Raw genomic sequence first — 57671 nt, forward strand, 5'->3', positions numbered from 1 at the left:
TGCGTGAAGCGGACGGCGGCATGCTGTTTCTGGATGAAATCGCCGAACTGGGGCTGGACGAACAGGCGATGCTGCTCAAGGCCATTGAAGAAAAACGCTTTTTACCGTTTGGTTCGGATAAAGAAGTCAGCAGCGATTTTCAGTTAATTGCTGGCACACACCGCAACCTGCGCGAGTGGATCGCACAGGGTAAATTTCGTGAAGACCTTTATGCGCGTATCAACATGTGGACCTTCCCTCTACCGGGGTTAGCGGAACGTCGGGAAGATATCGAACCCAACATTGACTACGAACTCCAACGCTTCACACACGATCACCAAACGCAGATCCGCTTCGATAAAGACGCGCGACAGCGCTACCTCACCTTCGCTTGCTCACCGCAGGCCGCGTGGCGCGGCAACTTCCGCGAGCTTGGTTCCTCCATCGCACGCATGGCGACGCTGGCGGAACAAGGTCGCATCACCACCGAACTAGTAGAAGAGGAAATCACCCGCCTGCGAGCCAGTTGGCAAAGTGATGCGCCAGCAACCGCGCTACCGCCCGAACTCGCCAACATCGATCTGTTTGAGCAGCGCCAGCTCGAAACCGTGTTCGACGTCTGCCGCACTTCTAATTCACTCTCAGAAGCTGGCCGTCGCCTGTTCGCCGTCTCACGCCAGCAAAAACAAAAGCCCAACGACGCCGATCGGTTGCGTAAATATCTGGCACGTTTTGGACTGAGTTGGGAGGGGTTGAGGGAGGCTGGCAACAGAAAGTAAATAGGAAACCTCTGTCCAGTAAACTTGACGAGCTATCTAAAATATTAGATATTTAATTTACTGAGATGAGGAGGTACATATTATGGCGTTAAAATTCTACGAAAGTCCGTTTCATGTGACGCATGACGCTGAAGTTGCCAGCAAGATGGCAATGAAAATGGATTTATCGATCATGATCACTAATTTAATCAAAGAGAAAGGTTGGACACAAAAAGAGGCAGCAGAAAAACTCGGCATCAACCAGTCGCGCGTTTCAGAACTGAAAAATGCCAAGATAGAGCTTTTCACTATTGATGCCATGTTTGACATGTTAGACGCTCTCGGTTTCCGAGCGAAAATGTCGATGCCAAGCCTGCATCAGGCGTCAATCACAATCACTGAATCAGCAGCTTAGCGTTTTTTACAACGCTCAGCCTCTCTGACATCGGCCATAAGCGCTTTGAGCCGTTGTTCAGCCACCTCTTTAGCTTTACGATCAACGCTATTGGTCGTTTTCTTAAAGGAATGCAAAACCACCACGGTATCAAGATATTTGGCAACATAGACACATCGATATGCAGGACTACCGTTTATCTTTAGTTCGATAACACCGATACCAACCCCATCAAGAAAATCAATTGGCAATTTAGGATCTTGCCCATACTGAATGAGGCGTAAGTCTTTTCCAAACTCATCCTGTATATCCGCAGGAAGCGTTCGGTATTCCCTTTCAGCGGCATCGTTAACAAATGCGAATTTCTTCAAAACCACTCCCTGTCGTCATTTTTCGCAAACACCGCAATATCCTTTACTACGGCCAATTAAAAAAGAAGAAGCCCGCTTATTTCCAGAGTTGAACCCATTTCTGCGAACACCATTCCAAAATACGCTGTAAAATGACGTTGAACTGCTGCAAGAAAGCCTCAGCAGCGTGGCGCGGCAACTTCCGCGAACTCGGTTCCTCCATCGCCCGCATGGCGACGCTGGCGGAACAAGGTCGTATCACCACCGAACTAGTAGAAGAGGAAATCACCCGCCTGCGAGCCAGTTGGCAAAGTGATGCGCCAGCAACCGCGCTACCGCCCGAACTCGCCAACATCGATCTGTTTGAGCAGCGTCAGCTCGAAACCGTGTTCGACGTCTGCCGCACTTCTAATTCACTCTCAGAAGCTGGCCGTCGCTTGTTTGCCGTCTCACGCCAGCAAAAACAAAAGCCCAACGACGCCGACCGACTGCGTAAATATCTGGCACGTTTTGGACTGAGTTGGGAGGGGTTGAAACGGGGGAGAGGAATAAACTGAATCATCTTCGCTACGGTTTGCCTTTCATCCAACAACCGATAGCGCATCCCGACGAAAAAAAGATACCGCCCCTGCCAAAAGCCAGAGCGGTACGGGAAGGCATTAGCGTGCTGCCAGCTGTGAGATCTTTTCTGCCAGAAAATCAATTTCCTGCGGGGTGTTATAGAAGGCGAGAGAAGGTCTCACCGTACTTTCATAGCCAAAGTGACGCAAAATAGGCTGAGCACAGTGGTGCCCAGAGCGTACGGCAATCCCCGCCTGACTCAGGTAACGCCCTATCGCTTCGTTTTCATGGCCTTGCAGCACAAACGACAATACGCTGGTCTTCTGGGCGGCGGTGCCGATCAGTTTAAGCCCGGGAATCCGTGACAATTTCTCAATCCCGTACTCCAATAGCGCATGCTCATACTGGGCGATATTCTCAATCCCCAGCGCAGTGACGTAGTCGATAGCCGCGCCAAGCCCAACGGCGTCAGCAATATTCCCCGTTCCGGCCTCAAATTTATTCGGTGCAGGCTGGTAACGTGTCAACTCAAAGGTCACATCGGCGATCATATTGCCGCCACCCTGATACGGGCGAGCCTCCTCCAGCACATCCTTTTTGCCATACACCACGCCGATACCGGTGGGCCCGAATATTTTATGGCCGGAAAAGACAAAGAAGTCAGCATCCAGCGTCGTCACATTCACAGGAATATGCGAAATTGACTGAGCACCATCAATAGCAATACGTACACCAAAGCGGTGGGCGATTGCCACCAACTCCTGTATTGGCGTCACGGTTCCCAACGCATTGGAAACGTGGGTGGCTGAAACAAAACGCGTTTTGTCATTGAACAGGCGAACATACTCTTCAATAATCAGCTGTCCGTGTTCATCCACCGGTGCCACACGGATTACTGCGCCAGTCTCCTGCGCCACCAATTGCCACGGCACAATATTGGCGTGGTGCTCCAGCAACGTCAGGATAATCTCATCTCCTGGACGTAACAGCGGTTTGACATAGCTTTGGGCAATCAGGTTCAGCCCTTCTGTCGTGCCGCGTACGAACACAATATTGTCCGAACTGCCTGCTCCGATAAAACGAGCCACTTTATCCCGCGCAGCCTCGTAAGCATCGGTCGAGCGCGCAGCCAGCGTATGCGCCGCACGATGAATATTTGAGTTTTCATGCAGGAAAAAATGGCTAATGCGATCAATAACCTGTCTTGGCCGTTGAGTGGTCGCCGCATTGTCCAGCCAGACCAGCGGCTTGCCATCAACCTGTTCAGACAGGATTGGGAAATCAGCGCGGATCTGTTCTACGGGAACATGCCCAACACGCGCCAGCGGTGCAGGCACGGATGAAGACGCGGTGCCCAGTCGTTGTACCGTTGCACCCGAGGGCACAGCGATATCCTGACCGTAGGGCACCACTTTCGGCGCATAGGCTGGATCCGGCGTCCCCTGTGGATGGCTTCTGCCCCCAAATAACGCGAGCAAATCGCGCTCGTCCGGCAGGCCGTAATCTCGGGCTGACAGCGGGCGCTCACCACTGCCTGGCCACGGGCCGGGAATCCCCGGCAGTGAAAGATTATTCGTAGTCATAATATTCACCTACTTCAACATCTTCCAATACGGCGATAGCATCATCGGCCAGAATGGCAGCGGAGCAATAGAGTGAAAGCAGGTAAGAAGCAACGCCATTGTCATCAATGCCACGGAAACGTACAGATAAACCGCGAGATTGTTCATTTGGCAACCCTGACTGATACAAGCCCAGCACGCCGCGCTTGGCTTCACCAGAGCGAATCAGCAGAATGTTGGTTTTACCGCCCTTACCTTTCGGGTTCTTCAAACCGTCAACGAACAGCTTGTCCGAAGGGATCACAGGGATACCGCGCCACAGAATAAAAGTCCCGCCGTGCAGGTTGGCCGTGACGGGCGGAACACCGCGGCGAGTCGCTTCACGGGTAAACGCAGCAATAGCACGCGGGTGAGCGAGGAAAAACGACGGCTCTTTCCATACTTTAGAAATCAGCTCATCCAAATCATCCGGCGTCGGTCGTCCATTGCGCGTCTGGATCCGCTGAGAATCAGCGATATTCTTGAGCAGGCCATAATCATCGTTATTGATTAGCTGGCTTTCCTGACGCTCGCGCAAGCTTTCAATCGCCAACGCAATTTGTTCGGAAGCCTGATCGAACGGTGAACTATAGATATCCGCGATTTTGGTATCGACATTAATAATCGTCGCGAGAGAATCCAACTGATATTCACGCGGCTGCGTTTGGTATTCGATATACCCTTTAGGGATTTCGGTCTGGGTCGGGTCCTGGCTGCACAGCGCATCCAGCGGCGTATCGCCTTCCACCACTTTGTTAACGCGATAGATCCCAGCTTCTAATCCCTTGTAATCCAGAAAATTGCTGACCCAGCGCGGAGTAATTGCCCCAAACTGCGGTGCTGTTTTGGTCACATTGGCGAGTTGATACGCGGCGTCGCGTCCCAGAGCGTTCAGAACGTTTTTATCTGTCATGATGTTTTCCCTTAGGTTTTACTTTCAATAAGTGATGTTTACACTGCCCTGCGTTTTCAGTACTGCGGCAGGCGGGTATCCACATCCTGCGCCCACGCGTTAATGCCATCTTTCAAATTTAATACCCGACCGGTATAGCCAGCCCGCTGCAAGGCACGTATCGCAAACAGACTGCGCTGCCCGATTTTGCAGAGGAACACGGCATCCACAGCAGGATCGAATTCATCAATACGACGCACGATCTGCCCAAGCGGAATCACCTTGGCATCGGGGAACTTCACGATCGCCCGCTCGTGTGGTTCACGAATATCGATCAGCTGTAGCGGCTTCTCCGCATCCAACCACGCTTTCAACTCACGAGCCGTGACGCTTTCGATCGGCACCTCTTCTTCGTTAGGTTTTAAGCCACAGAACTCCTCATAGTCGATCAGCGCATGAATTGTCGGGTGCTCGCCACAGACCGGGCAGTTGGCGTCCTTTTCCAGCTTCAGCTCGCGTTGTTTCATCTCCCAGACGTCGAATAACAGCAGACGCCCGACCAGACTCTCACTACCGCCGACGATCAGTTTGATGGCCTCTGCCGCCTGGATGGTGCCAATAATCCCCGGCAGCACGCCCACTACGCCACCTTCGGCACAGGAAGGCACCAGCCCTGGAGGCGGCGGCGTCGGGTAGAGGCAGCGATAGCACGGGCCCGCTTTGGCATAGAACACGCTCGCCTGACCTTCAAACTGAAAAATAGAGCCGTACACATTAGGTTTACCGAGCAGTACGCAGGCATCGTTGATGAGATAGCGGGTAGGGTAGTTATCGGTGCCATCAACAACGAGGTCGTAATCGCGGATGATATCCAACGCATTTTTACTACTGAGCTGCGTGTTGTAGGTTACGACCTCAATATCCGGATTGATGGCCCGGATTTTATCTTTGGCGGACGCCACCTTCGGGCGATCGATATCCTTGGTGCTGTGGATGATCTGCCGTTGCAGGTTGGATACTTCGACAAAATCGAAGTCCACGATGCCGATGGTTCCTACGCCTGCGGCGGCCAAATACAGTGCGACCGGTGCACCCAGCCCCCCCGTACCAATCAGCAATACGCGTGCACTTTTCAGGCGTTGTTGCCCTTCCAGCCCGACTTCCGCCAGCAGCAGATGGCGGCTGTAACGTGCGATCTCCGCATGTGACAGTTCCGTTAGACGATCGTCGGGGATAATGCTTGGAATACTCATGCCCGCACTCCGGCACCACCCGCAATGGCGGGCACCAGAAGGACCTCGTCGCCACTTTTAACCGGCGTATCTAAACCACCAGTGGTTTTTATATTGGTTTCACCTACGTATAAATTGATAAAAGCGCGCAGCGAACCATTCTCTTCATAGAGATGCTGATGAATATCGGGGTAACCAGCAGCTAATGCCGCCACCAGTTGCCCAACCGTTTCACCTTCCAGGCTCACTTTCCCCTGACCGTCGGTAAAAGCGCGTAATGCGGTCGGAATCAATAATGTCACTGCCATCGTTATGCTCTCTCTGCCATGTTCAACATCAGGGCACATCGTCCCCATCACTTTGTTACTGCTTATCGCTGCTGATCACTGCGCAATGTCGACCACTTCCTGTTCAAAACGCTGTCGATCCTGCGTCAACCGCCAACTGGTGAGATCGGTAGATTGCCCCTTGGCAACAGCAACGATGATGTAGGCATAAAACGGCAGGGCATGCTCACGGTCATACTCGGACGGGATGGCCGGATGATCCGGGTGTGAATGGTAGAAACCCACCACGTCAATGTCCTGCGCTCGCGCCGTACGTTCTGCCAATAGGTAGTCGTCCGCCGTGATGATAAAACGGTGATATTGCTCCTGCGCCTCACGCGCGTTGACGATGGGCAGTAGCGCCGTCACTTGTGCATCACCGTTCTTGTCAAAACTCCCCAATAGCGCACCGCAACACTCATTGGGGTACGTTTTTTCGCCCTCTACGCGAATCAGGCGCTCCGTTTCCGTTGTTAATCGAATCATCAGCTTTCATTCCAAAAAGGATCTGCCAGATAGCGCGAACCGGTATCGCAAAGCAGTGTCACGACCACCGACCCACTCGGCAGCGTCTGAGCTAGTTTCAAGGCTGCCGCCACATTGGCACCCGAAGAGATGCCAGTAAAAATACCTTCGCAATTCGCCAGATGACGAGTGGTGGCATAGGCTTCTTCCGTCGTTACCGTCACCACGCCGTCCTGCAAAGTTTCATCCAAAATGCCAGGTTTGATGCTGCTGGCCATGTGCTTGGTGCCCTCAATACCATGCAGAGGAGACGCAGGCTGTACCGCTAACGTTTGAATACGAGGATTTTCCTGCTTTAGTCGCCGCGCACTGCCGACAAAGCTGCCAGAGGTGCCCATGCTGGTGATAAAATGCGTAATACGCTGGTGCGTTTGCTGCCAAATTTCCCAACCGGTTGTGGCAAAATGCGTATGGGCATTAACGGGGTTGTTGTATTGATCGGGGTAAAAATAGCGTTCGGGGTCTTGTTCCACCTGCGTTCTTACCGCCAGATAAGCGCCATCGGAACCTTCTAACGGATCGGTTTCTACGATCGTCGCACCGTAATGGCGAATAATCTGTTTACGCTCATTGCTGGTGTTCTGCGGCATATAGAGCACCACGTCATACCCAAGCGCCGCACCGATCATCGCGTAGGCAATACCCGTATTGCCGCTGGTGGCGTCAATGATCGTCTTTCCACGCACGAGCTTCCCCTGAGCCATACCGTCAAGCACCATAGCTTTTGCCGCTCGATCTTTTACCGAACCGCTGGGATTCATAAACTCCGCTTTTGCCAACAGAGAAACACCCGGCGTTTTTTCAGAAAAATGCGGCAGTGCTAACAATGGCGTATTTCCGACAAGATCAAGAATACTCATACTTATTTCCGTAAGCAGGGCGATTTATTCTTTATTTTTAATTAAAGAAAACAGAAAGCTGTCTGTTTTAAAAAACAGAGGCAGTCATAATGGAAAATTGTTATTAATTCTCATTTTCCGACAAAAAATAAATACCAGTGATATTATATTTCTACTAAAAAATCAGAAAGATAAATTAAAAAATCAAATCCCGTCACCATCTTTATATTGGCTTTGTAATAGGCTGGCTTGTCGAATATTGCTGTCCGGCGGCGTGTCGCGAGTTAACCACACGTTACCGCCAATACTCGAACGAGCGCCAATAGTAATACGCCCCAGCAATGTCGCACCCGCGTAGATTACAACATCGTCTTCAATGATCGGGTGACGGGGATAACATTTTTTCAAATTACCATTGCCATCGGTAATGAAGTTCTTGGCACCCAGCGTGACAGCCTGATAGATACGTACTCGTTTTCCAATAATTGCCGTTTCACCAATCACCACGCCAGTGCCGTGATCGATAAAAAATCCTTCATCAATCTGCGCACCGGGATGAATATCGATACCCGTCTGGCTATGCGCTTTCTCTGTGATTATTCGCGCCAGTAGTGGGAAATCCAGTTGGTAAAGCACATGGGCTAACCGGTAATGAATCACGGCGTGAATACCTGGGTAGCACAACAGCACTTCATCAATGCTGCGCGCAGAGGGGTCCCCCTGATAGGCAGCCAGAATATCACTGTCGAGCAGTTTGCGTATTTCAGGCAACTGCGCGGCGAACTGCTTGATGCGACTGATAACACGTTGATCGCCAGCCTGCGTATTGTCCAGATGGGATAATTCGCCAGCATTATAACGCTGCTCCAATAGGGCTTCTTCAGCCAGACGATCGAGCACGTTACCCAGTAGATACCCTACGTAATAGTCTTCGCTCTCTTTTTTAAGATCGGTGGCGCCTAAACGCATGGGGTACAAGATTTTAGATAACGTATCGACAATACTACTGACATTCTCTTTGGAGGGGAAAAGGCGCTTATTATGATAATCACCCTGTAGGTATTTATCACGCCATTGCTGACGAACGTCTTTTAATCCATCAACAATGCTGTCTAAATGCCAGTTGATATTTTCCTGTGAAGTATAAAAAATTTCACTTAATTGCGGCATGGTGTTCTACCTCTTAAAAACAGCATTACAATAGATATAATAAAAAGTTCGCAAACAATGGTCTTAACCGAATTAATTAGAATATGAATGTGATAGTGTGCCTTGCCGATCGGCAAAGCAAATGATTTTATGATCTTTAAATAGTCAACTTTTGAATAAATGAAATCCCACTGAACAACGTCTCTCAGCACCTCATGATGGCGTATCGGTGTCATTGCCACAGGACGCGCTGGTGTTTTCCAAAAACACGACATAAACAAGTACGTAAGCCTTGCCTATTGTTCAAGAATACCTGTCACCTCATCAACAACGTCTTTCCCAGAACCCATCTCATTTCTGCGAGCACCATTCCAAAACACAGTGTAATTCCACTGTAAATCCATCCACCTTCTTTCACGTTTTTCATCGTTGGAATACAGTTTCTGTGCTGCGGCAACATCCGCTGCCGGGCTTGGAACCCCGAACCTCTCAAGACTGAAAAACACTTTGTTTTTTCAGGGGCTGCGTGCACACTCTTTACGGTGACGCAGGCAGGGCAACCGCAAGGTTGACCGGTCTTCTTGAGAGCCGGGGTTCCAATCCTGTCTGTGTCACCACCCGAATTTGGAACCTTGTGTGGTGGCGGACTTAATTATCTCAAGGAAAAAATGACCATGACGGACACTCACGCCACACCCGCTGACAGCACCATTACTATTTTCCGTGACCTGATCGCCAGCCTGCCTTTTGCGCAGTTAGATGACGTTCAGCTCTGCGACCTCGGCGCAATTGCCGCCGAATCGGTTGAAGGCCTGTGCCACGGGCTGCATTACCTCGGCGACACGCTGCAAAATGACGTTGAACTGCCGCAAGAAAGCCTCAGTCAACTCGGCGCGTGCCTCAACGCCACCGCACACCTGATTCCGGCACTGCTGGAAATGTGTGAACAGGCAGAACGTCACGTGCGAACGATAACGTCAGTGAGTGACGTGCCTCTTACCACACAGTAAAAACAATACGCGATGCCTAACAGGTGGATGGTTCCCCTCACCCTCTACTTCTCAACTGTCGTTTATCCACAAATACAGGGGTTCATCGCGGATTTTTCCGTTATCCGGCGTAAAAGATTATGCTGAGGAGATAGCAGGCTTCGGATGAGCCGCATGGATGCGGCGAAAGCTTGCGCCACGTCGGACAAAAACGTCAGAGACGTTTTTGAACAGCACTAGTGCTGGCCCGAAGGGCGAGTCCCATTTATGGGGCGAGTAAACGTGTCGCAAGCGGTCCGTTAAGCCTGATACCGACGAAGGAACCGCGCCAGCGGCATAATTTTTGCCAAAAGCCTGGGGTCTCGGGGCGAGCGGCGTTTGAGCCGTCCCGAGTCGGGCGCGTGCTACGGGGTAGCATGAAAATGACGGTATTATCGCGCACGAAACTGCCTCAACAGCGGCATAAAAATGTGGATAAGAAACAGCCCTAGCAAGGGAATACAACCGATGCACGAGTAGTCACACCATGTAATCCATTTCATCTTCAGATCCGCTAAAGCTAGAAATAAGAAAAAATTAATCAGTGACGCGACCTGTATTTTTTCTGAAGTTAGCCGACTATTCTGACATCAGTTAGCGAGGTCGTAGTCAGCGAGATGAGATAGACTAACGCTTCATATTTCGACGACATTCACCTTGCAGCATAGGCAAACTCACATGGTTAAACGCACAGTGTCCGCCAATAAATCGATCGATATGTACGCCGTCTATGTTTTTGTGACGATGGCGGAAGCAGGAAGCATGACGGCAGCCGCCACGCGGTTAGGCCTGACGCCCTCTGCCATTTCGCAAACGATCCGGTTATTGGAAGAAGATTTCGGCGTGAAATTGGTTAACCGGGCTCGCCGCCCCTTTGTCCTGACGCCCTACGGCATTGCGTTGAAAAACCGCGGAGAAATCCTGACGGAGGAGATCGCGAACCTGAAGGCACAGGTGTTGGAGGCAGGAAAAGGGATTAAGCCCGACTTGCGTATCGGCCTGGTGGATTCGTTTGCCATCACCTGCGGTTCGGTGTTTACCAAGAGTTTGATGAAGAGTTCATCGCAGTTGCTGATTCGTACCGGGCTCAGCCCGCAGCAGGGTGAAGCGCTAATGCGCCGCGAGCTGGATATGATTGTCACCAGCGACCCGTTGATCGACAGCGATAGCGTGGTGCGTCATCAGTTGTTTTCCGAAGGCTATTTCATTATCACACCCCCGGATTACCGCAAACGCATCAAAACGGTTGAGGATATCCGCGAGCTTTCCGCCGCACTGCCGCTGGTGCGCTTTAACCGGAACTCGCAGATTGGGATGCAGATTGAGCGCTACCTACGCCGCATCGATGTGCGCGTGCCGAACATGCTCGAATTTGATAATGCGGATACCTTAACGTCAATGGTGGCGGCAGGTATCGGTTGGGCGGTCACCACCCCGCTCAGTTTTCTGCAATCCGTTGCACACTCCCGCGAGGTGCTGACGCATATGCCGGAACCCGTCAATATCAAGCGCTCGCTTTATATTGTCGGGCACCGTGATGAATACAGCGCGTTCTTTGAAGAAGCGTGCGATGTCACACATGACATTATCAAAACCGTATTTATTCCGAAATTGAAAACGCTGAACCGTGGAATAGAAAAACTGGTTGAGATTAACCCAGATAATACGGAATAACGGTTAGGTATAACTATTCACGATTGGGAGACAAAACATAAATGGAGGAATATATCCACCACTAGCCATTTAACGATGCTAATTCAATGTTCGTCTCCCCGAGAACGCTTTTTAGTCATGATTTGATAAAAATCGTGATGGGTTAGTGTTACCTGAAAATCAAAAAACAGGAAAGACAAACCCTAAAAAATCATAATCTTAATATTGAAAACGATGCTATGTACATCGAACAAGAAAAAGGAAGAAGAACCATGTCAACGAATATCCGTATTGAAGAAGACCTGTTAGGTACCCGTGAAGTCCCTGCTGATGCCTATTATGGTATCCATACGCTGCGTGCAATTGAGAACTTTTATATCAGCAATAGCACCATCAGCGATATTCCAGAATTTGTCCGCGCCATGGTGATGGTAAAAAAAGCGGCCGCGCTGGCGAATAAAGAACTGCAAACCATCCCACGTAAAATTGCCGATACCATCCTGCAAGCCTGTGATGAAGTGCTGAATAACGGTAAGTGCCTGGATCAATTCCCTGTCGATGTGTATCAGGGCGGCGCGGGTACGTCAGTCAACATGAATACCAACGAAGTATTAGCCAATATTGGTCTGGAACTGATGGGTCACCAGAAAGGTGAATACCAATACCTGAACCCGAACGACCACCTGAACAAATGCCAGTCCACCAACGATGCCTACCCAACTGGCTTCCGTATCGCGGTGTACACCTCCATCCTGAAACTGGTTGAAGCGATTACCCAGTTGAGCGATGGCTTTGAGCGCAAAGCGAAAGCGTTCGAAAATATCCTGAAAATGGGTCGTACCCAGTTGCAGGACGCCGTACCGATGACGCTCGGTCAGGAATTCCACGCATTCAACGTGCTGCTGAAAGAAGAAAACCGCAACTTGTTGCGTACCGCTGAGCTGCTGCTGGAAGTGAACCTTGGCGCCACCGCCATCGGTACACGACTGAACACGCCGGATGAGTACCAGAAACTGGCCGTTCAGCATCTGGCGAAAGTCAGCGGCCTGCCTTGTGTACCGGCTGAAGACCTGATCGAAGCCACCTCCGACTGCGGCGCTTACGTGATGATGCATAGCGCCCTGAAACGTGTCGCGGTTAAACTGTCAAAAATCTGTAACGACCTGCGCCTGCTGTCTTCGGGCCCGCGTACTGGCCTGAACGAAATCAACCTGCCGGAATTGCAGGCGGGCTCGTCCATCATGCCAGCCAAAGTTAACCCGGTTGTACCGGAAGTGGTGAATCAGGTGTGCTTCAAGGTCATCGGCAACGATACCTGCGTCACCATGGCGGCAGAAGCCGGTCAACTACAGTTGAACGTGATGGAACCGGTTATCGGACAGGCGATGTTCGAGTCCATCCAGATTCTGTCCAGCGCTTGCTACAACCTGCTGGAAAAATGCGTCGACGGCATCACCGCCAACAAGGAGGTGTGTGAAGCCTACGTTTTCAACTCTATCGGTATCGTGACCTACCTGAACCCGTTCATCGGTCACCACAACGGCGATATCGTTGGGAAAATCTGTGCCGAAACCGGTAAGAGTGTGCGTGAAGTGGTACTGGAACGCGGTCTGCTGACCGAAGAACAGCTGGACGACATTTTCTCCATCCAGAACCTGATGCACCCAGCCTATAAAGCCAAACGCTATACCGACGAAAACGAAGCCGTTTAATTATCGTTTTTTATTCATGCAGACCCGGAGGACGACACCCTGGGTCTTTTCTGGCTAATTATTTACTAGAAAATAATCATCGTTATTTACATCATAAAATCCAGCGCCACACGCACGACGTTCCTTCCAATAAATTTTCCAATTTAGCCCCTTAAATTATTTGAATAATCGATCAGGCCAAGGATCTCATTCGTATTGAACGCGCCAAATATGCTCCTGATGTATTTCTGTTCGGCAACTATCAACTTTACGAACAGGACACGCTGGCGGCCAGAACCACGCCGGACTGGATGGTGGGTGTCGGTGTGTCCGTCCCGCTCATCAGCCGTGAAAGCCGTTCCGACAATATTGCCGCCGCAAAAAGTGCAGAAATGCAGGTTAACCATCTGGAAGCCGACATGCGGCAAAACCTTGAAGTCTTGGTCGAAACCACATGGCGAGACGCTCGACAGGCGCTGGAGGAATTCAACTCGCTGTTATCCACACAAAAACCGGCGGAAGAGAACGTCCAATTACACAACAAGGCGTTTACGCAAGGCATGTCGACCTCGCTAGATGTTGTCGATGCGCTGAACAACCAGACATTCCGGTTTAAGGTGTCTTACGTTTCCGTCATGGGGGATTTCGCCACGTGGCGCACAAACAGATACCCGACAAGGATTCGATATACGGACATTCGAAGTGGAGGCGCGCCGTCTTCACGATTCAGGGAATATTGTCCCAGCAGACACGCCGGGACAAGAGGTTTACGGTTTTGCTGTACGTCTACACTATTTTCCCAACACGAAAGGAACTGAATTGCGCAGTGAAACGTTAACGGTTTCGCTGTGGTCCATGCCTTTATATTCGTGCACATCGGCTGACGTCCCCGCACTCACGACATCTTCCGCAAAGTGAACCTGCATCTTGGTAGGCACGTTGATGTCATTGGTTCCAATCCCGATAAAGACGGGAGGGGTAACATGTAGTGTGTTGTAGCGAAAATGCACCATTTGGTCATCCAATAATTTATAGATGTCAGACTTCAGGCTATTCTTCGCATTCAGCCCTTCTTTCATCACTTTTTGCGTCAACTCACCAATGCACATCTTACGTGCATCCTCTACGAGCTTAGCAGCTTCCGGCTCGAAATAATCACCGACATTAAGCCCTTGATTCGTATCGGTTGCTGACAGATAGATATACATTACATAAGGGAGTTTAGGGTCGCCGCCTTCTTCGATCCCCTTGGCAAAAATATCTTTCGCAGAGGTTTTATCGTCAAAATAGGGCGTGCCAGTCAATACGGTCGATGCGATGTTCAGATTCGGCGCATAGTCCGGCTGGTAACCCGTACTCGCAAAGGCCGCATGCGCCCCCTGTGACTGGCCAACGATAGTCAACTGATTGTGCAGCGGGAATGCAGTAAGTGATGCTTTGACGCTATCCAACACGCTCCATGCCTCACCACGCGCATTGAGGTAGTGATGCAAGCCAGCAGACCCAAGCCCCGCGTAGTCTGGTGCCACAATGGCAAAACCCAGCGACAGCCAGGTATTCAGATACTGAGAATCCCGCGCAGAACGTGGATTGAGGGACGGTGCGCAGGAGGTTCCCACGCCAATTGTCCCATGTGTCCATACCACGACTGGCCAGCCCTCTTTTGGTGCCTCACCTTTAGGGATGAAAACCGAGCCGGTGTCTTCCCGCAGGCTTTTGCCATCAACCCCACTCTTCGAATAATACTGAATCCGATACTGTTCCCCCGCCTCCATTAGGCCATTTTCCGTATCCAACGTCGTCTTTTCTATCAGGGTGCCCGGCGTTTTCGTCTCAGCGAAAGTAAACGGAGCCATCATCCCGATGGAGATGGCGAGAAGTAGCGCTAAGGGTTTTTGCTTTAGTTTAGGCACATGAAACATGACATTTCTCCAGAGTTATTTAAGTGGGCATCACTCTAAAGATAGTTCAGTTATTGATTAAATTGCGTGAAGGGATTTATTTTTATCAATAAATTCAATAGCTAGCTAATTTTTAGTCAAGAGAAGTTAACGCCATAGCAATCTTCACATTGGCATGACCAACGTCAGATCGACTGCCGAGTATTCACAGGACGAACCTATACGCTTTTGATACAGCGAACCATTCGGATGATAATGTGCGACTTCCGAGGCACGTCATGCCATACATGCTCGGAAGCCGCTAAAAAGAAGGGAGTTTATTCGTCGAAGAACCAGTAACCCTGGTTAACCAGCGCGGTTAATTCTGCCACAAAGGCCGGGTTCTCTAGCGCCTCGCCCAGTTCTTGTTTACCGAGAACGGTGTAACGACACAATGCGTCAGCCGCTTTTGGATCGACCACATCCAGCCGTTCACTGTTGATGAAGTAGCTACCGCCTACTTCCAGTACCCGCAGACCACTCAGACGCGTCAACACACCGCCGTCCATCAGCGCCTCCACCACCTCATCCTGCTCATAAGGTAGTTCCGTCGGAGCGATATCCAGCTCGTGACGCGGCGTCGTTACAAAACGACCGAACCACGCTTTCAGCGCTTCCGGTTGATTAATTACGTCAATCATCATCTCGCGCAGACGGTCAAACTCATAGTCTTCAACCCGCCCCGGATGCTCCCGACAGGTCAAATCAGGGTCGCTGTAATGCTCACCGCCGAGATCGTTCTCTAGCACGTAGTCAGCAAAGCTGCTGATTAAGTCTCTGCCGTTCGGCCCACGGAACCCTACGGAGTAGTTGAGCGCGGTTTCATGAGTGAAGCCATCGTGCGGGAAGCCTGGTGGAATATAAAGAATGTCGCCCGGCTCAAGATCTTCATCAATGATCGGTGGGAAAGGATCGACATGCAGTAACGCAGGATGCGGGCAGAACTGACGCATCGGCAGTTTGTCACCCACGCGCCAACGGCGGCTACCCATCCCCTGAATGATAAAGACATCGTACTGATCGATATGTGGGCCAACACCACCGCCCGGTACGGAAAAGGAGATCATCAGGTCATCTAAACGCCAGTCCGGCAACACGCGGAACGGACGCACGAGTTCAGCTGACGGCGCATGCCAGTGGTTTACCGCCTGAGCCAGCAGCGACCAACCCGTTTCCCCCAGATTATCAAAATGTTCGAACGGCCCGTTGCTGGCCTGCCATTGACCATTTTTATAGCTGACCAGACGGCTATCAACTTCCGCCTCCATCGCCAGACCCGCCAGCTCATCTGGTGTAATTGGATCGACAAAATTCGGGAAAGCATTCTTCAATACAACAGGTTGTTTTTGCCAGTATTTTTCTAAAAATTCGGGCCAATTAAGGTTAAGTTGATAAGCCATACGTTCACACCAGTGAGAAAACAAACGGGCATGATTATAAAGAGTGTGATTCCCTATCTACTTTGTCATTGGTCAATGGGCTGATAACTATCATGCAGCCTGCATATTTTTCTTTATTAGATAATGCCTTAACATACCTTCTTCAGGAAAATCAGGTAACGACATGTGCAACTGATAGCCTTGCTTTTCATAGAATGTAAGTAACTGAAAAATAAACGTATCCACAAGCGCATGACGGCACCCAAGACGTATTGCTTCCTGTTCCGCTTCCTTTACCAACGCACTACCGAGCTTCAGGCCTCTGGATTCCTTACACACCCATAGAAAGTATTATCTGGGCACTCTGTTGCTTGATTGGCCTATTCTTTAAACCACTGAGGCATATTTGACTGTTCCACAAGCACGCGGGTAAACGAGTCCTGATTGTTGTCATCTTTAGCACATTGAAGTTCTTCGAATCCCCATTTCCCATCACGATTAGAAAAATAAACTGTGTATTTGTCTGTATTGAATCCAAAATATCGCTCAGTGGAGTCACTAATCGTCAAAGAACCACAGGTTGCAGAAGTATGCCATTCACTACTCGTAGCCCAATCAAGTACGACGACTATAAAATTTTCAGTCCAGCGAGGTATGGCAGACAGCAGCAGAGCTGTTAAATAGCTTTCCGAAATAATAGATCACTTGGGGGGGAACTCAGTCCAAGTTGAGCGATCTGATCAATCGCTGAATATCCCAAATCACCAACCGGACTGAGTCATGCCGATCATAACACCTATCCAACCCGACGAGCGTCAATTGATGCAGAAAACCATGCAGACGACACGCGACAAGAACCATTATCGCAGGCTTGCCGCTCTACTAATGCTTGATGATGGCATCTCCGTTTCCGATGTGGCTAAACACCTTCAGGCTGCTCGTTCCACCGTCGGACGCTGGATAAACTGGTTTACCCAAAGTGGCGCCGAAGGACTGGAAAGCCGACCCGCAGGACGACCGCCGAAATGGTCGCCAGAGCCTGTATTGCCGCTGCTATCTCATCTGGTTGATTACTCGCCACAGGATGTCGGATGGCTACGCTCGCGCTGGAGTCTGGAATTGCTGACCATGGAGATAAATGGTTTTTTCAACATTAATGCCTCACGAAGTACCCTGTATCGCTGGGTTAAGATGGCCGGTCTTGTCTGGCGTCGGGCTGCCCCCACACTGAAGCTCTCCGACCCAGATTACGATGAAAAAATGACCGCTATTCAGGCCGCGCTGGCTGTCAACAGTTCGGAACATCCCGTGTTTTATCAGGATGAGGTTGATATTGCCCTCAACCCGAAAATCGGCGCTGACTGGAGCCAGAAAGGTAACCAAAAACGGATAGTGACGCCGGGCCAGAATCAGAAACATTATCTGGCTGGCGCACTGCACGCGGACACAGGAAAGGTGACCTATATAGGCGGAATAAAGAAGACATCAAAATTGTTTATAAATCTGTTGGTTAAACTGAAACGCACATACCGGCACGCCAGCATTATCACACTGATAGTAGATAACTACATCATTCATAAAAGTAAGGAAACCCAGCGCTGGCTGGCAGAGAATCCGAAGTTCAACCTGCTGTTTTTGCCGACTTACTCGCCCTGGCTGAACAGAATAGAAGGGCTCTGGCATAAGTTGCATGAAACGGTAACACGAAATCATCACTGTCATTACATGTGGCAGTTATTGCAGAACGTAGCCCAGTTCATGGAGGCTGCTTCGCCTTTCCCTGGAAATGCACCGGGAAAGGCAAGGGTGTAGCAGTATTATGAAAAGCTATTTAACATCAAGACTCCAAAAAAAGTAATTAATTGATGTCCTTTCAATTTATCTGATACTAATAGAAATGCTCCATATGAAATTGGTTGTAATATCATAAAAAATAAATAGCAAAAAAAGCCAACTTCCACCCAAGTTCAAGCAACGGAGAATCACGGACATCCATATTACTCATTTGAATAAAATAGCTAGCTGCATATGCACTTGTAATGAAATATTATAAAGACACGCCACTAATAACAACAAATACAATGAATGCTAAAATAAACCAGCGAGCTAACCATACAAATCCAATGTTTAGTAAAAATAAAGATGACGCAAAAAAAACCAAGCTAATAATGACATGCCGCTCAGTTGCCGTTATTTATTACTTAATTATTTCCCACCAAATCCAACCCACCGGGAAAGTGATTGAGCCAGTGGGTGACCATGTACTCATCGAACGGCGCGAGGCCCAGGGCTTGCCGGTTGCCCCACAGTTCTCGGATATCTTGCGTGGTGATGACAATGTAGTCGGACATGATGCGTAGTTTAAGCGTCTGCTCGGTACTGGATCCTGCCTCTTCAGCCACTGCCCTTCGCATAATTTAGTGGCACTGACCATTTCTACTATCCGCAAGCATGGCCCGTCATACACTCTCTTACGGAGCTTCCGGGGTGAGCACGCCTGCTTTGGACTGCCGACCTGCTTAACTTTCATGCCGTTACGTGAACACGTACCCAAAGCACTTTTGATCGGTAACGCCGATCGATACGATAGCATCGATCTATCAAAACGATTATCTTTTAATTCCTCGCGCCGCTAAGCTATTGCCGAGAATAACCATAACGTAATGTTTTATCTGTTTTTATTTCCATTGTCGGGAATGGGCTAACTATTGCCTGTTATCCAGTGAATCAATAATCAGCAGATGAAAACCATCCCGTTGTTTTTGCCAAATCAGGACAGGTGCGCAATGACGCCGATTACCTCTCTTTATTTAACAATATTGAATCAACAGGGTAAATCGGCCACCCGACTGAGCCAGGCGATTGAACGGCTTTCGTCGGGTCTGCGCATCAATGGCGCGAAGGATGATGCCGCTGGTCAGGCGATTGCCAACCGGATGACCGCCAATCTGAATGCCAACAGCGTCATCACCAATGGTATGAAAGATGGCCTCAGCCTAATGCAAACTGCCGAGAGCGGGTTGAATACCATCAATAGCCTGATACAACGTGGCAGGCAACTCGCAATGCAGGCGGCAAACGGAACGTTGTCAGATACCGACCAGACCAGCCTGAACAGTGAATATCAGCAGATTAGGGAAGAAATCGACCGCATCGCTTCATCGACACAGATCTTTGGCCGCTATCCGCTGGCTCCTGCTGAACCGAGCCCTCAGCCTGCCAAATTAGGGACAACCTTGCCACTGGCTGAAAAGTTTCCCGTCCCCAATATCAATCATCAATTTCCCTCTGGGGTCATTTCGCTGGCTTACATTCCTGCTGGCGCAAAAAATATCACCATCACCATCGACTCATTGAGCGCCGATGACGATATCCAGCTATTTGCACGAGATGGCAGGCATCTGGCCGGTACACCCGCAGAAGGTACAGACGCCGATATCGTCTGGTCAGTAAATGGTGTGACAGATGAAAGTACCATGAATACCGCCGTGATTACGCAAGACAACGGCTTTTTACCTGGAGCCACCTACTCGGCAGATTCGCTGCTGCAAGCCGGGAAATACAATATCAACACAGGGGCACAGACCACTTATCAGGGTATGACCATCACCTACAGCGGTGATGGCGACCGTTTTGAAGATGCCAACACTGGGGACTTTAACGATGGAAATGTGGCCGCAGCAAACCAGCTGGAAAAAATTCACATTGATGAGGTGACAGAAGATCTGATTGTCATTGTGGTTGGCAGCGGCGTGTTTTACAGCAACGCAAGCTGGGATGAACTTCCCACACCGACAGAGCCTGCCCCGCCACTGCCGCCCTCCGTACCCATCAGCAAAGAAACGACGTTTGTCATCGGGGCAAGTTTCGGTGATGCACTACAAACGGTCACTATTAACCCAACGCCAGCAGACAGCCAGTCACTGGGGCTTTCCTCTGTGACGCTAAGTACACCAGCACAGGCCAGTGAAGCATTAGCCACGTTCGATAATGCACTCAAAACGCTGGACGGTTACCGCAGCGAATACGGCAGCCAGATGAACCGCTTTGAATCCGTCACTGCCGTGCTGTCGCAGGAGAAGGTTGCCACCGCTGCCGCCCGCTCACGCATATTGGATGCCAATTACGCCATTGAGGTTTCCGCGATGACAAAAAACCAGATCCTGCAACAGGTTTCTCTGTCCGTCTTGTCACAAGCCAATCAGCAGTCGGGAAACGTATTAAAGCTGTTACAGGGATGATGTGCCGTCAGGAGTACCACTTTGCTATTTTTCTACTGAATCACTATCATCATGAGCATTGAAATATTCAGCCACTGCCCTTTCACCACGGCAGCGTTTGCCTGTCTGGGAAATAGGGATGGCGGTAATGTACCCATCACTGTTGTTGATATTGAACACGGTATCGACATGACGCTATTGACTCGCATCATTACCGATCGTCAACGGACATTCATTATTATTCTCAACAACCGCAAACATACACCGGTAATGGTGGCTAAAAAGGTATTACTGTTATCAAAACACGCATCAATTAGCACGATTAAAAAGGTTCTCTCTGCAATGTCATCGCCCAGGGAAATAAAAGGTAAGACGATATCGTTATCACCGAATGAGAAAGTATTTTTCGGCTATTGGTTGGATGGAATATCAATTAAAGATATCGCAAAAAAAATGACGATAACCCATAAAACCGCCAACAACATGAAAAATAATATCTACAAGAAATATGGCATAAAAGATCTGCTCACCTTTTTACTCATCGCCAGAATCTCACATATGCAAAGTATCACTGATGCTGAACATCACAGGGTTATCTACGTTGATAAGGTGGCGTGAGGTAACATTCTGAGAGCAACAGGAAGCTTGAATCCCTCTGATTTTTCGAGCATTATCGCAATATATTCCCTTTTCAGCCCGTGTTGCATATGTCATCTGTCCAGGAACTTCAAACTGCCATCACCGCCCCATTAACCGATAAAAACGTTTGCTGTAGCTACGTTCAGCGATATGATACAGTTTATTTAAAATCACAGCCCCCGGCAATCTGGATGTACTTTAATCAGCCTACGTCACACGACCTGAAGTCACTGGACGCTGTTAAATCTAGGTTAGTAAGTAATGTCAGTGCAGGAGTTTTAGAGCATATTGCATACTCATGGCACATCCTTAGCTTTCGGGCTGGCTTGCCACTGTAATAGTTCAGTGATATCCCGTTCGCCCTCTGCTTCTTTTAAACTGCGCTGTTGCTCGGCAAAGTGTTCATATTCAGCCTGAGCCTTGTCATCTGCTATTTTCTTGCTGATCGTACCTGCACCTTTTAATACATCACGATCATTGAATTGCAGGAATTGATCTAATTTTTCCTGCCAGTCACGTAGAAATATCTGCTGCCGACGTCTGGCCTGATCTTCAGCAAAATCCAGCCACATATTGACCACGCGGTTCAGTTCATCAACTTCGCTTTTATTGAGATAATTTTTAGCGACGGTGACATCCCCTTTACGCACTTCATCACCCTTAAAGCTGGTCAGCCCCATATGAGGAAGACTGGCATCGGCACGTTGGTGAATAAGCTCAGCAGCCGTTTTCCCAGTACAGGCGAAATGCAGTTTATTCTGGATAGTCTGGAAAAAGAGAGTGGTCTCTTTCAGTGAGGGTTGATAATCCGCTGCAAGAGCAAAAATTTCCCGTACCCGTAAATAGACGCGCCGTTCGCTGGCACGAATATCGCGGATGCGTTCTAGCATTTCACCAAAGTAATCGGGCACTACTGACGGGCCGACAGGCGGATTTTTCAGCCGCTCATCGTCCATTACAAAACCTTTAATCAGATATTCCTGCAAGGTCTGTGTGGCCCACTGGCGGAACTGGGTTCCTCGGGTTGAACGGACGCGGTAACCGACGGCCAGTACCAATGACAGATTAAAATATTGAACCTGATAATTTTTTTCATCGCTGGCAGTTGTTCGGTAAAACCGAACAACTGAATTTTCATCCAATTCACCGTCTTCAAAGATGTTTTTGATATGCTCGCTGATAGTCGATTTGGCTTTACCATATAGCTCACCGATCATCGCCTGCGATAACCATAACGTATCGTTTTCGAAACGGCATTCAATACGTATTTTGCCATCCTGGCTGGTAAACATTATGAATTCACCGGACGGGGCTTCAGGTAAGTGTTTATCTGTCATGGTGTCTCCGTTTTTATACTCCATCGGCTGAATGGTGATATCGCCCCGGTTATGCTTGCCATTCAATAGATACAGCATCCGTTCCAAATCAGCCAGTTGATCGCATCGCCAGATCCACAACAGTTGTATTTGATCAGATTGCTGATGATGAAGTAACAAAGGGTTGGTTTTGTCATCTCACCGCACCTACCGCACAACGAGTTATGTCCACTTTCAGGCTAACTGAGAACGTCTGGTCAGACTAGGCTAGGTGTTGAGATTGTACCAAGTAATTTGATCCAAAGTCTGGAGCAAGAGTGATGACTCTATCCTTGGCCGACTGTTCTTTAGTACGATCTAAACACGCCTAAGCCCACAAAAAAACCAAGCAACAGGCCGTTTTTCAAAAAATCGTGGATTTTATTGATAAGTTAAAAAGGGTTGGCAGGCAAATTTAGCCATACTAGCTATCGTTAAAGATAGCTTCACACAATAGATGAATTGTATTTATCGCGGCTTAACTGGGTAGTTACCAGTACAAACAACAGGTAACTACCCGGTGGGTCTTTAATCTAAAAAAATTATGCGATCGATGTCTTTGCTGCTTTGATACGGTTGAATTCAACAATTTCCTCAACGACATAACTAATATGATGGTTAGTATCGTAACCAATCCAATCTTGCGCCCTGCCTTTAAATTTTTTTAAGGTGCAGTCAAAGATTTTTTCATCCCCCCATGAGAACCCAATACCCAAGTAATGTGGTGAGGCAACTATGACTTTTGCCAGGTCATAAATTTGATCACCTTTGTTACCTTTCTGCTTAGAATGCCCACGAGCAACAAAATACCGATTGTTAATCGTATACCTTATTTTTCCATTTGTATGTTTTGAACGTATATCATCAGCTGCGCTCGGGTTTCTTACGCCGTAATCAGCGAAAATCAGTCCCTCTGTACTTTCCGCAAGGAGAGCCTTCCAGACTACCATTTCACGTCTTTCAACGTAGCCTGTTGAGTCTTCGTGCTTAACTGCTTCATTTACGAATGTTGGAAATGATGCTCCAGCGAGCATAGATGCTCTAAAACCAAATCCTGCTGTTGCTTTTAGAAGGTGATGCATATCTGCGAGCAGTGAAACAATGGATTTTTTGGTTACATCCCCAAAATCGAACAATACAATTAATTGCTCACCTGAGAGGTGTAACGCATCAATAATTTTTTCGATACTCTCGATGAAATGTTCTTCATCGTAAGCATCCTCAATAGCCTCAGAATCGATGCGTAAACAATATAATGTATCTTCTGGCGTTGACAAGTTCCGCAAAGCATTTTGATAATCAATATCATCCCATCGATCAAGTCCGATTACAGGGTATATTTTCAGACCGCTTGCACATAGTTTACGGAACATATAGCTATATACATGCTCTCCCGTCTCAATATATTCATTCGGTTTCCATTCAAAATGGTCGAAGAAGAGACTCATAGCAGTGCATGAGGATGTTATGTCATTTGCAACCTTGTCTAGGTAATCTTTCTTCGGTTGCGCAGAACCGCGAAGATAAGCCAATTCTTTTGTTTTTTCAGTAAACTTAGGGATTTCAAAAAAAGGAGTTATTTTTTGTGAATAAATAGGCTTGAGTTTCTCTAAGGCCGAAAATTCACCCGGTTTTGCTTTGAGTATAGGAACGTAAGTAGGGTACATCAACGACCTCCTAAAGTTACTCGTTAGTTACTGTGTTAAGGATTTTACTAACTTCACCCAGACCAATTAGGTCGGAAAATATACGATAATTGCCTGAATCTCTTCTTAATCTGCCAGCAATGATCGCTGGTGTAATTTTTAATTCGCGCGACAAGGTATCAATGCTTTCTTTTGAAGGAGAGATGTAAGCATCACTTCTTTTCCATACTGCTCTTGGAATAAATGCTTCTTTAGCTAATCTATTCGCTTCCGCTTCTTTTTTATCTTCCGATGAGGCATCTAAATCATCAAGGAACGTTTCTTCGCTATGAACATGCTTCCATATATGAACAACCTCATGAAGCAGGGTAAACCAGAAGTTATCCAAACGATCATGCCTTAGAGTCAATCCTATAATAGGAAGTCCATCGATATCTTTTAAAGCAGCCCCATCAATACGAGTGCCTTTAAGGCTCGGTTCAATAATTACGATGATACCGTGCTTTTCAAGGAATTCGATTGCAAGAAGTGGTCCTTTTTCGAACCAACTCAACTGTGCCAAATCACGCAAAAAACTGGTCGATAAAATCGAAGGGTCAAAAACTTCAAGTTTATTTTTTCTCTTTCTGGCTTGCTGCACCACTCTACTTACCCAAGCAAACAAGGCATATTTAGTCGAGGGGGAGTAGGCATCACCGGATAATGTTCTCTTAAACGAGAGACTACCAGTCTGCCAGCCCATTTGATTAATAAAACTTTTTATAACATCTTCGGCTGAATTTTTTATTGCTTCGTTTTTTTCATTAATCCAACCTCGGCTAATCATTTCTTTAACCGGAAATTTAGACCAATCTACACCGTCTTCGGACATTTGGTCATTCGTTGCATTAACCCCCACAAGAGTTTCAGTGGATATTCCAAGTCCAATCGAGAGAGACTTTATCATTGACACTGTCAATGGCCGCTTTCTAGACAATATCTCTGACACCCTGCTTCTTGTTCCCAAATAGGGAACAAGATCAACTTGTTTCAATCCTTTTTCGTTCATTCTAAACAAGATCGCATCGATTGGATCTGGCGGTTCTATCGGATATTTAGAATTTTCATATGATTCAACAACCGTTATCAGAAGCTCAAGTTCTTCATGTTCTTTGGAACGGATAGGAGGCATCATGAGCATCAAAGAATGAATGCGCTCTAAGTAGTCCTGATGCTGTTGTTCTGTTTTAATAACTTTAATATCCATTCATAAAACCTTAACTGCAATTATGAGCACTGATAAAACGTTGAAATCTATAACTGTTTCAACGATTGCGCTACAACCGTCTACTTTAAAATTGAACATCCCGTTTGCAGGATTGGAGACTGTCGGAAATTGCTCCTTTATGTCCTGAACGGTTCTCCAACTGGCTGCATCTACTTCAGTAGACCAAACGTTTACCCATACTTTGCTGGAAACATTGAAATTTTTAACGTTATCCAACCGGTTTCTTCCGAGCAGCTTCATATCTTGTTCCTAATATGGGAACATCATAGTGTTCACTAGTTGCCGTGTCAACATGTTCCCAAAAGTGGAACATAAATTCATGTGATTACATTTTACCCTGAAACAATAATTATTTTTATGAATTCAATCAACTGCGTAGAGTTTAGTTTTTCATACCATTCTAAGCTCACTCTATAACCATACAAGCATGAGAGTAAGGCGTGATAGTTATCACCCAAATGTTAGTAAATTCTTCTAATTATTTATCCGACTTACAACTCGATTGTCTAAGTCTAAATAGCACTATTTTTTGGTGATCTTTGTTGCGTGGCTGTAGCTAATGCGATGTTGATGACAGACCGCTTGGAAGCAGATCCGTTTGCTAAAACTGAGCACCATTCGTTTAGTGTGACCAGCTTCAGACAATCTATCAGCCCCCAATGGAAGAGGTTGTACGGCCGCCCCTTGAGAGTTTACCAGATGAAATTTATATGCAGATAAACTTCATCCGGTAAGTAATCAGAGCTTTAATTTACGTGAATAAGGATTTCATTCACGTAAATTACACTCACTATTGATGTCCTATATCTTTGATTTTCCCAAAATCAAACGCACTAACCGCCTTCTCCCGATTCGCATCGAGATAATCCGCCCACCATTGCAGCATTAGCCTGCGCTCATCCAGATGTTCCGCTTTGTGGATATAGGCAGCACGAACGCCGTTGCGTTCCTGATGACTCATCTGGCGCTCTACCGCATCCCGTGACCACTGGCCGGACTCCACCAGTGCGCTACAGGCCATCGTGCGAAAGCCGTGTCCGCACACTTCGGTGGTGGTGTCATAGCCCATGGTTCGTAATGCGTTGTTGACGGTGTTTTCACTCATCGGTTTAGTTGGCCAACGATCGCCGGGGAAGATCAGTTCATGAGCACCGCTGATGGCCTTAATCTCTTCCAGCAGCGCTAAAGCCTGTCGGGATAGGGGCACCAGATGTTCAGAGCGCATCTTTGCGCCGCGCTGTGAGTGCTTCACGCCGGGAATGGCTTCACGTTCAGCCGGTATCGTCCACATAGCGCGTTTAAAATCGATTTCCGGCCAGCGGGCAAAACGTAGCTCACTGGAGCGGATAAAAACGCACAGCGTGAGTTTTAACGCCAGTCTGGTCAACGCCCGTCCTTTGTGGCGTTCTATCCTTGCCAGAAAGTCAGACAGTTTATTCAGCTTCAGGGCTGGCCGATGGGTAGCTTTTGGTGCGGCTATCGCCCCGGAGAGGTCTTGCGCGGGGTTGCGTTCTATCAGATCGTTCTGCACCGCGTAGCGCATGATATCGGTGACGCGCTGGCGCAGCCGTGACGCCAAATCAAGATGACCGTTCTGTTCGACGACTTTCAGCGGCTCCAGCAGGTCTTTAGTTTTCAGATCGGCAATATGGCGATGCCCAATAGCAGGCAGGAGATTTCGTTCCATATCGCGCCATACCCGTCCGGCGTGCGTTTCTGACCATCTGTTTTGGCTAATGTTTCGGTGCCAGTCCTGCGCGACCTTCGCAAAAGTATTCAACGCTTCTTGCGCCTGCTCTTTTTCTCCTTCACGCTTTTCCGTTGGGTGGATACCCTCCAACAGCAGCAATCGTATCTCATCACGCTTCTCTCTGGCCTTCGCCAGCGAGATCAGCGGATAGGCACCGAATGCAATCCGGCTTTCCTTACCTTCAAAGCGGTATTTGAGATACCAGCGCTTAGAGCCGTTAGGACTCACTAAAAGATACAGGCCATGCGCGTCCGCGAGCTTATAGGCTTTCTCGCGAGGCTTGGCGGTACGGGCAACAACGTCGGTCAGCGCCATAATTTGGGGGTCAACTCATAATCGAAGTGAATTGACCCTTATTTTGACCCCCAAATTGTCTGGATGTCAATGGACGAAAAAAGACCACTGTGGATAAAACATACAATATAGCGAGAGGGGAATGAAATTAAAATCGTTATTTTACAGGTAGATATGGACGTCAATGGACGATTATGGACATAAAAAAAGCCACCCTGAGGTGACTTAATTTTCATACAATGGTGCGAAGGCCGGACCGAATTTTACAACGTAAGCAACTGATAAATATAATTTTAAAAACCAATGTTATTATATTGTATACTCACATATATACTCAGCCTCGTTTATTTTAAAAACTTATATAAATCAATTAATTAATCTTATTCTTCATCATCTTCAACTGGCTCTAGCGCATCAAGCGAAACCTTCACCATAGCGATTGAGCCAATACGGATAAAAGCATCTTCGCCATCAGCATCGGCTATCACATAACGTGCTGTTTTTTCAGGGCCAGACTCAAGCATATCAAAGAGTCCGTCTAACTGTCCTAAGGCTCCTGTCTCTTCGTTCTCAGGTTCATCTGATTCGACACTCAGTCCGATAATCGGGCCACCGTTTTCCAGCGTAATGTGGACATTATAATAGATATCTTCAGTCCCATGCTCATCCCCATCGCCGTAAATAGGAGTAAGTGGTTCAAACAGAAACTGGTGAAAAGCCACTTCGCGGGTATTTAACGCATAGCGATGCTGTTCTGAATCGAATATAAAAAATCGCTCAATTTCTAGATCTGTTTTCTCTTGAAAATAGGCAAAGAATCGACGCTTATCAGCCGCAGATATTGGCAGCCAGAGTGGTTCTTGATGTCCTCGCAGATAGATCTTCACGGACCAAATACCATTATCTATTTCAATGCCATTGGCAGCACAGCTATCCAGTTCTTCATCAGCCTGAGTACGATAAGTGCGGAACTCCTTTAACACTTCATCACCATCAGGAAACACTGCGCTTAACGGCTTATTCAAAACAGCGCATATCGCCTGTGCCAAACCTAGCTTTGCGGCAACTTTCCCTGTCTCTATGCGCTGAATCTGTTGCTGACTGGTTCCCACTCTTTCTGCCAGCTCACGTTGAGTGATAGATAGCTGGGTACGAAACTGTTTGATCTTGTTTTGCAACATGGAGCATACCCTACTGAAATCGGTAAACAGCATTAAAACACGTAATAGCGTTATAAACACCAATTAGGGTTAATTGGCAAGCTCCTTGCCGTTTCAGCAATATCAGCAAGCTGTAAGGTAGAACTACACTATATTGATAGCAGCAAATACGATTAAGGAAAGAGCTAATGCTTCAAGTCATCGATTGAGCTTACTGTTCCCTACGCTAAGCACTCTCTTAAAACTCGGTGGGGTTTCTATTTCCAGAAAAGCAGGGATCTGAGTGGATTTTCCGCTGTTATACGCTGCCGTTGCACCGACGAAACGATAAGGGACATTTAAACGCTCTAGCGTTTCAATAATCACGGCTGAAGATCCCCCTGGCGCGGCGGGCATAATGTTGCCGGTAATGCTATTTTGACGGGCTTTGGTGTATACCCCATAACCCACTTTCAACAATAGGCCTTCACTGACCAGAATACGTAATACTTTTCCAACTTGGGCATAGCTGCCAATATCCTTGAAGTCATCACGAGTGAAGACATAATGCATTGAGCGCTTCAGTCTGGACTGGATACGATCTCTCATCGTCATGTTCTCCTCCGTTACTGGCAAGAAAATCGATACACTCGCCCTATGCGTTCTTATCAATTATGCATTTTCAGCTCGTTAGCAAAGTCGAGCACATCGGCATGGCTTACCACCTTCCCAGCATCAACATCAGCAAGTCCTTTTTGAACCATCTGATGCCGCCGTTCTCTCTCTTCGATCATTACGGTCAGTGCTTCTTTAATCACCCAGCTTTTGGATCTATCCAGTTCAATAGCCAGATTTTCAACCGCAGCAGCAAGTTCGGCGGGTATTTGAGCACTGATCGTCTTTTTAGACGGCGTTCCCATCAGTATCACCTCGGCAAGAAAGGCCCATCACCTTTTATTAAGATAACCTGTGTGATTGATACATCATTCATCAAGTGAGCACAATATCAGCATCCCTGCTACAGCTACATCACGCGCTCACCGCGCCGCCAACATCCCCGGATAATGTTTGGCAATAATGTCGTTCATCTGCTCGATCAAGTCGGGGCATTTAAAGGTGAGATGTCCGGTGCCTTTCTGAAAGTAACGCACGCTAAAATACTCATCTTCATATTCCTGCTGATGAGGATTATCGCGAATATGGTCCATCAGCCGGATAGTGACATCGCCTCGGTTGTCGGGGATCGGTTTGCCATCCAACAGATACAGCATACGCTCTAGGTCGGCCAGTTGATCGCGTCGCCAGCCCCAGTTCAGGCAGAAGCCCCAACGGTTGTATGTCACCAGATTACTGATGATAATTTTTTTGCCAAAATAACAAGGGTGATTGGTTTTGTAATCCCACGATAGTCCTTTGAATACGTTGATTACCCCACGCTCGAATACCTCTTGTTTACTCTGATGAAGTTGCTCAAAGGTGCTGAGAATATTGGCTTCGCTGATGACTGGTAGCTCACCCTCATCCAGATTCTTGTGCCATTGGCTACGCGCTTCAGCATCCATCAGAGCCAACATGCCGGATTTCAGCATCAAATCACGCCAGATATTGCGATCCAACGCGCGGGTGATAGCTGGCATCGCTTTAGCAGGCGTTTCTGTCAGCCAGCAATCGTAGCGATGCCCTTGCTTCAATGCCCAGTCTTCGGCAGTGCCGCCACCGATAGTCGCTGTTAGCGTTGAGATCGTCCGTAGCTGATTGAGGAGTTGCTCTATCTGTTGCAGCGCGGTGTCGCGCCCGGTGACGACGCGTTCGATATTGGTCGAGCAAATAAGCTCGGTGTGTTCGGTTAACACCTCGGGTTCAGTTTGCATCATTTATGGTCCATACATACAAGCAAATGCGCCAGCCGGTGAAGGCTGGCGCATTATGCATTGGGGAAGAAGATAAATAGATTTGGCCTGGTATTACTGGAAAGCGGCTCGCAGTCTTTATGCCTTGAGCAGGCCAGTAGCGCGTCTGGCACGGAGAACATCAACGGCGATAAGAAATGGCGATTGCTCCTGCCAGTTAAAGCCGTTGCGATCGAGACGCACCAGCTCGTATTTTTCCACCAGAAAATTGACGGCATTGACCAGTGTGATGCCAGCATCGATATGCTCCTGAATCACATTTTCCTCACAGAACGGCGTGTCATTCAGCGTGAGGCCGTAGTGCTTTTCCAGTAGATAGGTCAACAGTTGCTGCCAGACGGCTACAGGTGACGGGCAAGGGATATCCTCCCGTGGCGGGATTGCCGGTGATGGTTGCATGGGAATTGTCTCTCAGGTTAAGTCGATAAAATCAGGGAAATGCTCAGAATGGGGAGAGAAGCAACGGATTATTCTGCTGCTACCGAAGAGGGATAAATCACAATATACACATAACCAAAACTGCCCAGCGTATCGGCTTCACAGGTCCATTCGTTGCAATGCAGAATGATGCAGCTCTGCTGGCGGGGATTCAATTGCCCCGCCAGCAGTTTCTGCTCCAACAGCTTAATCAGCTCAGGGAAGCAACGTTCCAGACTTTGGGCTTCTGTTTTGCTGAACGTACCGATAAAACTGGCCCGGTCGGCCAGATAATGCAGACGGTTACTTTCCTGCACCAGTCTGGCTCCGAATCGCGGCGTGATGGCACATTTTAGTCCCCATTCCGGGGTATCCGATGATGGCATAATGGTTTCCTTATAAAAGTATGGTGGTCAATGCGGTCATCACAGCCAGCCGCGTTCAGCGAACGACACCACCTCAGTGCCGCCGACAACCAGATGGTCGAGTACTTTGACGTCGAGTTGTGACAGTGAGTCCTTCAGCCTGTCAGTAATGTTGCGGTCAGCCTGACTGGGCTCAGCCCAACCGGAAGGATGATTGTGTGCCAGTATCACGGCAGCGGCGTTATGACGCAGTGAGGCTTTGAGGATTTCACGCGGATGCACTTCGGTGCTGTTGATACCACCCAGTGCGATAACTTCCTTTTCTATCAGACGGTGCTGGTTATCCAGATACAGCACCATAAAGACTTCACGCTCCAGGCTACTGAGCTCCAGCATTAACCAGCTTTTGGTGTCCTCCGAGGTTTTGAACTGCCGCGCATTTTTACGCACGCGCTTTTCCAGCAGGCACAGCGCCATCTGAATAATGCGCTGCTCTTTGGACACAACGCTGCCTGCCAATGAATTACATGACATGATGATTCCTTAATAAATAAAATACCCCTGCTGCATAAGCAACAGGAGCGGGGATGGGGTTACTTCGTGTGGTTAACGCTATCACTAGCGTCGGGAAAACCAGCGCAGTACTTTGGCGAATACGGTTACACCGATAAACAGCCCTATCGGGATACCCAGAAACGGTGTCAGCGCCACGCTGGCAATACCTGCAGTTCCGCTGCCGGTGAGCAACCCTGCAACGGTGGCGATAACCAGGCCAATAAGGCTGTCCGAGATACCGGTTTTACTTAAAACAATCACAACCACGACAATAACGATGATGGCAATAATGGGCATGGGTTACCTCTCCCGATTATTCCCGGCGTGTTGTGACGCACGACGCGATATCAGCCAGCACCTTCTGCACGTTTTTCTGCCTGGGCTCCCAGGCACCCACATGCTGGTCATTGAGATAAACGTCAAACTGCGTTGCGCTGCCAATCGCCTCAATAAACGCGAACCAGGCATTATCGGCATTACGCCATCCTAACGAGGACGGAATACCGTACTGCTGGTCATCGATAACGACGACGATAGACACCTCGGTGGAAAAATGGGAATCAACACCCTGACCACCTACGGGCGACACCGCCACGCTGTGTTGCAGCGTGTGGTCCTCGTCAGGGTTGCCGGTACAGTTAACGGTAAAGATACTGCCTTCGGTATTGGCTATCCGATATTCGGTGACACCCTGACCGGAGTCGGTACTCCACAGGTTCGGTACGGCCTGTACGGATAACGGCAACAACAGTGCGCCAGCGAACAGAAGTGAATGAATGTGTTTCATGCGAGTTCCTCTGTGTGAATGGACACGTCTCAGGGTCAGTAGCCGTAACGGCGGTGGTGCTCTTTGTTGAAGCCGTCTGCCAGCCATTTACCCAGTTTCTGCTCCTGTTCACGTTTCTGCGCCTTAATTTCCGCCATCTTTTTCTGGTCGATACACTTTTCTGGAATGCTCAGCAATAACGTCGGCTGCTCGGGCTTGCCGTCGGCAAAATTGGCGTTGAAATAGACCTTTGTGTCGGTAATTTCATAGGTACAGTTGCTGGTTTTGTTACCACGATAAACCACCTCCAGGTCACCTGATGTTTTTGACCGCGTATTCATATTGACCCGAGAAAGGGTTTTGGCCTTTTTATTCGCCAGAAACAGCGGCCCGTAGCCATCTCTGACAAAAAACTGCTCAGTCCAGGGATAGTTAAAAAACGTTCTGCCTTTATAGGTCATGCGAATTAACTGGTCATCACTCAGCCCATCAGGGTTGGTCCAGCCAAGCCTTTTGAAGGTAAGCCAGGTGACCTGAGCAGGAAGCTCGGTTTCTGCCTGAGCGGAGAGGGTTGCCAGTAGCCCGATTATCAACCATCCCCGTTTGCCCGGAAGGTAGGTAAACATCATCGTATCCTTTATGTTGAAGTCATCATGAATATCGTCAAGACAGGACTGTGCTTGTCCGTGACGTCTGGTGTGGTCCTTCACTGAACTGTCCGGTAACGGCCTCGGTGTGCCGCTACGGGTACTGTCCTTTTTTATCCGTCTTTCTGGTTTTCTCTGGTGTTGGCATCGCGTCTTTGACTTACGTGGTTAGAGACGTGCCGAAGGTGGTGAGTACGTCGTGAATAAAGCGAAAGTGCGGCAATGCCGTGATGAAGTCGGATTGCGTGGTCAGGTGGCAGATATCATCGCGGCGCAGGAATGACTCGGTGGACACCGTCACGCCGTGAATCTCATGCAGCGGCAGGACCAGAAGATGCCCCAGCGACTCGGCCACCAGATACCATTCGCCATACAGGCAGATAAGCCGGTAAGGCGATAACCCGTCATAACGCTGACCGTCAGCCAGAATCGTGACGCGTAGCTGCTCGCCAATCGCTCTGGTCAGACGGTAAAAATGCCCCGGCAGCGTCGGTGTACCACGCAAGGGCGGATGCCAGACCAGACAGGGCGCGTCCTCCCCACTGTCCAGCAGGGTATTAACCAACCGGTTATCCAGACCGGGAAACACGTTCTCCATCCCGGTCTGTCGGACAAACATCAGCACATCCTGCCCATGCCGTGCCGGGTTATGGTGCTCCGGCAAACGACAAAGGCCGTTACGGTATTCCAGGTCGAGATACATCAGCCGTTCACGGAAGTCCCGTCGCAAGGTACGGGTAGAGACGCCGAACTCTGCTGCCAGTTTTCTGACGCTCAGCGTTTCGCCCGCCAGTAATCGACTGATTATCAATGACAGCCTGACGGCCAGCCGGTCATATCGGCGGTCAGCCTGTGTCATGGTGCAGCCTCCTGAGGCAGTTAACGGAATGAAAGTCCTGTGATTACTTTAAAGAGGGGCGTGGTCAGGGTATGGACACTATGAAAAATATTTTTATTTTCAGTAAGAAAGCCGATGGGATGCGGCCTGAGAGGCGATTGAGGTAAACAGGCTATGGGGGCAAACGCTAACGGTCGGACATACCCTGTCCATGTGGTTACAGCGTGATAACACTCGGCACATCACTCACTGGCATGTCGCCAGCATGGTTCCTCCATCACGACGAGTCACGTTAACCGAATCATAGGAATGTCCTCAGAAAAAGAATAAACAAAAGCCCTGGCGCAAAAGCGACAGGGCCGGACGGGATGGGAAAGCATAGGTATTGCCTAGAACAGCAGTGACCACAATGAACGGGCAAGTGACACCACAGTTTGTTTGAGGCCGCCGATAAGTATTTTTAGCGGTGAGGGAATAGCAGGCAGTGCAATCACGCTATCAAGTATGTCGCCGACCGACTGGGCAAAATCATCCCGAGCCCGGCTCTCAATAGCCACTGACCGCCAGTTGGGCCGTAGCCGAGCCGACAGCGGACTGCTGGCCTTTGGCGGTAAACTCTGAAACAACGTTTCCACCATTGCTGCCATACCCCAACCGGTTTTCGCCGACACGGCGCAAACTGGATGGGCAGGAAAGAAAGTGGAACGCACGGCGACGCGCCGGGCATAGATATTACCGGACTGCTTTAATGAGGGCTGCTGTGACTCCCGGTCCCATTCGTGACTGGGCTCCAGCTTATCCACCTGGTTCAGGACAAACAGTATCTTGTCACGGTAGTGCTCACCGATAACAGTGCGATAGATATGCTGGTCAATGGCAAACGCCCGGTCATCGGCCTTGAGCAGCCAGAGCACAAGATCAACGCGCGGCAGCCAGTGCTGGTAGAGTGCTGCATAGTCATGATCTCGCTCCTCACTCTCGCCGACACCGGGTAAATCAACAAACAGGATACTGCGTTGTTCTGATGACAGCCGAAGCGTAAGGGCGTGCCGCGTACAGGCTCGGCTATCACTGACCGGGGACACGTCCCCCTGAAATAGCGCATTACATAAACTGGATTTACCCGCCCCGGTCTTGCCCATGATACCGATGACGGGTTCGTATTGGATCAGTTGTTCAATGTGGTCAATGACGTGCTGGTGCAGGCTATCCGGCAATACTGACAGCGACGCCTGTATCTCGCGTAGGTTCTCGTGGTTGGGCATAAGGATTTCTCAGACAGAAAAAACAGTGTGGCGGATATTGAAAACCGCCACAGATTGGGATGTGCATGGGGATAATATCTATCTGAGATTATTTTAATTTGATCACAGCTATAGCTTTTTTTCCATATGATGCTCCCATGCTTGTGTTATCAAAAACTCTATTTCTTGGCTTATATTTCTTTCATTATATTTTGCCAATTCATCTAGCATCATTTTTACTTCATTTTTCACATATGTGTTTATTACTTTTTTATCTTTCACACTCTCCCTAAACTTTTCTTGTTTATAAGCCTTTTTTATTCTATCAAGCTCAACTCTCTTGGTGTCATCGTGAGCAGGCCAGAACAAAAAAACCGCTTTTAAAATATGAATGATCTGATTGCTCTTCAGTAGATTTAGTTGTGATATGTCTGGAGCACCAGATTCTATTTTTTTTAGAATTCTGGCTGTCATTTTCTTTTGCTGTTCAATGTCTTTATTGTCCAACCAGTGAAATGGATTAGGGAATTCTTTACTTCCTTTCATCCATAATATTTTTATTTCATTTATAATATTAAGTTTTGTGTCTATTGAGATTTCCCATACATTGAAGAAAATAGTGATTAAATCAACTTTGTTTTCTTTTGTCATTATTGAATTGTATTTTTTGGGGAAGTTAATTATCGACACCCCATCAAAGAAAAACGTTACATTAATAAAATGATCACGATAATTGTAGGTGGTGATATAAAAAAAGAAAAAATTAACGACGGTCTCATCACTTAACCAATCAAAATTAGATGATGGAACACGCATATCCTCAAGTTCACGAACCATTTTTTTAAAAAAATATCTAGCATCCACATCTGATTGAGAGTGTTTTAAAATCTCATCAAAAATAATCTTATTGCCTTGAGGTATTGAAAAGTCATTATAAATGATGTCTAGAGCTGGGCCGTTATAGTTTTCTATTTTCCTGGCCATGTAGATAAAGCATGCCTTGCAATCTCTTACAGTATTGATTTTAGGTAAACTGGGTATTAGATCTGCCATATCAATCATCCGATTTGTAGTAAACTACGTAGTAATGTGTGTATATATTAATGTGTTTTTTTATGTAGTTCAATACTTAGTGAATAGTGTGTTTATCTGTTATAAGTACATTCATTTTACTTTGATTTTTTCGAGTTACGCTATGCTTCCATCACAAGTAAAGGTGGCCCACTATGCATACTCACAACAGAGATCATCTGGCAAACAGGTGATATGTTGCATGGGACCGTTGAACATTGCTCGCTTAGTGAGCGGTTGGCAGGTAGATGGAGGGATTTTGACAACGAGTATGGAGTACGTGTATTACGGATCAATAAAGTCGAGTAACTATAGATTTTGCGATCTTGATGAGAGTTTAATAATTCACATCTGAAAGGAAAATGATGAAGTCAGTAGAGATAATTAACTCTTGTGTGAATAATAATGTGATTACCTCTATGGACGCAATTGCGTAATTGAAGGTTTTTTACAGATTGACCAGTTGGTATAGCGGAGTCGGCAGGTAAGCAAAATCCCCGATTCTGATATCTGTTTACCAGCCGGAGAATATCAATATGGCAACACAACCGACCTTACTGGAAGATCAGTTTATCGATATGAAATTTATCACCACCCTCACGGAGATGACGGATAAATGGTTTTATAAGCTGATTCAGGATGGCGATTTTCCTGCGCCCGTTAAATTTGGCCGGAGTTCTCGTTGGCTAAAGAGTGAAGTTGAGGCTTGGTTACAAGAGAGCATTGCCAAATCCCGTAAGCAACGCTAACCCTCCTTTTTATCCACTAATAACACCTTTTAGTCAGCTATCACCATTATCCGCGTCAGCGGCGGTTTTCTGCTGCCTGAAATCCAGCATTGAAGGAATACAACGATGAAAAAGCCTCCATTACTTAACCATTATCAAACCTGGCTTGATGATTTTATTCGAATAAATTTGTGGCATGGCTTGTGTCAGCAGAAAATAGAGCACTGGCACAAGTTGACGATTACGTCAGGCCAACAAGAAGATGGCAGCACATCCATTATTGTCATTCCACAGTGTCTGCTCCAGGTTATACGCACGGAGCAGGTAGTAGATTGCAATATTATTCCCCAACTGATTAAGCATATTGATTACCCCTTGCTTCCAGGTGTGCTATTCAGTGAATGTTGCCGGTTGGGAAAAAGAAAGCTGGCAGAACAATTAAAAATGCTATTCCGATTGCATACGCAACCGGAGATGCGTCATGCCCTAATACTGCTGTGTTGGTGTGATCTCACCACGGGTAGCGATTTGGATGAATGGTATTCACTACACTTGCCTAATGCTGACGAGTTAAAACAGTGGGTATCGGCACGACAAAAAGCTTACCGAGGGCTGGCAACGCTGACGAAGGATTACATTGATGCTACCCGGCCATTGTGAAGGTGGGCTATGCGTATAGAAAAATGCTACATCGCACAGAGGAATACCGGTGAAATCGTGGCAGCCCGTCAGGTCGATTCTGCTGACGATGAGTGGTGCTGCCATCACTGCCAGTGTCCGTTGGTATTTCATCCTGCAACGGTAATGTCGCCTGCATGGTTTGAGCATGTCATTACTACTGGTGATCCCGAAGCGCTATTACATTGCGCTTACCTTATCTCAAAGGATCAAACGTCCTCCAATATGAAGCAACTGCAAAGGCTCATTGCACCGCTACCACCCGTTCAGCGGGTTACCCACTGGCGATGCCCAATGTGTGGTAGCCACTACCAGGGAAAGAAACAATGCTCACGGTGCAAGACAGGCATTTACAGCCAGGAAATATAATTGCCTGAAAGACTGAAACGCAGGCTCTACAGAAGCTCCCCAAATATAACACGTACCGAATCGTCTTCAGGCGTTTTGGTACGTTAACAGGCCATAGTATGAGCAGGATAACTTCGGAGTAAAAATTAACCTGATTTTTCCAGGTAACACCGTATGCCACAGGTAACTATCCGGCGTGGTCGATGACGGATTGGTATTATTAACCAACTGATATTATTAATTAAACTATCTGCCCATCTGATTATCAGGCAGGTAGTCATTCACATGCAAGTGTGATCCTTCTTACTCCTACTTCAGCAGTATCTCCACACATTACTTAACTCATTTCTTAGCCCACTACGGGTAAGGCTATGCCCTGCCTGTAGCAATCTTATAAGTGAAAACCATGATAAATAGCATTCGTATCGATCAGCGCCATGCGCCGTTTAACGAGTCTTATCTGCAACGTATGATTAACGTGATAAATAACGCAATAACCGAGCATCCGCGCACCCTGGCAATACGGGTAGATTTGCGCCTGCCAGACGATGAATTCAATGCACGCCAGGGCTTGATGTCCCGTTTCATTGAATCACTGGCTGCAAAGATTGAAGCGCGATATCGAAGTAAGCAGAAGCAAGGGAAACGGACCTATCCCTGTCAGTTGCGTCATGCCTGGGTACGCGAAGTTGGAGAGGAAAATCAGAAGTCGCATTACCATGTCATCTTATTCGTCAACAAAGACACTTTCAGTAGCCTGGGGAGGTATGACGAAAGCGGAACGGGGTTAGCGTCGTTGATACAGTCTGCATGGCTGAGTGGGTTAGGCCAGAGTAACCGACCTGACTATCGGACACTGGTACACTTCCCTGAAAACCCGCTCTATTATCTGGATATCAACGCTGAAGATTATCGAACGGTCTATGGAAAACTGACGTTCCGAGTGAGCTACTTCGCCAAAGAACGAACCAAATCGTATTGCAGGGAAGAACGGTCGTTTGGGTGTAGTCAGCGTTGATGCAGAAGAAACATTACTGTCTCCTGATCCTACCCATCAACAACGTCTCAGTCAGGCCTGACGGCAGTTTCCCTGCCAGACCAGCGTAAAGCGCATCTGATTATTCCCACCAGGCTAATGCAGCAATCAGGGATATCACGTATTGAGGCTGGTAGCAGAGCTATTCTGCCAGTAAAAATACTCATCATCTTCGCCGATACCCTATGTTGAACGGTATTCTCATCAGCGAATGTGACCGACTGCATCTGGAGGTATTGAGTGACAGCCTTCAGATGCTATTTGATCGGGAAAATGAACCCGGCATTCAGGAGGCCCTGACGCTGCTGTGCTGGTCTGAGCGACTTAACGGCCTGTTTTTTCGGGAATGGGCATCGCTGACTAATAAAACCGACAGACAGGTTCAGGTGTGGATTAACCCCCGTCGGAAGACTCAACCAACCCTTTTGGCGATGATTGATGAATACGTTTTCTTCACCTGCTTTGGTTACTGGAGAAATTATTATCCTACTTGATATTAATGAATTTATGAGTAACCACGCATCATTCATCGGTCACATCTTTCAAATAGACTACAGTCTCATACCCCTAACGCAAACTTTCAGCATAACTGCGCATTCTGCGCAACTTCTTGCTCACTTTCTGGTGGAAATCACTTTTTGCGCAATGGATGCCGTTTTTTCGCGAGGTCTGCGCAACTTCTTGCTCAAATTTGGCTTAGGGAAAATTTGAGTTAAGGAAATAAATAGCAAAAACAATCAGATAAAAACTGGCATGTGAATTGCTATGCAGAATGTGAAGTTACTCATCACGTTCAACAACAAGGAGCAAGACTATGCCAACTCCATGCTATATCAGCATCGAAGGGAAAACTCAGGGCAATATCACCGCAGGGGCGTTCACCTCTGATTCTGTCGGCAACATCTATGTGGAAGGCCACGAAGATGAAATGCTGGTACAGGAATTCAAACACATCGTCACCGTACCAACCGACCCGCAGTCGGGTCAGCCATCCGGCCAGCGTGTACACAAACCGTTCAAGTTCACCGTCGCACTGAACAAAGCGGTTCCGTTGATGTACAACTCACTGGCCTCCGGTGAAATGCTGCCGACCGTGACCCTGAAGTGGTATCGCACCTCGGTTGAAGGTAAGCAGGAGCACTTCTTCTCTACCGTGCTGACCGATGCCACCATCGTTGACATCGACTGCAAAATGCCACACTGCCAGGATCCGTCAAAACTGGACTACACCCAGTTAATCGAAGTCTCGCTGGCCTACCGCAAAATCGACTGGGAACACACCGTTGCCGGAACCTCGGGTTCTGATGACTGGCGTGCGCCGGTCGAAGCGTAATCCTGCTGTATTCAACCCGGCCTGTGTGCCGGGTTTTCCGCGTGTACTGCCCTGAGGTCTGACTCTCCAGACCTGAGTGCAGACAGCACGGTCTTCATCACGGGAAGCGAGGGAATAAACGTGGCAAACAGTACAGGATTACAGTTCACGGTAAAGGTCGGTGCCTTGCCCGCCTCGACCTTTGCCGTGGTGGATTTTCAGCTCAGCGAGGCACTAAACCAGCCGTTTGCCCTGTCGCTGAATCTGGCGAGTGCCTTGCCGGATGTCGATTTTGGTACGGTACTTGACCAGCCCTGTGAGCTGCTGGTGTGGTATGAAGGCGAACTGAAGCGCCGTGTCAGCGGCATTGTCAGTGCGTTCGCGCAGGGCGACACCGGCTTTCGCCGAACCCGCTATCAGGCAGAGGTTCGCCCGGCACTGTGGCGGATGGGGCTGCGTACCAATGCCCGCATCTTTCAGGCGCAAAAGCCGGAGTCCATTATCGGTACGTTGCTGGAAGAGTCCGGCATTACCGATTATGCCTTTGCATTACGTCACGACCACGCGCCACGTGAATACTGCGTACAGTATCGTGAAAGTGATTTGGCGTTTGTCACCCGACTGGCGGCAGAGGAAGGGCTGTATTTCTTCCACGAGTTTGAGGAAGGTAAACACCGCGTGGTCTTTGCCGATGATGCGGGAGCATTGACCAAAGGCCCGGCGCTGTTCTTCAATCTTGCTACACAGGGCCTAAGCGAAGGCGACTATGTGCGTCGCTTCCGCTACGCCGAAGCTGTCAGCACCGCAGAAGTGGCCCTCAAGGATTACAGCTTCAAAACCCCCGCCTACGGCCTGCTGCACAGCAAGATGGGCGGCGAGCTGGCACATCAGCGTGAAAGCTATCAGCACTATGATTACCCTGGACGCTTCAAGCAAGACCCGAGCGGCAAGGCCTTTACCGGCTATCGGCTGGACGCACTGAGGTCGGGTGCGATGACCGGCTCCGGTGAATCCAATGCCGCGATGCTGATGCCGGGCAGCAGCTTTACCCTCACCGAACACCCCAATCCGGCACTCAACAGCGGCTGGCAACTGGTTGCCATCACCCACAGCGGGCAGCAGCCGCAGGCGCTGGAAGAGGAAAGCGGCGGTGAACCCACCACTTACAGCAACAGCTTCGAGGTTATCAGTGCCAAAAGCACCTGGCGTGCCGACCTGCCGTACAAACCGATGGTCGATGGCCCGCAGATTGCTACCGTGGTCGGCCCCGCCGGTGAGGAAATCTACTGTGACGAATATGGCCGTATCAAACTGCAATTCCCATGGGACAGATATGGTTCCAGCGATGACCAGAGTTCCTGCTGGGTACGAGTCAGTCAGGGCTGGGCCGGTGGTCAGTACGGGCTGATAGCCATCCCGCGTATCGGGCATGAAGTCATCGTCAGCTTCCTCGAAGGTGACCCGGACCAGCCGATTGTCACTGGCAGAACCTTTCATGCCACCAACCCCTCGCCGTATGAGCTACCGTTGCATAAAACACGGATGACCATCAAGAGCAAAACGCACAAAGGGGGCGGATTTAACGAACTGCGTTTTGAAGATGCCGCAAACAACGAAGAAATTTTTATCCATGCACAAAAAGACCAGAATATTCAGGTCAATCATGATGAGACACTCTCTATCGGTAATGATCAGAGAATTGCCGTCGCGCGCGATCGCAAAACCAATATTGGTCAGGATGAAGCCAATACGGTTGGCCGCGACCGCAAAGAGCACATCCGCCAGGACGTCTTCGTCACCATTGATCGTAACGAAGTACGCAACATCGGTAATACGCTGAAGGAAGATATTACCGCCAGCCATCTCGTCACGATTGGTGAGCATGAAAAAGTGGTCATTGAAGGCATACAGTCCATTGAGGCCAGAAGTGGTCAGAGATTGCTGACGACCGAATATATCCTGCAAGGCACAGATCGTATTTTAATTCGCGGCCCGGCAGGCAACATCCTGCTTGATGGCAGTGGTATCACACTGAATGCGCCGAATATTCAACTGAAAGGGAATGTCAGCATTACGTCTCCCTCTGGCGACCAAATTCAGGCCATTGAAGCGGCGATCAATCAAGGAACACCACTGGTTGAAGAGTGCCCCCTTAAAGAGGGCAAAGAATGAGCTTCTATCAACAACTGGAGAAAGCCGGACTTCCTATTCGTAATAACCGCACTCGCCTCTATGTGCTCACTGAAACCCGCGCTGAACGAAACCTGCTGGCGCGGCTGGAGTTTCACGAGGTGGTCCATTATCCGTTATGGCACCTGGATGCACAGGCAGGGCTTGAGCCATACACACCGTGGCTTTGTGTGCCAGAGCCTGACAGCGACTTTGATCTGTGGCTGGGCAAGGCGTTTGAGACGATGCCCATGATTGTGCTATTTGCCCGCATGTCACCGGATGAGGTGCGGCGACATCTGAAGCATTTCAGTAAGTTTGTGGAGGGAACACGGCGGTTTATTTTGCGTCTGGGCACCCCGTCAGCCCTGCAACTTTATATTGCTTCCATTGCCCATACGTCTTCCGCCGTATCACGTTTTTTCGCCGATGGTGAGATTGAGGAGATGTATTTCCACGACCCACAGGCATCACTGTCACGGCGTGTACAACCCCTGTTTGAGCAACAGCGCCATGAAGAAGCCGAGTGCGATGGCTGTCTGGTCTGGCTCGATCTTCCCGTTGATCAGGAGGCCAGATGATGCTGAATGCTATCGATCTCGACAGCATGGCGCGTGTTGCCAGAAAGCAGTCGGATATCCGGTTATCACGCTACTTGTGCGATACACTGGCTCCGCTGTTACCCCGTCTGCCCAGCACGCCACAATACATGCCTGTTTTTGTGGAAGCCGCCGGTAAAGAAGCGATAGCGGCAGGATATAGCGATGGACGTCAATACAACACACACGTTACCCTGAGCCTGCTGCTGGGTCTGGGATGGCAGAATGATATCCATCAAGCCACCCTCAATCCGATTTTGACGGCGGCGGGACTCCCTGAACCGACTCGGCTGAATCTGGCTGTTAACACCGCCATTACACTGAGGCAACAAACTGAACGTGTTATGCCGCAGGCGCATCAGATTTTTATCACGTTATTGTCGATCAATCCTGGCGCATTACAGGCAGAAAATATCTGGCGAGCCTTTGAGCAATCCGCACTGCTGTACGGTATCAATACGCCTCAGCGGATACAGGCCTTGTTTGAAACCTATGAAGCAGATGCGCTGCGCCAACTGGCATTGCCCCCCGTCAAGCGCCGGACATATTCAGCTTATGAGCAGCTCGGCATACGCCAGATGACGGGAAATATGCCCCTGCCCAGTGATGACCTACAGCACCTGCAACAGCATCAACTGATTTGTCTGGGCTGCCATGTTTTACTGGCACTGAGCTTTGGACGCTTATTTTACTGCAACCCGTTATTCAGCGGGTTGCATGACGGGTTACGCCGGGACGCGGAGCCGCGCCAGCTCTGCCATTTCTTGCTGCAATTTTTACAACAACATCAGCGTGTGCTCATGGAGGAGACATCCAATGACAACTAACGCCCTCAGTGCCAGTTTTGAACAACTTTCTCAGGATGCAATGGATGGTAATGTACCCAGCCCGGCATCGATTTGCACCGATTGTGCCGGACTCGGTGTACCGTTCTCGATCAATGGCAGCAACGGGCCACGGGACGCGGATCAATGGCTGGGTATCCCCTCTTATGATGATGCGGCGACGCCAGACTGGTTCATGCAAAATCCCTGGATCACCGATCGTGTCGAAAACTTCCGTAATACCTATCTGCAACGAGTTCTTCACCAACTGGGAGAGCAGCATGGTGATGCTTATCTCGCCGAGCTCCATTCGTTTCAGGCGGCACAAGGGTTGGCGTTCCACTGTCTGGAAGACGACATGGAAACGGAAACCCACGTTACGCCCGCCTTTCTAATAGAAGTAACCCGGGGAGACATCACCGAGCGCCCCACGATCTCGTGTAACCAGACAAACTGTGTCTTTCTGGGGAGCCGTATCTACTTCTGGACATTTACGTCTGCCCGTTATCGAGAAGACCCACTGATGGGCGCGGATGGACAACGCCTGGCTCTGACGCAGTTCGAGTGGACGGTTTCCGGCCTGTTCGACCCGGTGCAGGCCGCACAGGCGTTGGCTCAGCACTATCAGCAGGCTAAAACGTTGAACCAACTCTGGACGCGCGTATTAGCCGTCGCACAGATAGGACTTGGCGTCTTGTCGATTATTCCTGTCGTGGGTGTAGCCAGAGGGCTTTTCGGCCTCTACAAAGGGGTACGGTATACCTTTGCGGCTATTGATGCGGCACTGGCCGCCAACGCCATTGCCAACGGCAGCACGACACTGATCACCGGCGAAGGAATAGACCACGGCGAAGCCCTTTTTGAAAGCCTGGGCAAGGCATTCGATCCGCAAGACGGCAAAGAGCGTGGCCGTCAGGTCTTTATGTTCATCAACCTGGCGATGCTTTCCCCTGCGGCACTGGGCGCGACACGCTGGGTGTTGCGCAAGATTCGGGGGGATGTCCCCGCCAGCGCCCGTTTCGACACCGATGCCATCAGTGAAGAAGAGCGCCGTCGACTAGGGGGGCACACGAGCGGCGAGCCGCTGGCGATTGAACTGCGTGGTCGCAGACCGGCAGGACGCCATGACGAAACCGGTGACATCGAATGGCGAAACAGGCCATCATTAGATACCAATCGCAGCCAGATTGCCCTGACCACGGCGACAGGGAAAGCAAATTATTGTGTGATGAGTAATACGCTGCGTAGCAATCTGACATCGTTGATTATCCAGCGTGGTAGTAGCCTGAAAGTCATAGGCCGTGTCTGTAAAGTGGTCGGTGATGCGGGTGAAGAGGCCTTTGCCGCTGCCATGGTGGAAAAGATGGGTTTCAACGCTGAACGCATCCTCGGCTACAGTAACAAAGCCGGAGTGCCCAGTCGTTTCGGACTGACGAACAAGAGCGGCCACGGCCTGGATATGCTGGTCTGGGTGCCGCCGCCGCCGTCGCTGACCGTGCGGGCACCGACAACCAACACCATGCGCCACAGCATGGATGGGGCAAACGGTACTCCCGCCACGACCCAGACGCTAACCTTCAAGGAAGACACGTTGCTGGTGATTGAAACCAAAACGACATTGGGTTTGACTAAGACGCCGGGATTTAATAAGACTCAGTCAACTGGAGCAGATAAACTCAATGATCTCCAGAAAAAGATCAGAAACCGAAGGCAAGGATGGACTGAGGAAAAAATGCTGGAAGTTGACCCAAATGTGCAGGATAAGCTAGACGCTATTAATGACGCGACTAAATTAAGTGCCATTAAGTATCTGCATGCACAAATATTCTTTGATAGTAAAGGGAAATTAAATAGTCTTGTTGGCTCAGGGTCCGGTATTCAACTTAATATTTGGTGATAGATCATGACTAGTAATACCAAAAGCAGACTGGATAAGTCATTAAAAAGTGTCAAACAATGGGCACAGGAAAGTTCACCAGTAAGAGGACATCGGCTCACCGCTTATTTATCTGGTGAAGGAAAATTAATTCTTGCTAATACTGACCTATTTGATTACGGGATGTCGAAGGTCGATCAAAGCTTACTCGCCGCAATAGACGGGGCTCACAGTGATGCCAATAAACATATGGCCCACGCATTTACGCGGATGATCCTAGCCAATATGTTTGATATTCGTGAAATGAAAGGCACCGACAGACGAATCGCAGGAAATTTGGATACCGAAACACACTTGATGCTCGGGGCAATTGCGACTGGACGACCTGAGTTAGTGCAACTCCACTATCAGACAGTATTTGATGGTGTTGATGGAGGTTATGGCGTTCATGATGGACACAATCTCCCACTCGGCACTACTTTGCGCTACGCTGCTTTCGGCCTGACCATTATTGGTGATTGGTTAGGTAAACCGCTGGACTTGGACAAGCACGCCTTACCCCGCGACCCCGCCTGGGGCCAGTTGGTGGCACATTGGCGTGAACCAGACCCAGAAAAATTTCTACCTGTTTTACTCACCGCTTGTGATACCCATATTGAACGCATTGCCTTGACTGAACGTGAAGACGATACCGGGCAATTTGAATTTGGTTCCGTATTCCTCGCCGTCCACCCCACAGAGATCCTGGCTGTATTGCGTCTGCGCGAAATCATAGGGTTGACGAACCCAGCTCACATCGACCATCCACTGATGCAGACACCTTATGCCGCGATTACCTGCCAGCCCGGAGAAGTGACTGAGCGCGATGAGTTGCTTGACCGCTTTCTTGAAGTGGTACGTCAGCGTGATCCGCAGGTGCTGCCGCCGGGCCTATAAGAGAGCGAACCGCTACCATGCAAATCCCAACGTGGGAACAATTCTCTGCTGTGTTCGCCGCTTCCGGCGGCGAGCAGGCACAGGCTGTGCGAAAGGCATTGCTCCAGCAATACAACGAATTCGATGACGACCCGGCTGCATCATCCGTAGACAACTACGTGAATGCCTTGATCGCAATCTATGGTTACTTTCTGGATTATAAAGAAGGCACGTTCAGTATTGTCGAGTGGCTGGAAGAAAAGCTGGGGGATACCTTCACCGCCGAATTTGATTACGACAACGATACGGTGAAAGTGCGCTTTGGCGACAGGGTGATTGTACTATCTCATCACTCAATGGGAACGGGTGAGTTCGAGCAGGATTTGGTAAAGCTCGAACGACTGATGAAAGATCGATATCACTTCCTCTACCGACGCCCAGAAGAAGGTGTTGTCAATGACACCGAAGAGTGGCTGCTGGTGCCCACAGAGCATTTGCAACGGGCCGTACAGCGTTACGGGCAGGCGCAGGTATCAGCCTATTTCAGACGCAGCGCCAACAGAGAGAGTATATGGGACGAACTTTACCGCTGTAAGACCAGAATATTTTTGTGGCTGGTGCTACCCGTAATAGTCGTTTTCTCTCTCTACGTGGTATGGGGAACGCTCAAAAGCGATACGCCACCACCACAGCCGAAGGGATGTGAGAATGTAGACAGGGCTTACAGCGATCAGTCAGAACAGGTAGCAGCTATCATGAAATACCAGATGCGCAAGAAACTCGGTTGCGACAGTAGATAAAATTGACGGTGCTCTGTACCGAAGGAGAAAGTCTATGTCAGGACGTGGTGCCATTCGCCTAGGGGATGCCCATTCAGGTGGAGGAAAAATGATTGAAGCCAGTGGCTTTCCTGTTAATGGCATACCGCAGTGTCTGCTTGGCGATAACGCGGTATGTCCCACCCACAAGGGAACGTTTCCGCTGGTTTCAGGCGGTGATGGTTCTGCGGTTCATAATGGACGCCCCATGATATTTGAGCCAGGGAAACTGGCCTGTGGCTGTAGCGTGTCATCATCATGTGCAGGGAATTACAACCGTAAATAGCCTACTGGTAGCCTTATAAAAACAGATAATATTTCAGATATTCCGGGTGTATAGGGAATTAGCTGAGGACACACTGCTGAAATCACAGAGTACAGCCAGAACTATTTTGGAGTAATGTCAGAGCCAGAATTTTGGCGCTGTATTCTTCCGGGAATTTTGGCCCATGGCGCATCCTTAGTTTTCGGATTGACTTGCCACTGTAATAGCTCAGTGATATCCCGCTCGCCCTCAGCTTCTTTTATACGGCGCTGTTGCTCGGCAAACTGTTCATATTCAGCCTGAGCCTTGTCATCTGCCATTTTCTTGCCGATCGTACCTGTACCTTTTAAGACATCACGATCGTTGAATTGCAGAAATTGATCTAATTTTTCCTGCCAGTCGCGTAGAAATACCTGCTGACGGCGTCTGGCCTGATCTTCAGCAAAATCCAGCCACATATTGACCACACGGTTCAGTTCATCAACTTCGCTTTGATTGAGATAATTTTTAGCTACAGTGACATCCTCTTTACGCACTTCGCCACCTTTGAAGCTGGTCAACCCCATATTCGGTAAACTGGCATCGGCATGTTGGTGAATAAGCTCCGCAGCCGTTTTTCCAGTACAGGCAAGATGCAGCTTATTCTGAATAGTCTGGAAAAAGAGCGTTGTCTCTTTCAGTGAGGGTTGATTATCCGCTGCAAGAGCAAAGATTTCCCGTACCCGTAAATAGACGCGCCGTTCACTGGCCCGAATATCGCGGATGCGTTCCAGCATTTCGCCAAAGTAATCGGGCACTACTGACTGGCCGACGGGTGGATTTTTCAGTCGGTCATCGTCCATAACAAAACCTTTAATCAGGTATTCCTGCAAGGTTTGTGTGGCTCACTGACGGCACTGTGTACCTATAGTGGACCGGACGCGATAGCCCAACGCGGGTATAATACTACGTTAACATATTGAATTTTATAATTTTTTAATCACTGGCAGTTGTTCGGTAAAACCGAACAACTGCCTCTTCATCCAGTCAATATTCTGCAAAAATATTTTTGATATGCTCGCTAGTGGTCACTTGGCTTTCCCATATAACTCACCAATCATCGTCTAAAATGCCTAGCAGAAATAGAGACTGCAAACACCTCACTAACACAGACTCGTAAAGCCTTGCCGCTAGCAAGGAGCTCTTATCAAACGTACAATCAAAACCCTAAAATAGCCCTTTTCGAAAAAGAATTGCTCATAACAGGATTTATAGTGAATAAACAGCAACTTGCGGCAAAAATCTGGGAATCAGCCAACCAGATGCGTTCTAAAATTGAGGCCAACGAATACAAAGATTACATACTCGGCTTTATCTTCTACAAGTACCTAAGCGACCAGTTGGTACAGTTTGTCACCAGACAGGGTATGACACCCGAAGACATCAAAGCCCTCGATGAAGTAGACGCCGACACCGTTAAATACGTGCAAGACAACCTGGGCTACTTTATAGCCTACGATAATCTGTTTTCTACATGGATTGATCCCACATCCGAATTTGATGAATCGAACGTGCGTGATGCGCTCTCAGCCTTTAGCCGTTTGATTTCACCAACATACAAAAAACTGTTTGAAGGCATTTTTACCACCCTAGAAACAGGTTTAAGTAAACTGGGTGAAAGTGCGGGCAAACGCACCAAAGCCATCAGCGATTTATTGCACCTGATCAAAAGCATTCCCATGAATAGTAATCAGGGGTATGACGTGCTGGGCTACATTTACGAATACCTGATTGAAAAATTTGCCGCCAATGCGGGTAAAAAAGCCGGTGAGTTCTACACGCCTCATGAAGTCTCGGTACTGATGTCGAATATTATCGCCCATGAGTTAAAACACAAAGATACCATCAAGATTTACGACCCTACTTCCGGCTCAGGTTCATTGCTGATCAATATCGGTGAGGCGGTCGAGAAATACGCTAAAAATAAAAACAGCATCACCTATTTCGCTCAAGAGTTAAAAGCCAACACCTACAACCTAACTCGTATGAACCTCATCATGCGTGGTATTAAAGCCAGCAACATTAAAACCCGTAATGGCGATACCTTAGAGGACGATTGGCCGTATTTTGATGAAAGCGATCCACAAGGCTCTTACTACGCCTTGCATGTCGATGCCGTGGTGTCCAACCCGCCTTACTCACAAAACTGGGACCCCAGCTTTAAAGAGAGCGATCCACGCTATTCACGTTTTGGCTTAGCCCCTAAAACCAAAGCCGATTTTGCTTTTTTGCTGCACGATCTCTACCACCTAAAACCCGATGGTATTATGGCTATTGTACTACCCCATGGGGTCTTATTCCGTGGTGGTGAAGAAGGTGAAATTCGCAAGCAACTTATTGAGCAGAATCACATTGATACTGTTATCGGACTACCGGCCAATATCTTTTTTGGCACCGGCATTCCCACGGTGATTTTGATCCTCAAACAAAAACGTCAAAACACCGATGTATTGGTGGTCGATGCCTCCAAGCATTTTATGAAAGAAGGCAAAAGCAACAAACTGCAAGCCAGTGATATCAAGCGTATTACCGATGCGGTGATTAACCGCGAAAGTATCGACAAGTTCTCGCAACTGGTAAGCAAACAAGCCCTGGTCGACAACGGCTACAACCTCAACATACCGCGCTATGTGGATTCCTCTGCGGCGACACCAAGCTGGGATTTACACGCCACCATGCTCGGCGGCATCCCCAACAGCGAAATTGCCGAGCTACACAACTATTGGCAAGCTTTCCCGCAATTACACGGCACTCTGTTTACGCCAAAATCCGCCGCTTACAGTGATCTGGCCATTGCCAAACAAGACGTTAACGCCAGCATTAGTGCGCACCCGCAAGTAGTAGGGTTTATCAGCGCCTACAATCAAGCCTTTAATGGCTTTGATGACCACCTGAACCCCCAGTTAATACAAAACTGGCAAAGCGTAAAACGTAACCAACAAGAAGCGGAATTAAGTGCCGAACTATTTACTCGTTTAGCTCCCATTGCCTTAATCGACAAATACCAGGCTTTCCAATTTCTGAACAACCAATGGCAAATCATCAGCGCCGATTTAGAAATGATGCAGACAGAGGGCTTTGCCGCCACCAGACAAGTTGACCCTAATATCGTCATCAAGAAGAAAGACGGTAAAGATACCGAAGTGCAAGACGGCTGGAAAGGCCACATATTGCCGTTTGATTTAGTGCAACAAACTTACTTAAGTGATGACTTACAAGCCCTGGCAGCTAAAGAAACCCGACTAGCAGAAATCGCCAGCACGCTAGAAGAAATTTTAGAATCCCTAACCGAAGAAGAAAAAGAACACGATACCGTCAAAGATAGCAAAGACGGCTTTGCCAATGCCGAATTAAGCAAGGCTGCTAAAGCCTTCTTGAAAGAACAAAAAGACAGCAAAGTTAAATTCGCAGAAGAAAGCTATGAAGCCAAAATCATTCGCGCAAACAAATTAATCGATGAAGAAAAAGCCCTGAAAAAAACGGTCAAAGATGCCGCCACTGCCCTGCATTTAAAAACCAAAACGACCATCGAAGCATTAACCGATGAACAAGTGAACAACTTGCTGCACCTTAAATGGATTGCGCCATTAAGCACCGAACTCGCTACTATGCCTAGCACCGTGATTACCCAGCTCACCAGCCAAGTGCAAACCCTTGCCGATAAATACGTCGTCACTTACTCTCAAGTGGCGAATGACATTAAAACTACCGAGCGAGAGCTGGCGGTGATGATGGGAGAACTCAAGGGTAATGAGTTTGATATGCAGGGCTTGGCAGAACTCACTAACTTATTGAAGGGCGAATAAGATGAGTGTGGAGAAGAAAGTGCCAGAAATTCGCTTTGAAGAGTTTCATGAGGATTGGAATCAACGAAAACTGGATACAATTTTCGGTAAAATACGCAATGCCTTTGTTGGAACTGCAACGCCTTATTATGTAAAAAAAGGGCATTTTTATCTTGAGTCTAATAATGTCAAAGATGGCAAAATAAACAGAAAAAATGAAATTTTTATTAATGATGAGTTTTACTATAAGCAATCTGACAAATGGCTTCGTGAGGGAGACATAGTCATGGTTCAGTCGGGCCATGTCGGTCATACTGCCGTAATACCCCCTGAGCTAAATAATATCGCAGCGCATGCATTGATTATGTTTACTGATCCTAAAGAAGAGATTAGTTCTCATTTCCTAAACTTTCAATTTCAAATTGATAAAGTAAAAACAAAGTTATCTGAAATCACAACTGGTAATACGATAAAACATATCCTTTCTTCTGAAATGAAAGAATTTGAAATGTTTTTCAGTGATTATGAAGAACAAATCCAGATCGGCAACTACTTCCAAAAGCTAGACGCGCTGATCAACCAACACCAACAAAAGCATGACAAGCTCAGCAACATTAAAAAAGCCATGCTGGAAAAGATGTTTCCCAAACAAGGCGAAATTATACCAGAAATCCGCTTTAAGGGGTTTAGTGCGGAGTGGGAGGAGATGAAGCTAAGTAAGATTTCTGACAAGATTACTGAAAAAAACACTTCAGGAATTTATTCTGAAACTTTTACCAATTCCGCTGAATTTGGAATAATCAGTCAGCGAGATTACTTTGATAAAGATATTTCAAATTCTAATAACATAGGTGGTTACTACGTAGTTCAGCCAGAGGACTTTGTCTACAACCCCAGAATATCAACACTCGCTCCTTGCGGCCCTATCAATAGAAATACACTGGGTAGAGCAGGTGTAATGTCGCCACTTTATACTGTCTTTAGAACAAAAAACGTTAATAGCATTTTTATTGAGTATTTTTTCCAGACTAAACTTTGGCACGCTTTCATGTTTCTTAATGGTGATACTGGAGCCAGGGCCGATAGGTTTTCGATTAAGGACTCAGTATTTTTTGAGTTACCATTGGTTCTGCCTACTGTTAACGAGCAAGTCGTTATCGGTAACTACTTCCAAAAACTCGATAACTTGATCAACCAACACCAACAACAAATTACCAAACTCAATAACATCAAGCAGGCCTGCTTAAGTAAAATGTTTGTCTAACAGGGAGCGCCATTATGACCACCTTTAAAACCGAAACGCAATTTGAGCAGGCCTTTATTGAGGTACTCACCAACAAGGGTTGGGAGCCGGAGATACTCAAAAATAAAAGCGAAGCGGATTTGCTGCAAAACTGGGCAAACATTTTGTTTGAAAACAATCGCCAGCGGGATCGCTTAAACGATGTGCCGCTTACCACGACCGAAATGCAGCAAATTATTGAGCAAATCAAAGAACTTAAAACCCCGCTCAAGCTGAATGGTTTAATTAACGGCAAAACCGTGGCGATTAAGCGCGATAACCCTGCCGATACCTTGCATATAGGCAAAGAAGTCAGCTTAAAAATATACGACCGCCAGGAAATCGCCGCCGGTCAAAGCCGTTACCAAATTGTGCAGCAACCCAAATTTGAACGCGGCAGCCCTTTGCGTAACGACCGACGCGGTGATGTGCTGCTACTGATTAACGGTATGCCGGTTATCCATGTAGAACTAAAGCGCAGCGGTATACCAGTTAGCCAGGCAGTAAATCAAATCGAAAAGTACAGCAAAGAGGGCGTATTTAGCGATCTATTTTCGCTCATCCAGGTGTTTGTAGCTATGGAGCCAAACGAGGCCAAATACTTTGCCAACCCTGGACTAGACGGCAAGTTTAATCCCGACTATCAGTTCAACTGGGCCGATTTTAATAACGAGCCCATGAACCACTGGAAAGACATCGCCTCTACCTTGCTTTCTATCCCCATGGCGCACCAGTTAATAGGTTTTTATACCGTTGCCGACGATACCGATGGTGTGCTTAAAGTGATGCGCAGTTATCAGTATTACGCCGCCAATGCGATATCTGACAAAGTGGCCAAAACCAACTGGCAGCAACTGGGTAACGCGGTCAATAATCCCGATCGCCTCGGGGGATATGTGTGGCATACCACGGGTTCGGGTAAAACCATGACCAGCTTTAAATCGGCACAGTTGATTGCACAATCCAAAGATGCCGATAAAGTCATTTTTTTAATGGACAGGATTGAGCTAGGTACTCAGTCGCTGACGGAATATCGCAATTTTGCGGGCGATGGCGAAGACGTTCAAGCCACCGAAAATACTCACGTACTTATTACCAAATTAAAAAGCACCGATCCCGCCGATACCTTAATTGTTAGCTCCATTCAAAAAATGAGTAATATTTTTGAAGCAGTAAATGATGAAGGCGTAGCCACCAACGCTGGAGATATTGAAAAAATTCGCGCTAAGCGTTTGGTGTTTATTGTCGATGAGGCGCATCGCTCTACCTTTGGCGACATGCTGATTATTATTAAACGTACCTTTCCGCGAGCCTTATTTTTTGGGTTTACCGGTACACCAATTCAAGAAGAAAACGAAAAAAACGGCAATACCACCAGTACCGTATTTGGCAACGAGCTACACCGTTATAGCATCGCCGATGGCATACGCGATGGCAACGTGCTGGGTTTCGATCCTTATAAAATACCCACCTTTAAAGACAGTGACTTAAGACAAGCTGTAGCGTTAGAGCAAGCCAAAGCTGGCTCGGTGATGGAGGCCATGGATAACCCAGCCAAAAAGAAAAAATTTAACCACTTTATGAATGATATGCCTATGGCTGGCCATAAAGATGCCACTGGCAAATACCACAAAGGCATTGAAGACTATGTGCCTAAAAGCCAATATTTAAGCGAAACCCACCAGACCAAGGTGGTGGAAGATATTCTGCATAAATGGGATGTGCTCAGCCAAGGCAATAAATTCCACGCCATTTTGGCCACTAATAGCATTGCCGAAGCCATTGACTATTACCGTCATTTAAAAGCCACCAAACCTGAACTTAAAGTATCGGCCCTGTTTGATCCGAACATTGATAACGACGGCAGTGGCGACCGTGGCCCCACCTTTAAAGGCGATGGCCTGGAAGAAATTATGGCCGACTATAACGCGCGTTATGGCCAGGATTTTGATTTTGCCCGCCATGCAGCCTTTAAAAAAGATTTAGCGGCACGCCTCGCCCATAAAAAACCCTACGAACGCATTCATACCGAGCCTTCAAAGCAATTAGATTTACTGATTGTTGTAGATCAAATGCTCACTGGCTTTGACTCTAAATGGCTTAATACCTTGTATTTAGACAAGGTGATTAGATACCAAAACATTATTCAAGCATTCTCACGCACCAATCGCTTGTTTGGTCCCGACAAACCCCACGGCATTATCCGGTATTATCGCTATCCGCACACCATGGAGCAGCACATTAACGCTGCGGTAAAACTCTATTCCGGCGACAAACCTATCGGCCTCTTCGTAGATAAGTTAGAAAGCAATCTTAAAGCCATAAATGAATTAGTGGCTGAAATTACCGAGCTGTTTGTCAGCGCAGGTGTTGAGAACTTTGAAAAACTGCCAGAAGATATAGAAGACAGTGCCCAATTCGCCAAATTATTTAACACCTTTAGCCAGCATCTCGAAGCGGCTAAAGTACAAGGTTTACATTGGGAACAGTCGGTCTATTCCTTTACTGAAAATGATGTAGAACATGAGGTAATACTGGCTATAGACGAACAAACTTACCTGAGCCTAGCCCTGCGCTATAAAGAATTGGTAGGCAAAGGTGATGGCGGTAGCGCAGGTGGCGGCGATGTGCCTTTTGATATCAGTGGCTATTTAACTGAAATAGATACTGGAAAAATCGATGCCGACTATATGAACAGCCGCTTTGATAAATTTTTAAAAGAGCTGAACAAACATCAAGACTCTGCGAGCATTGAAACCACCTTAAATGAGCTGCACAAGTCGTTTGCATCGCTCACCCAAAGCGAGCAAAAGTACGCCAAGCTCTTCTTGCACGACTTGCAGCGCGGCGATGCGCAGTTACTTGAAGGCTATACTTTTAGAGACTACATCAACACCTACAAAGATAATGCTGAAAATGCACAATTAAACGCCGTTGTTAATGCTCTTGGTTTAGATAAAGGACTCCTCATAGCATTAATGGCTGATAGTGTTAATGATAAGAATCTCAACGACTTTGGTCGCTTCGACTCATTAAAAGAATCGGTAGATAAGGCAAAAGCCAAGGTCTATTTTGAAAAACGAGACGGCGTAACCATACCTCTTTTTAAACTGAATATTCGCATTGAGCAGTTTTTAAAGCGGTTTATTTTGGCACAAACAGATGATTTTTTGGGTGATAGTGATGTTGTTGATGAAGTGATGTAATGGACGTGCATCCCTCAGCGTAAGTCCTGCCACACTTATGCTGAGTGTTCTTTTTTCAGAGGAACTGCACCATGAACTCGATAAAAGTCATTAGTATCGGTCTGGCTAAATCTGTCTTTCAGATCTGCGTCTACCGGAAAACAAATACTACTGTAAGCACACCCGTTTTAGTTCCACGCACTTTTTGAGATTTCCGGTTTTTCTGCCATCAGCCTGTACTCTTCCGGCGTCAGGTTATTCAGGGATTCATGAGGCCGCTCACTGTTATATTCAGCCAGCCAGCGCTCGGTGATTTCCCTCGCTTCATTCAGGGTCCTGAACAGATAAAAATCCAGGATTTCTGTCCGGTACGTCCGGTTGAATCGCTCGATAAAGGCATTCTGCGTCGGTTTACCCGGCCTGATAAAGTCCAGCATCACCCCGTGTTCTTCCGCCCATTGTGCCAGCGTCAGCGATACCAGTTCTGGCCCGTTATCCATCCGCATCTTCAGCGGATAACCCCGGTTTGCCACGATCCTGTTCAGGACCCTGACCACCCGCTGAGCCGGGATATTCAGGTCAATTTCTATCGCCAGTGCTTCGCGGTTAAAATCATCCACCACGTTGAAGGTCCGGAAACGTCTGCCGCAGACCAGCGCATCATGCATAAAATCGATGGACCAGCTCTGATTGAGCGCCTCCGGCGTGGCCAGTGGCGCAGGATTACGCACCGGCAGACGTTGTTTTCCCTTGCGACGAAAATTCAGTTTAAGCAGGCAGTAAATTCGATGAACACGTTTATGATTCCAGGCATTGCCCTGTCTGCGTAATACCTGAAACAGCTTCTTAAAGCCGTACCGGGGATAACGTTCAGCCACGTCTGTAAGCGCCAGGATCACCGGTTCGTCACGCCGGGTATCGGGCTGATAAAAGTACACCGTCCTGCTCAACGATAATGTCCTGCACGCCTGGCGTAAGCTCATGGCAAATTGTGCTGTCAGATAGCTGACGAGCTCACGCTTTATCGCTGGTTTTAAAGCTTTTTTTCGATAACGTCTTTCAGGGCCCGGCATTCCAGACTGATATCGGCAAACATTTGCTTGAGGCGACGATTCTCGTCCTCAAGATCTTTTATTTTCCGGATATCAGAGGCTTCCATTCCGCCGTACTTTGCTTTCCAGTTGTAGTAGCTGGCTTCAGATATTGCCGCTTCGCGGCAGACGTCCTTAACGGTGCGTCCGGCTTCAACGGACTTCAGAACGGCGATGATCTGGTGTTCGGTAAATCGGGCTTTGCGCATGGTGATCTCCTCCGGGAACATAATCAGTATGTCGGAAGATCTCTAAAAGTGAATGGTTCGGTTAAGCGGGATACTTACACTACCTTCCATCA

General features: G+C 48.1%; 54 protein-coding genes and 4 pseudogenes (1 of these 58 only partly in view). 26 read left to right on the forward strand and 32 right to left on the reverse strand.

Annotation, left to right across the window (positions count from 1 at the left end; genetic code table 11):
- Window positions 1-758: the final stretch of an RNA repair transcriptional activator RtcR gene (rtcR, locus tag AACH44_RS18010; RefSeq protein ID WP_261849244.1), read on the forward strand. 832 nt of this gene lie to the left of the window's left edge; 758 of the gene's 1590 nt are visible here — the last part of the coding sequence; its start codon lies off the left edge, out of view; the stop codon is at window positions 756-758.
- 82 nt (window positions 759-840) lie between these two features.
- The gene (locus AACH44_RS18015; protein ID WP_261849243.1) at window positions 841-1152 is read left to right on the forward strand and encodes a helix-turn-helix domain-containing protein; all 312 of its coding nucleotides are present in this window, start codon (window positions 841-843) and stop codon (window positions 1150-1152) included.
- On the opposite strand, the gene AACH44_RS18020 is transcribed toward AACH44_RS18015, so the two are convergent.
- The gene (locus AACH44_RS18020; RefSeq protein WP_338659366.1) at window positions 1149-1502 is read right to left on the reverse strand and encodes a type II toxin-antitoxin system RelE/ParE family toxin; all 354 of its coding nucleotides are present in this window, start codon (window positions 1500-1502) and stop codon (window positions 1149-1151) included. The genes AACH44_RS18015 and AACH44_RS18020 overlap by 4 nt on opposite strands.
- 161 nt (window positions 1503-1663) lie before the next feature.
- On the opposite strand from AACH44_RS18020, the pseudogene AACH44_RS18025 reads away from it, so the two are divergent.
- Window positions 1664-2038 (forward strand): annotated as a pseudogene (locus AACH44_RS18025) (sigma 54-dependent transcriptional regulator); the annotation flags it as partial.
- Window positions 2039-2140: 102 nt separating this feature from the next.
- Here the strand turns inward: AACH44_RS18025 and AACH44_RS18030 are convergent.
- The 7 genes from AACH44_RS18030 to epsC form a co-directional block, all read right to left on the reverse strand.
- Window positions 2141-3625 (reverse strand): cysteine desulfurase, encoded by a 1485-nt coding sequence (locus tag AACH44_RS18030; protein WP_338659367.1) that lies wholly within the window; start codon window positions 3623-3625, stop codon window positions 2141-2143.
- Complete coding sequence (locus AACH44_RS18035) at window positions 3612-4556, reverse strand: family 2A encapsulin nanocompartment shell protein (protein WP_261849240.1); 945 nt, start codon at window positions 4554-4556, stop codon at window positions 3612-3614. The genes AACH44_RS18030 and AACH44_RS18035 overlap by 14 nt, the downstream gene beginning before the upstream one ends.
- A 56-nt stretch (window positions 4557-4612) precedes the next feature.
- A complete protein-coding gene (gene moeB, locus AACH44_RS18040; RefSeq protein ID WP_248465364.1) occupies window positions 4613-5788 on the reverse strand; it encodes a molybdopterin-synthase adenylyltransferase MoeB in 1176 nt (391 codons plus the stop codon).
- The gene (locus tag AACH44_RS18045; protein ID WP_039354946.1) at window positions 5785-6075 is read right to left on the reverse strand and encodes a MoaD/ThiS family protein; all 291 of its coding nucleotides are present in this window, start codon (window positions 6073-6075) and stop codon (window positions 5785-5787) included. Before AACH44_RS18045 ends, moeB begins: the two co-directional genes overlap by 4 nt.
- A 75-nt stretch (window positions 6076-6150) precedes the next feature.
- Window positions 6151-6579, reverse strand: coding sequence for a Mov34/MPN/PAD-1 family protein (locus AACH44_RS18050; RefSeq protein WP_116586211.1), 429 nt, complete (start codon window positions 6577-6579; stop codon window positions 6151-6153).
- A complete protein-coding gene (locus AACH44_RS18055) occupies window positions 6579-7478 on the reverse strand; it encodes a PLP-dependent cysteine synthase family protein (protein WP_338659368.1) in 900 nt (299 codons plus the stop codon). Before AACH44_RS18055 ends, AACH44_RS18050 begins: the two co-directional genes overlap by 1 nt.
- A 183-nt stretch (window positions 7479-7661) precedes the next feature.
- Window positions 7662-8627: a serine O-acetyltransferase EpsC gene (epsC, locus tag AACH44_RS18060; protein WP_338659369.1), complete on the reverse strand. Its 966-nt coding sequence runs from the start codon at window positions 8625-8627 to the stop codon at window positions 7662-7664.
- A 653-nt stretch (window positions 8628-9280) separates the two neighbouring features.
- Here epsC and AACH44_RS18065 point away from each other — a divergent pair.
- The 4 genes and pseudogenes from AACH44_RS18065 to AACH44_RS18080 all read left to right on the forward strand — a co-directional run.
- A complete protein-coding gene (locus tag AACH44_RS18065) occupies window positions 9281-9616 on the forward strand; it encodes a hypothetical protein (protein ID WP_338659370.1) in 336 nt (111 codons plus the stop codon).
- A 696-nt stretch (window positions 9617-10312) separates the two neighbouring features.
- Window positions 10313-11308 carry a LysR family transcriptional regulator gene (locus tag AACH44_RS18070; protein ID WP_261849235.1) on the forward strand — a complete coding sequence of 332 codons (996 nt, stop codon included), beginning with the start codon at window positions 10313-10315 and terminating at the stop codon, window positions 11306-11308.
- Window positions 11309-11559: 251 nt separating this feature from the next.
- Window positions 11560-12999: an aspartate ammonia-lyase gene (aspA, locus tag AACH44_RS18075; RefSeq protein WP_338659371.1), complete on the forward strand. Its 1440-nt coding sequence runs from the start codon at window positions 11560-11562 to the stop codon at window positions 12997-12999.
- A gap of 170 nt (window positions 13000-13169) precedes the next feature.
- Window positions 13170-13574: pseudogene (locus tag AACH44_RS18080) on the forward strand (TolC family protein); the annotation flags it as partial.
- 195 nt (window positions 13575-13769) lie between these two features.
- On the opposite strand, the gene AACH44_RS18085 reads toward AACH44_RS18080, so the two are convergent.
- The 3 genes and pseudogenes from AACH44_RS18085 to AACH44_RS18095 all read right to left on the reverse strand — a co-directional run.
- Window positions 13770-14900: a lipase family protein gene (locus AACH44_RS18085; protein ID WP_338659372.1), complete on the reverse strand. Its 1131-nt coding sequence runs from the start codon at window positions 14898-14900 to the stop codon at window positions 13770-13772.
- Between the two features lie 296 nt (window positions 14901-15196).
- Window positions 15197-16318: a cupin domain-containing protein gene (locus tag AACH44_RS18090; protein ID WP_338659373.1), complete on the reverse strand. Its 1122-nt coding sequence runs from the start codon at window positions 16316-16318 to the stop codon at window positions 15197-15199.
- Window positions 16319-16408: 90 nt separating this feature from the next.
- Window positions 16409-16645 (reverse strand): annotated as a pseudogene (locus tag AACH44_RS18095) (GNAT family N-acetyltransferase); the annotation flags it as partial.
- 432 nt (window positions 16646-17077) lie between these two features.
- Here AACH44_RS18095 and AACH44_RS18100 point away from each other — a divergent pair.
- Window positions 17078-18109 carry an IS630 family transposase gene (locus AACH44_RS18100; protein ID WP_338659344.1) on the forward strand — a complete coding sequence of 344 codons (1032 nt, stop codon included), beginning with the start codon at window positions 17078-17080 and terminating at the stop codon, window positions 18107-18109.
- Between the two features lie 389 nt (window positions 18110-18498).
- Here the strand turns inward: AACH44_RS18100 and AACH44_RS18105 are convergent, their stop codons facing one another.
- Entirely contained in the window at window positions 18499-18711 is a 213-nt protein-coding gene (locus AACH44_RS18105) for a hypothetical protein (protein WP_261850148.1), read from the reverse strand.
- A gap of 372 nt (window positions 18712-19083) precedes the next feature.
- On the opposite strand from AACH44_RS18105, the gene AACH44_RS18110 reads away from it, so the two are divergent.
- On the forward strand, window positions 19084-20538 hold the full coding sequence (locus tag AACH44_RS18110) for a flagellin (RefSeq protein WP_261850149.1): 1455 nt from the start codon (window positions 19084-19086) through the stop codon (window positions 20536-20538).
- Window positions 20539-20589: 51 nt separating this feature from the next.
- On the forward strand, window positions 20590-21135 hold the full coding sequence (locus AACH44_RS18115) for a helix-turn-helix transcriptional regulator (RefSeq protein ID WP_261850150.1): 546 nt from the start codon (window positions 20590-20592) through the stop codon (window positions 21133-21135).
- Window positions 21136-21452: 317 nt separating this feature from the next.
- Here the strand turns inward: AACH44_RS18115 and AACH44_RS18120 are convergent, their stop codons facing one another.
- From AACH44_RS18120 to AACH44_RS18205, 18 genes are all read right to left on the reverse strand, one after another.
- Window positions 21453-22493 (reverse strand): virulence RhuM family protein, encoded by a 1041-nt coding sequence (locus tag AACH44_RS18120; RefSeq protein WP_261850151.1) that lies wholly within the window; start codon window positions 22491-22493, stop codon window positions 21453-21455.
- A 560-nt stretch (window positions 22494-23053) separates the two neighbouring features.
- On the reverse strand, window positions 23054-24178 hold the full coding sequence (locus AACH44_RS18125) for a beta family protein (RefSeq protein ID WP_338659374.1): 1125 nt from the start codon (window positions 24176-24178) through the stop codon (window positions 23054-23056).
- A 16-nt stretch (window positions 24179-24194) separates the two neighbouring features.
- Complete coding sequence (locus AACH44_RS18130) at window positions 24195-25403, reverse strand: ImmA/IrrE family metallo-endopeptidase (RefSeq protein ID WP_261850153.1); 1209 nt, start codon at window positions 25401-25403, stop codon at window positions 24195-24197.
- A complete protein-coding gene (locus tag AACH44_RS18135) occupies window positions 25404-25664 on the reverse strand; it encodes a type II toxin-antitoxin system HigB family toxin (RefSeq protein ID WP_261850154.1) in 261 nt (86 codons plus the stop codon).
- Window positions 25665-26214: 550 nt separating this feature from the next.
- Complete coding sequence (locus AACH44_RS18140; protein ID WP_261850155.1) at window positions 26215-27489, reverse strand: tyrosine-type recombinase/integrase; 1275 nt, start codon at window positions 27487-27489, stop codon at window positions 26215-26217.
- Between the two features lie 359 nt (window positions 27490-27848).
- Entirely contained in the window at window positions 27849-28649 is an 801-nt protein-coding gene (locus AACH44_RS18145; RefSeq protein ID WP_338659375.1) for a helix-turn-helix transcriptional regulator, read from the reverse strand.
- A 177-nt stretch (window positions 28650-28826) separates the two neighbouring features.
- Window positions 28827-29222, reverse strand: coding sequence for a DUF6088 family protein (locus tag AACH44_RS18150; protein WP_338659376.1), 396 nt, complete (start codon window positions 29220-29222; stop codon window positions 28827-28829).
- A 53-nt stretch (window positions 29223-29275) separates the two neighbouring features.
- Window positions 29276-29527: a ribbon-helix-helix domain-containing protein gene (locus tag AACH44_RS18155; protein WP_338659377.1), complete on the reverse strand. Its 252-nt coding sequence runs from the start codon at window positions 29525-29527 to the stop codon at window positions 29276-29278.
- A gap of 117 nt (window positions 29528-29644) precedes the next feature.
- Window positions 29645-30478: a DUF4942 domain-containing protein gene (locus AACH44_RS18160; RefSeq protein ID WP_338659625.1), complete on the reverse strand. Its 834-nt coding sequence runs from the start codon at window positions 30476-30478 to the stop codon at window positions 29645-29647.
- A gap of 117 nt (window positions 30479-30595) precedes the next feature.
- A complete protein-coding gene (locus tag AACH44_RS18165) occupies window positions 30596-30916 on the reverse strand; it encodes a TA system toxin CbtA family protein (RefSeq protein WP_338659378.1) in 321 nt (106 codons plus the stop codon).
- 68 nt (window positions 30917-30984) lie between these two features.
- On the reverse strand, window positions 30985-31320 hold the full coding sequence (locus AACH44_RS18170; protein ID WP_338659379.1) for a type IV toxin-antitoxin system YeeU family antitoxin: 336 nt from the start codon (window positions 31318-31320) through the stop codon (window positions 30985-30987).
- A 39-nt stretch (window positions 31321-31359) separates the two neighbouring features.
- Entirely contained in the window at window positions 31360-31833 is a 474-nt protein-coding gene (gene radC / locus AACH44_RS18175) for a RadC family protein (RefSeq protein WP_338659380.1), read from the reverse strand.
- An 84-nt stretch (window positions 31834-31917) separates the two neighbouring features.
- On the reverse strand, window positions 31918-32151 hold the full coding sequence (locus AACH44_RS18180; RefSeq protein ID WP_033071073.1) for a membrane protein: 234 nt from the start codon (window positions 32149-32151) through the stop codon (window positions 31918-31920).
- Window positions 32152-32167: 16 nt separating this feature from the next.
- Entirely contained in the window at window positions 32168-32641 is a 474-nt protein-coding gene (locus tag AACH44_RS18185) for a hypothetical protein (protein ID WP_338659381.1), read from the reverse strand.
- Window positions 32642-32676: 35 nt separating this feature from the next.
- Entirely contained in the window at window positions 32677-33249 is a 573-nt protein-coding gene (locus AACH44_RS18190) for a hypothetical protein (RefSeq protein WP_338659382.1), read from the reverse strand.
- Window positions 33250-33427: 178 nt separating this feature from the next.
- Window positions 33428-34126, reverse strand: a complete 699-nt coding sequence (locus tag AACH44_RS18195) for a DeoR family transcriptional regulator (RefSeq protein WP_338659383.1) — start codon at window positions 34124-34126, stop codon at window positions 33428-33430.
- A gap of 368 nt (window positions 34127-34494) precedes the next feature.
- Window positions 34495-35370, reverse strand: coding sequence for a GTPase family protein (locus tag AACH44_RS18200; protein ID WP_338659384.1), 876 nt, complete (start codon window positions 35368-35370; stop codon window positions 34495-34497).
- Between the two features lie 108 nt (window positions 35371-35478).
- Window positions 35479-36402, reverse strand: a complete 924-nt coding sequence (locus AACH44_RS18205; RefSeq protein WP_338659385.1) for a hypothetical protein — start codon at window positions 36400-36402, stop codon at window positions 35479-35481.
- Between the two features lie 554 nt (window positions 36403-36956).
- Here AACH44_RS18205 and AACH44_RS18210 point away from each other — a divergent pair.
- From AACH44_RS18210 to AACH44_RS18270, 13 genes are all read left to right on the forward strand, one after another.
- Window positions 36957-37169, forward strand: a complete 213-nt coding sequence (locus AACH44_RS18210) for a helix-turn-helix transcriptional regulator (RefSeq protein WP_103162365.1) — start codon at window positions 36957-36959, stop codon at window positions 37167-37169.
- A 105-nt stretch (window positions 37170-37274) separates the two neighbouring features.
- Entirely contained in the window at window positions 37275-37808 is a 534-nt protein-coding gene (locus AACH44_RS18215) for a secretoglobin family protein (protein ID WP_338659386.1), read from the forward strand.
- A gap of 9 nt (window positions 37809-37817) precedes the next feature.
- Window positions 37818-38195, forward strand: a complete 378-nt coding sequence (locus tag AACH44_RS18220; RefSeq protein WP_338659387.1) for a putative zinc ribbon protein — start codon at window positions 37818-37820, stop codon at window positions 38193-38195.
- 385 nt (window positions 38196-38580) lie between these two features.
- Complete coding sequence (locus tag AACH44_RS18225; RefSeq protein WP_338659388.1) at window positions 38581-39192, forward strand: inovirus Gp2 family protein; 612 nt, start codon at window positions 38581-38583, stop codon at window positions 39190-39192.
- A 203-nt stretch (window positions 39193-39395) separates the two neighbouring features.
- Window positions 39396-39704, forward strand: coding sequence for a hypothetical protein (locus AACH44_RS18230; RefSeq protein WP_338659389.1), 309 nt, complete (start codon window positions 39396-39398; stop codon window positions 39702-39704).
- Between the two features lie 320 nt (window positions 39705-40024).
- Window positions 40025-40543 (forward strand): Hcp family type VI secretion system effector, encoded by a 519-nt coding sequence (locus AACH44_RS18235; RefSeq protein ID WP_039317969.1) that lies wholly within the window; start codon window positions 40025-40027, stop codon window positions 40541-40543.
- Between the two features lie 120 nt (window positions 40544-40663).
- Window positions 40664-42694: a type VI secretion system tip protein VgrG gene (locus tag AACH44_RS18240; protein ID WP_338659390.1), complete on the forward strand. Its 2031-nt coding sequence runs from the start codon at window positions 40664-40666 to the stop codon at window positions 42692-42694.
- A complete protein-coding gene (locus AACH44_RS18245) occupies window positions 42691-43272 on the forward strand; it encodes a DUF4123 domain-containing protein (RefSeq protein WP_338659391.1) in 582 nt (193 codons plus the stop codon). The genes AACH44_RS18240 and AACH44_RS18245 overlap by 4 nt, the downstream gene beginning before the upstream one ends.
- Complete coding sequence (locus tag AACH44_RS18250) at window positions 43269-44117, forward strand: hypothetical protein (protein WP_338659392.1); 849 nt, start codon at window positions 43269-43271, stop codon at window positions 44115-44117. The genes AACH44_RS18245 and AACH44_RS18250 overlap by 4 nt, the downstream gene beginning before the upstream one ends.
- On the forward strand, window positions 44107-46011 hold the full coding sequence (locus tag AACH44_RS18255; protein WP_338659393.1) for a hypothetical protein: 1905 nt from the start codon (window positions 44107-44109) through the stop codon (window positions 46009-46011). The genes AACH44_RS18250 and AACH44_RS18255 overlap by 11 nt, the downstream gene beginning before the upstream one ends.
- 6 nt (window positions 46012-46017) lie before the next feature.
- On the forward strand, window positions 46018-46926 hold the full coding sequence (locus AACH44_RS18260) for a hypothetical protein (RefSeq protein ID WP_338659394.1): 909 nt from the start codon (window positions 46018-46020) through the stop codon (window positions 46924-46926).
- A gap of 17 nt (window positions 46927-46943) precedes the next feature.
- Window positions 46944-47705, forward strand: coding sequence for a hypothetical protein (locus tag AACH44_RS18265; RefSeq protein WP_338659395.1), 762 nt, complete (start codon window positions 46944-46946; stop codon window positions 47703-47705).
- A 34-nt stretch (window positions 47706-47739) separates the two neighbouring features.
- Window positions 47740-48009 (forward strand): PAAR domain-containing protein, encoded by a 270-nt coding sequence (locus AACH44_RS18270; protein ID WP_335473790.1) that lies wholly within the window; start codon window positions 47740-47742, stop codon window positions 48007-48009.
- 179 nt (window positions 48010-48188) lie between these two features.
- Here AACH44_RS18270 and rhuM read toward each other — a convergent pair.
- Window positions 48189-48932: pseudogene (rhuM, locus tag AACH44_RS18275) on the reverse strand (RhuM family protein); the annotation flags it as partial.
- Window positions 48933-49241: 309 nt separating this feature from the next.
- On the opposite strand from rhuM, the gene AACH44_RS18280 reads away from it, so the two are divergent.
- The 3 genes from AACH44_RS18280 to AACH44_RS18290 are packed head-to-tail and all read left to right on the forward strand — an operon-like array spanning window position 49242 to window position 56300.
- On the forward strand, window positions 49242-51833 hold the full coding sequence (locus AACH44_RS18280; protein WP_338659396.1) for a type I restriction-modification system subunit M: 2592 nt from the start codon (window positions 49242-49244) through the stop codon (window positions 51831-51833).
- 1 nt (window position 51834) lies between these two features.
- Window positions 51835-53076, forward strand: coding sequence for a restriction endonuclease subunit S (locus tag AACH44_RS18285; protein WP_338659397.1), 1242 nt, complete (start codon window positions 51835-51837; stop codon window positions 53074-53076).
- Window positions 53077-53090: 14 nt separating this feature from the next.
- On the forward strand, window positions 53091-56300 hold the full coding sequence (locus AACH44_RS18290) for a type I restriction endonuclease subunit R, EcoR124 family (protein ID WP_338659398.1): 3210 nt from the start codon (window positions 53091-53093) through the stop codon (window positions 56298-56300).
- Window positions 56301-56467: 167 nt separating this feature from the next.
- Here AACH44_RS18290 and AACH44_RS18295 read toward each other — a convergent pair.
- Window positions 56468-57579 (reverse strand): IS3 family transposase gene (locus AACH44_RS18295; RefSeq protein ID WP_161529361.1). Its coding sequence is split into 2 segments (ribosomal slippage): window positions 56468-57318 and window positions 57318-57579, totalling 1113 coding nucleotides; the frame shifts between segments, so codons are not numbered across the junction.
- Window positions 57580-57671: the final 92 nt, after the last annotated feature.

Origin of the sequence: Pectobacterium araliae, from assembly GCF_037076465.1 — a bacterium.
Classification (GTDB): Bacteria; Pseudomonadota; Gammaproteobacteria; order Enterobacterales; family Enterobacteriaceae; genus Pectobacterium; species Pectobacterium araliae.

Bases quoted from the DNA above. Each gene is read 5' to 3' on its own strand.
- AACH44_RS18270 (WP_335473790.1), top strand. From the start codon at position 47,740: ATGTCAGGACGTGGTGCCATTCGCCTAGGGGATGCCCATTCAGGTGGA.
- AACH44_RS18290 (WP_338659398.1), top strand. From the start codon at position 53,091: ATGACCACCTTTAAAACCGAAACGCAATTTGAGCAGGCCTTTATTGAG.
- AACH44_RS18205 (WP_338659385.1), bottom strand. From the start codon at position 36,402: ATGGCAGATCTAATACCCAGTTTACCTAAAATCAATACTGTAAGAGAT.
- moeB (WP_248465364.1), bottom strand. From the start codon at position 5,788: ATGAGTATTCCAAGCATTATCCCCGACGATCGTCTAACGGAACTGTCA.
- AACH44_RS18115 (WP_261850150.1), top strand. From the start codon at position 20,590: ATGAGCATTGAAATATTCAGCCACTGCCCTTTCACCACGGCAGCGTTT.
- AACH44_RS18165 (WP_338659378.1), bottom strand. From the start codon at position 30,916: ATGCAACCATCACCGGCAATCCCGCCACGGGAGGATATCCCTTGCCCG.
- AACH44_RS18015 (WP_261849243.1), top strand. From the start codon at position 841: ATGGCGTTAAAATTCTACGAAAGTCCGTTTCATGTGACGCATGACGCT.
- AACH44_RS18055 (WP_338659368.1), bottom strand. From the start codon at position 7,478: ATGAGTATTCTTGATCTTGTCGGAAATACGCCATTGTTAGCACTGCCG.
- AACH44_RS18120 (WP_261850151.1), bottom strand. From the start codon at position 22,493: ATGACAGATAAACACTTACCTGAAGCCCCGTCCGGTGAATTCATAATG.
- AACH44_RS18050 (WP_116586211.1), bottom strand. From the start codon at position 6,579: ATGATTCGATTAACAACGGAAACGGAGCGCCTGATTCGCGTAGAGGGC.
- radC (WP_338659380.1), bottom strand. From the start codon at position 31,833: ATGTCATGTAATTCATTGGCAGGCAGCGTTGTGTCCAAAGAGCAGCGC.
- AACH44_RS18190 (WP_338659382.1), bottom strand. From the start codon at position 33,249: ATGATGTTTACCTACCTTCCGGGCAAACGGGGATGGTTGATAATCGGG.
- AACH44_RS18035 (WP_261849240.1), bottom strand. From the start codon at position 4,556: ATGACAGATAAAAACGTTCTGAACGCTCTGGGACGCGACGCCGCGTAT.
- aspA (WP_338659371.1), top strand. From the start codon at position 11,560: ATGTCAACGAATATCCGTATTGAAGAAGACCTGTTAGGTACCCGTGAA.
- AACH44_RS18265 (WP_338659395.1), top strand. From the start codon at position 46,944: ATGCAAATCCCAACGTGGGAACAATTCTCTGCTGTGTTCGCCGCTTCC.
- AACH44_RS18255 (WP_338659393.1), top strand. From the start codon at position 44,107: ATGACAACTAACGCCCTCAGTGCCAGTTTTGAACAACTTTCTCAGGAT.
- AACH44_RS18135 (WP_261850154.1), bottom strand. From the start codon at position 25,664: ATGAAGCTGCTCGGAAGAAACCGGTTGGATAACGTTAAAAATTTCAAT.
- AACH44_RS18285 (WP_338659397.1), top strand. From the start codon at position 51,835: ATGAGTGTGGAGAAGAAAGTGCCAGAAATTCGCTTTGAAGAGTTTCAT.
- AACH44_RS18145 (WP_338659375.1), bottom strand. From the start codon at position 28,649: ATGTTGCAAAACAAGATCAAACAGTTTCGTACCCAGCTATCTATCACT.
- AACH44_RS18180 (WP_033071073.1), bottom strand. From the start codon at position 32,151: ATGCCCATTATTGCCATCATCGTTATTGTCGTGGTTGTGATTGTTTTA.
- AACH44_RS18065 (WP_338659370.1), top strand. From the start codon at position 9,281: ATGACGGACACTCACGCCACACCCGCTGACAGCACCATTACTATTTTC.
- AACH44_RS18210 (WP_103162365.1), top strand. From the start codon at position 36,957: ATGGCAACACAACCGACCTTACTGGAAGATCAGTTTATCGATATGAAA.
- AACH44_RS18100 (WP_338659344.1), top strand. From the start codon at position 17,078: ATGCCGATCATAACACCTATCCAACCCGACGAGCGTCAATTGATGCAG.
- AACH44_RS18110 (WP_261850149.1), top strand. From the start codon at position 19,084: ATGACGCCGATTACCTCTCTTTATTTAACAATATTGAATCAACAGGGT.
- AACH44_RS18225 (WP_338659388.1), top strand. From the start codon at position 38,581: ATGATAAATAGCATTCGTATCGATCAGCGCCATGCGCCGTTTAACGAG.
- AACH44_RS18085 (WP_338659372.1), bottom strand. From the start codon at position 14,900: ATGTTTCATGTGCCTAAACTAAAGCAAAAACCCTTAGCGCTACTTCTC.
- AACH44_RS18150 (WP_338659376.1), bottom strand. From the start codon at position 29,222: ATGACGATGAGAGATCGTATCCAGTCCAGACTGAAGCGCTCAATGCAT.
- AACH44_RS18235 (WP_039317969.1), top strand. From the start codon at position 40,025: ATGCCAACTCCATGCTATATCAGCATCGAAGGGAAAACTCAGGGCAAT.
- AACH44_RS18030 (WP_338659367.1), bottom strand. From the start codon at position 3,625: ATGACTACGAATAATCTTTCACTGCCGGGGATTCCCGGCCCGTGGCCA.
- AACH44_RS18230 (WP_338659389.1), top strand. From the start codon at position 39,396: ATGTTGAACGGTATTCTCATCAGCGAATGTGACCGACTGCATCTGGAG.
- AACH44_RS18090 (WP_338659373.1), bottom strand. From the start codon at position 16,318: ATGGCTTATCAACTTAACCTTAATTGGCCCGAATTTTTAGAAAAATAC.
- AACH44_RS18140 (WP_261850155.1), bottom strand. From the start codon at position 27,489: ATGGCGCTGACCGACGTTGTTGCCCGTACCGCCAAGCCTCGCGAGAAA.
- AACH44_RS18160 (WP_338659625.1), bottom strand. From the start codon at position 30,478: ATGCAAACTGAACCCGAGGTGTTAACCGAACACACCGAGCTTATTTGC.
- AACH44_RS18105 (WP_261850148.1), bottom strand. From the start codon at position 18,711: ATGCGAAGGGCAGTGGCTGAAGAGGCAGGATCCAGTACCGAGCAGACG.
- AACH44_RS18220 (WP_338659387.1), top strand. From the start codon at position 37,818: ATGCGTATAGAAAAATGCTACATCGCACAGAGGAATACCGGTGAAATC.
- AACH44_RS18185 (WP_338659381.1), bottom strand. From the start codon at position 32,641: ATGAAACACATTCATTCACTTCTGTTCGCTGGCGCACTGTTGTTGCCG.
- AACH44_RS18155 (WP_338659377.1), bottom strand. From the start codon at position 29,527: ATGGGAACGCCGTCTAAAAAGACGATCAGTGCTCAAATACCCGCCGAA.
- AACH44_RS18195 (WP_338659383.1), bottom strand. From the start codon at position 34,126: ATGACACAGGCTGACCGCCGATATGACCGGCTGGCCGTCAGGCTGTCA.
- AACH44_RS18125 (WP_338659374.1), bottom strand. From the start codon at position 24,178: ATGTACCCTACTTACGTTCCTATACTCAAAGCAAAACCGGGTGAATTT.
- AACH44_RS18260 (WP_338659394.1), top strand. From the start codon at position 46,018: ATGACTAGTAATACCAAAAGCAGACTGGATAAGTCATTAAAAAGTGTC.
- AACH44_RS18045 (WP_039354946.1), bottom strand. From the start codon at position 6,075: ATGGCAGTGACATTATTGATTCCGACCGCATTACGCGCTTTTACCGAC.
- AACH44_RS18215 (WP_338659386.1), top strand. From the start codon at position 37,275: ATGAAAAAGCCTCCATTACTTAACCATTATCAAACCTGGCTTGATGAT.
- AACH44_RS18130 (WP_261850153.1), bottom strand. From the start codon at position 25,403: ATGGATATTAAAGTTATTAAAACAGAACAACAGCATCAGGACTACTTA.
- AACH44_RS18250 (WP_338659392.1), top strand. From the start codon at position 43,269: ATGATGCTGAATGCTATCGATCTCGACAGCATGGCGCGTGTTGCCAGA.
- AACH44_RS18245 (WP_338659391.1), top strand. From the start codon at position 42,691: ATGAGCTTCTATCAACAACTGGAGAAAGCCGGACTTCCTATTCGTAAT.
- epsC (WP_338659369.1), bottom strand. From the start codon at position 8,627: ATGCCGCAATTAAGTGAAATTTTTTATACTTCACAGGAAAATATCAAC.
- AACH44_RS18200 (WP_338659384.1), bottom strand. From the start codon at position 35,370: ATGCCCAACCACGAGAACCTACGCGAGATACAGGCGTCGCTGTCAGTA.
- AACH44_RS18070 (WP_261849235.1), top strand. From the start codon at position 10,313: ATGGTTAAACGCACAGTGTCCGCCAATAAATCGATCGATATGTACGCC.
- AACH44_RS18170 (WP_338659379.1), bottom strand. From the start codon at position 31,320: ATGCCATCATCGGATACCCCGGAATGGGGACTAAAATGTGCCATCACG.